Origin of the sequence: Shinella lacus, assembly GCF_010994755.1 — a bacterium.
Lineage (GTDB): Bacteria > Pseudomonadota > Alphaproteobacteria > Rhizobiales > Rhizobiaceae > Shinella > Shinella lacus.
In genome coordinates, this window is record NZ_WHSB02000019.1 from 1 (window position 1) to 56,123 (window position 56,123).

At 63.4% G+C, this 56,123-nt stretch carries 52 protein-coding genes, 1 tRNA gene and 1 pseudogene (1 of these 54 running past the window's edge); 21 read left to right on the forward strand and 33 right to left on the reverse strand.

Annotation, left to right across the window (positions count from 1 at the left end; translation table 11 throughout):
* Positions 1-170 (forward strand): annotated as a pseudogene (locus tag GB927_RS30090) (galactonate dehydratase); the annotation flags it as partial.
* A 122-nt stretch (positions 171-292) separates the two neighbouring features.
* Positions 293-427 (forward strand): hypothetical protein, encoded by a 135-nt coding sequence (locus GB927_RS30095; protein WP_256120919.1) that lies wholly within the window; start codon positions 293-295, stop codon positions 425-427.
* On the opposite strand, the gene GB927_RS30100 is transcribed toward GB927_RS30095, so the two are convergent.
* Together GB927_RS30100 and GB927_RS30105 are read right to left on the reverse strand one after the other, a co-directional pair.
* On the reverse strand, positions 424-1,503 hold the full coding sequence (locus GB927_RS30100; protein ID WP_256120920.1) for a sensor histidine kinase: 1,080 nt from the start codon (positions 1,501-1,503) through the stop codon (positions 424-426). The two genes, GB927_RS30095 and GB927_RS30100, sit on opposite strands and share 4 nt — an antisense overlap.
* A 138-nt stretch (positions 1,504-1,641) precedes the next feature.
* Complete coding sequence (locus GB927_RS30105) at positions 1,642-3,126, reverse strand: nucleobase:cation symporter-2 family protein (RefSeq protein WP_256120921.1); 1,485 nt, start codon at positions 3,124-3,126, stop codon at positions 1,642-1,644.
* 693 nt (positions 3,127-3,819) lie between these two features.
* On the opposite strand from GB927_RS30105, the gene GB927_RS30110 reads away from it, so the two are divergent.
* Positions 3,820-4,722 (forward strand): M10 family metallopeptidase C-terminal domain-containing protein, encoded by a 903-nt coding sequence (locus GB927_RS30110; RefSeq protein ID WP_256120922.1) that lies wholly within the window; start codon positions 3,820-3,822, stop codon positions 4,720-4,722.
* A 197-nt stretch (positions 4,723-4,919) separates the two neighbouring features.
* On the opposite strand, the gene GB927_RS30115 is transcribed toward GB927_RS30110, so the two are convergent.
* The 3 genes from GB927_RS30115 to cpdR1 form a co-directional block, all read right to left on the reverse strand.
* On the reverse strand, positions 4,920-5,534 hold the full coding sequence (locus GB927_RS30115) for a hypothetical protein (protein ID WP_256120923.1): 615 nt from the start codon (positions 5,532-5,534) through the stop codon (positions 4,920-4,922).
* A 375-nt stretch (positions 5,535-5,909) separates the two neighbouring features.
* A tRNA-Val gene (locus tag GB927_RS30120) sits at positions 5,910-5,984 on the reverse strand.
* A gap of 94 nt (positions 5,985-6,078) precedes the next feature.
* On the reverse strand, positions 6,079-6,441 hold the full coding sequence (gene cpdR1 / locus GB927_RS30125; protein ID WP_069061148.1) for a response regulator CpdR1: 363 nt from the start codon (positions 6,439-6,441) through the stop codon (positions 6,079-6,081).
* A 191-nt stretch (positions 6,442-6,632) separates the two neighbouring features.
* Here cpdR1 and GB927_RS30130 point away from each other — a divergent pair, with 191 nt between their 5' ends.
* Both GB927_RS30130 and hisN read left to right on the forward strand, forming a co-directional pair.
* Positions 6,633-7,517, forward strand: coding sequence for an N-formylglutamate amidohydrolase (locus tag GB927_RS30130; RefSeq protein ID WP_256120924.1), 885 nt, complete (start codon positions 6,633-6,635; stop codon positions 7,515-7,517).
* A gap of 271 nt (positions 7,518-7,788) precedes the next feature.
* Positions 7,789-8,562 carry a histidinol-phosphatase gene (gene hisN / locus GB927_RS30135; protein ID WP_256120925.1) on the forward strand — a complete coding sequence of 258 codons (774 nt, stop codon included), beginning with the start codon at positions 7,789-7,791 and terminating at the stop codon, positions 8,560-8,562.
* A 7-nt stretch (positions 8,563-8,569) separates the two neighbouring features.
* Here hisN and GB927_RS30140 read toward each other — a convergent pair whose 3' ends face one another.
* A complete protein-coding gene (locus GB927_RS30140; protein WP_256120926.1) occupies positions 8,570-9,532 on the reverse strand; it encodes an alpha/beta fold hydrolase in 963 nt (320 codons plus the stop codon).
* A 452-nt stretch (positions 9,533-9,984) separates the two neighbouring features.
* Between GB927_RS30140 and GB927_RS30145 the strand changes: the two genes are divergently transcribed.
* The gene (locus tag GB927_RS30145; protein WP_256120927.1) at positions 9,985-10,446 is read left to right on the forward strand and encodes an Hsp20 family protein; all 462 of its coding nucleotides are present in this window, start codon (positions 9,985-9,987) and stop codon (positions 10,444-10,446) included.
* A gap of 222 nt (positions 10,447-10,668) precedes the next feature.
* On the opposite strand, the gene GB927_RS30150 is transcribed toward GB927_RS30145, so the two are convergent.
* A complete protein-coding gene (locus GB927_RS30150; protein WP_256120928.1) occupies positions 10,669-11,715 on the reverse strand; it encodes a threonine aldolase family protein in 1,047 nt (348 codons plus the stop codon).
* 528 nt (positions 11,716-12,243) lie between these two features.
* Between GB927_RS30150 and gltB the strand changes: the two genes are divergently transcribed.
* Both gltB and GB927_RS30160 read left to right on the forward strand, forming a co-directional pair.
* Positions 12,244-16,968 (forward strand): glutamate synthase large subunit, encoded by a 4,725-nt coding sequence (gltB, locus tag GB927_RS30155; RefSeq protein WP_256120929.1) that lies wholly within the window; start codon positions 12,244-12,246, stop codon positions 16,966-16,968.
* A 96-nt stretch (positions 16,969-17,064) separates the two neighbouring features.
* The gene (locus GB927_RS30160; protein ID WP_256120930.1) at positions 17,065-18,522 is read left to right on the forward strand and encodes a glutamate synthase subunit beta; all 1,458 of its coding nucleotides are present in this window, start codon (positions 17,065-17,067) and stop codon (positions 18,520-18,522) included.
* A gap of 65 nt (positions 18,523-18,587) precedes the next feature.
* Here GB927_RS30160 and GB927_RS30165 read toward each other — a convergent pair whose 3' ends face one another.
* Complete coding sequence (locus GB927_RS30165; protein ID WP_256120931.1) at positions 18,588-19,553, reverse strand: calcium-binding protein; 966 nt, start codon at positions 19,551-19,553, stop codon at positions 18,588-18,590.
* A 50-nt stretch (positions 19,554-19,603) separates the two neighbouring features.
* Entirely contained in the window at positions 19,604-19,867 is a 264-nt protein-coding gene (locus GB927_RS30170) for a PepSY domain-containing protein (RefSeq protein WP_256120932.1), read from the reverse strand.
* Between the two features lie 112 nt (positions 19,868-19,979).
* Between GB927_RS30170 and GB927_RS30175 the strand changes: the two genes are divergently transcribed.
* Genes GB927_RS30175 through GB927_RS30185 form a run of 3 tightly spaced genes read left to right on the forward strand, consistent with a single transcriptional unit; the run spans position 19,980 to position 22,320 of the window.
* Entirely contained in the window at positions 19,980-20,315 is a 336-nt protein-coding gene (locus tag GB927_RS30175) for a PepSY domain-containing protein (RefSeq protein WP_256120933.1), read from the forward strand.
* On the forward strand, positions 20,315-20,980 hold the full coding sequence (locus tag GB927_RS30180; RefSeq protein WP_256120934.1) for a response regulator transcription factor: 666 nt from the start codon (positions 20,315-20,317) through the stop codon (positions 20,978-20,980). Before GB927_RS30175 ends, GB927_RS30180 begins: the two co-directional genes overlap by 1 nt.
* Positions 20,977-22,320, forward strand: coding sequence for a sensor histidine kinase (locus GB927_RS30185; RefSeq protein ID WP_256120935.1), 1,344 nt, complete (start codon positions 20,977-20,979; stop codon positions 22,318-22,320). The genes GB927_RS30180 and GB927_RS30185 overlap by 4 nt, the downstream gene beginning before the upstream one ends.
* Here the strand turns inward: GB927_RS30185 and GB927_RS30190 are convergent.
* Entirely contained in the window at positions 22,317-23,465 is a 1,149-nt protein-coding gene (locus tag GB927_RS30190) for an SGNH/GDSL hydrolase family protein (protein WP_256120936.1), read from the reverse strand. The genes GB927_RS30185 and GB927_RS30190 overlap by 4 nt on opposite strands.
* A gap of 136 nt (positions 23,466-23,601) precedes the next feature.
* Positions 23,602-24,822: a lytic murein transglycosylase gene (locus GB927_RS30195; protein ID WP_256120937.1), complete on the reverse strand. Its 1,221-nt coding sequence runs from the start codon at positions 24,820-24,822 to the stop codon at positions 23,602-23,604.
* A gap of 217 nt (positions 24,823-25,039) precedes the next feature.
* Between GB927_RS30195 and galU the strand changes: the two genes are divergently transcribed.
* Positions 25,040-25,927, forward strand: coding sequence for a UTP--glucose-1-phosphate uridylyltransferase GalU (gene galU / locus GB927_RS30200; RefSeq protein WP_256120938.1), 888 nt, complete (start codon positions 25,040-25,042; stop codon positions 25,925-25,927).
* Positions 25,928-25,930: 3 nt separating this feature from the next.
* On the opposite strand, the gene GB927_RS30205 is transcribed toward galU, so the two are convergent.
* A complete protein-coding gene (locus GB927_RS30205) occupies positions 25,931-27,421 on the reverse strand; it encodes an outer membrane beta-barrel protein (RefSeq protein WP_256120939.1) in 1,491 nt (496 codons plus the stop codon).
* Positions 27,422-27,585: 164 nt separating this feature from the next.
* On the opposite strand from GB927_RS30205, the gene GB927_RS30210 reads away from it, so the two are divergent.
* The gene (locus tag GB927_RS30210; protein ID WP_256120940.1) at positions 27,586-28,581 is read left to right on the forward strand and encodes a KpsF/GutQ family sugar-phosphate isomerase; all 996 of its coding nucleotides are present in this window, start codon (positions 27,586-27,588) and stop codon (positions 28,579-28,581) included.
* 66 nt (positions 28,582-28,647) lie between these two features.
* On the opposite strand, the gene GB927_RS30215 is transcribed toward GB927_RS30210, so the two are convergent.
* The 10 genes from GB927_RS30215 to GB927_RS30260 form a co-directional block, all read right to left on the reverse strand.
* Positions 28,648-29,106, reverse strand: a complete 459-nt coding sequence (locus GB927_RS30215; RefSeq protein ID WP_256120941.1) for an NfeD family protein — start codon at positions 29,104-29,106, stop codon at positions 28,648-28,650.
* A 2-nt stretch (positions 29,107-29,108) separates the two neighbouring features.
* Complete coding sequence (locus GB927_RS30220; protein WP_256120942.1) at positions 29,109-30,152, reverse strand: SPFH domain-containing protein; 1,044 nt, start codon at positions 30,150-30,152, stop codon at positions 29,109-29,111.
* A gap of 171 nt (positions 30,153-30,323) precedes the next feature.
* A complete protein-coding gene (hemH, locus tag GB927_RS30225) occupies positions 30,324-31,355 on the reverse strand; it encodes a ferrochelatase (RefSeq protein WP_256120943.1) in 1,032 nt (343 codons plus the stop codon).
* A gap of 137 nt (positions 31,356-31,492) precedes the next feature.
* Positions 31,493-33,460, reverse strand: a complete 1,968-nt coding sequence (locus GB927_RS30230; RefSeq protein ID WP_256120944.1) for a bifunctional metallophosphatase/5'-nucleotidase — start codon at positions 33,458-33,460, stop codon at positions 31,493-31,495.
* A gap of 208 nt (positions 33,461-33,668) precedes the next feature.
* Entirely contained in the window at positions 33,669-34,043 is a 375-nt protein-coding gene (omp10, locus tag GB927_RS30235) for an outer membrane lipoprotein Omp10 (protein WP_256120945.1), read from the reverse strand.
* Between the two features lie 197 nt (positions 34,044-34,240).
* Positions 34,241-35,692, reverse strand: coding sequence for a homospermidine synthase (locus GB927_RS30240; protein WP_256120946.1), 1,452 nt, complete (start codon positions 35,690-35,692; stop codon positions 34,241-34,243).
* A 131-nt stretch (positions 35,693-35,823) separates the two neighbouring features.
* Positions 35,824-36,717 carry a heme-dependent oxidative N-demethylase family protein gene (locus GB927_RS30245; protein WP_256120947.1) on the reverse strand — a complete coding sequence of 298 codons (894 nt, stop codon included), beginning with the start codon at positions 36,715-36,717 and terminating at the stop codon, positions 35,824-35,826.
* The gene (locus GB927_RS30250) at positions 36,714-37,208 is read right to left on the reverse strand and encodes an aminotransferase class IV (protein WP_256121015.1); all 495 of its coding nucleotides are present in this window, start codon (positions 37,206-37,208) and stop codon (positions 36,714-36,716) included. Before GB927_RS30250 ends, GB927_RS30245 begins: the two co-directional genes overlap by 4 nt.
* 287 nt (positions 37,209-37,495) lie before the next feature.
* Complete coding sequence (locus GB927_RS30255) at positions 37,496-38,653, reverse strand: aminodeoxychorismate synthase component I (RefSeq protein ID WP_256120948.1); 1,158 nt, start codon at positions 38,651-38,653, stop codon at positions 37,496-37,498.
* 18 nt (positions 38,654-38,671) lie between these two features.
* Positions 38,672-40,525: a M3 family oligoendopeptidase gene (locus tag GB927_RS30260; RefSeq protein WP_256121016.1), complete on the reverse strand. Its 1,854-nt coding sequence runs from the start codon at positions 40,523-40,525 to the stop codon at positions 38,672-38,674.
* Positions 40,526-40,692: 167 nt separating this feature from the next.
* On the opposite strand from GB927_RS30260, the gene GB927_RS30265 reads away from it, so the two are divergent.
* Positions 40,693-42,225 (forward strand): sigma-54-dependent transcriptional regulator, encoded by a 1,533-nt coding sequence (locus GB927_RS30265; RefSeq protein WP_256120949.1) that lies wholly within the window; start codon positions 40,693-40,695, stop codon positions 42,223-42,225.
* Positions 42,226-42,421: 196 nt separating this feature from the next.
* Positions 42,422-44,206 (forward strand): peptidoglycan L,D-endopeptidase MepK, encoded by a 1,785-nt coding sequence (gene mepK / locus GB927_RS30270; RefSeq protein ID WP_439655546.1) that lies wholly within the window; start codon positions 42,422-42,424, stop codon positions 44,204-44,206.
* 72 nt (positions 44,207-44,278) lie between these two features.
* Here mepK and GB927_RS30275 read toward each other — a convergent pair whose 3' ends face one another.
* From GB927_RS30275 to GB927_RS30285, 3 genes are all read right to left on the reverse strand, one after another.
* Complete coding sequence (locus GB927_RS30275; RefSeq protein WP_256120950.1) at positions 44,279-44,545, reverse strand: DUF2312 domain-containing protein; 267 nt, start codon at positions 44,543-44,545, stop codon at positions 44,279-44,281.
* A gap of 114 nt (positions 44,546-44,659) precedes the next feature.
* Entirely contained in the window at positions 44,660-44,965 is a 306-nt protein-coding gene (locus GB927_RS30280) for a DUF1244 domain-containing protein (protein ID WP_256120951.1), read from the reverse strand.
* Between the two features lie 10 nt (positions 44,966-44,975).
* Positions 44,976-45,764, reverse strand: coding sequence for an N-formylglutamate amidohydrolase (locus tag GB927_RS30285; protein WP_256120952.1), 789 nt, complete (start codon positions 45,762-45,764; stop codon positions 44,976-44,978).
* A gap of 297 nt (positions 45,765-46,061) precedes the next feature.
* On the opposite strand from GB927_RS30285, the gene GB927_RS30290 reads away from it, so the two are divergent.
* Positions 46,062-46,538 carry a DUF1036 domain-containing protein gene (locus GB927_RS30290; RefSeq protein WP_413818683.1) on the forward strand — a complete coding sequence of 159 codons (477 nt, stop codon included), beginning with the start codon at positions 46,062-46,064 and terminating at the stop codon, positions 46,536-46,538.
* The gene (gene pyk, locus GB927_RS30295) at positions 46,538-47,977 is read left to right on the forward strand and encodes a pyruvate kinase (protein ID WP_256120953.1); all 1,440 of its coding nucleotides are present in this window, start codon (positions 46,538-46,540) and stop codon (positions 47,975-47,977) included. Before GB927_RS30290 ends, pyk begins: the two co-directional genes overlap by 1 nt.
* A gap of 64 nt (positions 47,978-48,041) precedes the next feature.
* On the opposite strand, the gene GB927_RS30300 is transcribed toward pyk, so the two are convergent.
* The 6 genes from GB927_RS30300 to GB927_RS30325 form a co-directional block, all read right to left on the reverse strand.
* Positions 48,042-49,049, reverse strand: a complete 1,008-nt coding sequence (locus GB927_RS30300; protein ID WP_256121019.1) for an alpha/beta fold hydrolase — start codon at positions 49,047-49,049, stop codon at positions 48,042-48,044.
* 107 nt (positions 49,050-49,156) lie between these two features.
* On the reverse strand, positions 49,157-49,774 hold the full coding sequence (locus GB927_RS30305; RefSeq protein WP_256120954.1) for a tetratricopeptide repeat protein: 618 nt from the start codon (positions 49,772-49,774) through the stop codon (positions 49,157-49,159).
* A gap of 75 nt (positions 49,775-49,849) precedes the next feature.
* A complete protein-coding gene (gene ykgO / locus GB927_RS30310; RefSeq protein ID WP_024271182.1) occupies positions 49,850-49,975 on the reverse strand; it encodes a type B 50S ribosomal protein L36 in 126 nt (41 codons plus the stop codon).
* Between the two features lie 158 nt (positions 49,976-50,133).
* Positions 50,134-51,192: a 5-(carboxyamino)imidazole ribonucleotide synthase gene (locus GB927_RS30315; protein WP_256120955.1), complete on the reverse strand. Its 1,059-nt coding sequence runs from the start codon at positions 51,190-51,192 to the stop codon at positions 50,134-50,136.
* Positions 51,189-51,656, reverse strand: coding sequence for a 5-(carboxyamino)imidazole ribonucleotide mutase (purE, locus tag GB927_RS30320; RefSeq protein ID WP_256121020.1), 468 nt, complete (start codon positions 51,654-51,656; stop codon positions 51,189-51,191). The genes GB927_RS30315 and purE overlap by 4 nt, the downstream gene beginning before the upstream one ends.
* 57 nt (positions 51,657-51,713) lie before the next feature.
* Positions 51,714-51,917, reverse strand: coding sequence for a YdcH family protein (locus GB927_RS30325; protein ID WP_256120956.1), 204 nt, complete (start codon positions 51,915-51,917; stop codon positions 51,714-51,716).
* 216 nt (positions 51,918-52,133) lie between these two features.
* Here GB927_RS30325 and GB927_RS30330 point away from each other — a divergent pair, with 216 nt between their 5' ends.
* Positions 52,134-52,307 (forward strand): YdcH family protein, encoded by a 174-nt coding sequence (locus tag GB927_RS30330; protein WP_256120957.1) that lies wholly within the window; start codon positions 52,134-52,136, stop codon positions 52,305-52,307.
* 179 nt (positions 52,308-52,486) lie between these two features.
* On the opposite strand, the gene GB927_RS30335 is transcribed toward GB927_RS30330, so the two are convergent.
* Together GB927_RS30335 and GB927_RS30340 are read right to left on the reverse strand one after the other, a co-directional pair.
* A complete protein-coding gene (locus GB927_RS30335; protein ID WP_256120958.1) occupies positions 52,487-52,747 on the reverse strand; it encodes an ArsR/SmtB family transcription factor in 261 nt (86 codons plus the stop codon).
* A 72-nt stretch (positions 52,748-52,819) separates the two neighbouring features.
* A complete protein-coding gene (locus tag GB927_RS30340; RefSeq protein ID WP_256120959.1) occupies positions 52,820-53,590 on the reverse strand; it encodes a sulfite exporter TauE/SafE family protein in 771 nt (256 codons plus the stop codon).
* 119 nt (positions 53,591-53,709) lie between these two features.
* Between GB927_RS30340 and GB927_RS30345 the strand changes: the two genes are divergently transcribed.
* The 3 genes from GB927_RS30345 to GB927_RS30355 form a co-directional block, all read left to right on the forward strand.
* Positions 53,710-54,363: a thiamine phosphate synthase gene (locus tag GB927_RS30345; RefSeq protein WP_256120960.1), complete on the forward strand. Its 654-nt coding sequence runs from the start codon at positions 53,710-53,712 to the stop codon at positions 54,361-54,363.
* A gap of 8 nt (positions 54,364-54,371) precedes the next feature.
* Positions 54,372-55,511, forward strand: a complete 1,140-nt coding sequence (locus GB927_RS30350) for a tetratricopeptide repeat protein (RefSeq protein ID WP_256120961.1) — start codon at positions 54,372-54,374, stop codon at positions 55,509-55,511.
* Positions 55,512-55,692: 181 nt separating this feature from the next.
* Positions 55,693-56,123, forward strand: partial view of an inositol monophosphatase family protein gene (locus GB927_RS30355; RefSeq protein ID WP_256120962.1) — the 5' portion only. The gene runs 370 nt beyond the window's last position; 431 of the gene's 801 nt are visible here — the first part of the coding sequence; the start codon lies at positions 55,693-55,695; its stop codon lies beyond the right edge, outside the window.

The following is a 56,123-nucleotide window of genomic DNA, read 5'->3' on the forward strand; positions in this document are numbered from 1 at the left end:
TCTCGAACAAGGAGGTGTTCCACTATGCGGATGGCTTCGTGTCGATCCCGCAGGGACCGGGCCTCGGCATCGAGGTGGACGAGGCCTATGTCATCGAGCGGGCCAAGGAAGGCCATCGCTGGCGCAATCCCGTCTGGCGCCATGAAGATGGTAGCGTGGCCGAGTGGTAAACCCGCGCTCGGAACGAATTGGAGAAGCCCGGCCCCGTGCCGGGCTTTTTCATGTCCGCACCTCGGTAGACGGAAGCGCTTCGCATCCCTATGTCATACGGGCAAACACAAAGGAGAGGCACATGCGCCCCATATCTGGTTTCGTCGTCGCGGCACTCGCGGTTCTGGCGCTCGCAGGCTGCAGCACGACCGCAGCCAACAACACGACCTATGCCCGGCCCGCGGATTCGGGCGGCTTTCAGATCCCGCTGAACTAATAGGTGTCATGCAGTTCCGGCCGGATTTCGCCGTGACTGCACCCTAAGACCATTCGAAGCGGCAGCTCGATTGAGGCGCGGTAAAGCCCGCCCTCCACCGGGCCTGTCGAAAAACGCCACCGGTTTCCGAAACGCGCCTGCAACCGGTCGGCGATGTTCCTGATACCAACCCCCATGCCCGCGGGCTTGCCATAAGCCGAACCGTCCTCCGGCAGCCCGTTTTCCACACTCAGCAAAAGACGATCCGCCTCCCGTCGCGCTTCCAGCACGATTGTCACCGGCGTGCGCGATGCGGCAACGCCGTGTTTCACCGCATTCTCGATCAGCGGCTGGAGAATGAGGCTCGGCACGAGTGCTGTCTCCAGCCCGGCCGGCAGGCGGATGTCGAAGGTCATGCGGTCGGCAAAGCGCTCGCGCTCGATTTCCAGATAGTCGCGCTGGAGCGCGATCTCGTCCACAAGCGGCACGTCATGCAGCGGGTCGAGCGTGAGCGTTGTCTGGAGGAAGCGTGAGAGCGACAGCACCATGCGGTCCGCCCTTCCGCCGGATCCCTCCTCGATCAGGCCGGCAATGGAATTCAGCGTGTTGAAAAGGAAGTGCGGATTGAGCTCGTAGCGCAGCGCCCGCATTTCCGCATCGAGCTTTTGCCGCTGCGCGTTGAGCAGCGAGATTGCGGCGGCATAAAAACCGAAAGCCACGGTGTTCCACATCAGGCTCATGCGGAACTGCAGGATGGCCTTGTCGAAGGTGTCGGCGATCGCAAAGCCGGGCACGCCGGTGCCGCCGGGAAGCACATGCGGGCCGATCGTCATGATGGCGGTGACATCAAAGACGGCCTGGCTTGCCGCCGTTGCCATCACGGCCAGCACGCCGAAGCCGATCGCCTGTTGCCGCGGCAGGTTTTCCAGGCGTTGCAGCACCTGCGCCAACAGGAGGGCCAGCACGATGCTGCTTATCCAGCCAGGGGCGAGGATAAGAAAACCGCCCGGCAGCAGCAGGAAATCGTTGATGGAGAGCGCCGTCCAGAGGGTGACCGCCAGAATGAGCGCCTCGCGCGCCCTCATCATGCCCGCCATGGATGCTCCCGAAGTCGCGGTTTCATTCCCCTGCTATGCCTTGTAAGCCGGCGCAAGAAAATGCCGTGGCTCGCATTGAGCATGAAAAAACCCGGCTCGCTCGCGGCAAGCCGGGTTTTCCTGAAGGGCGTGGCTTGCCTAGTGGCTGTCGGCCAGACGGGCTGCTTCCACGGCGTCGGCCTGCTCGAAGCGGACGCCGTTGAAGAAGGCGTTCAGCAGCACGGCGACGATGGAGGCGAGCACGATGCCCGATTCGATGATCGGGTGGATCGCATGCGGCATCCACATCAGATAGTTCGGCGCAAGCAGCGGGATCAGCCCGAAGCCGACGGAGACCGCGACCACGAAGAGGTTGTTGCGCGAGGTCTTGAAGTCGACATTCGAGAGGATGCGCACGCCCGTCGCCGCCACCATGCCGAACATCACGAGGCCGGCGCCGCCGAGAACGAAGGTCGGCACGGCTTCCACCAGTGCGCCCATCTTCGGAATGACGCCGAGAATGATCATGATGATGCCGGCGGCGACGCAGACGTAGCGGCTCTTCACGCCGGTGACGCCGACGAGGCCGACATTCTGCGAGAAGCTCGTATAGGGGAAGGTGTTGAACAGGCCGCCGATCATCGTGCCGATGCCGTCGACGCGCAGGCCGGCGGTCAGCTGCTGCTGCGACACCGGCCTGTCGGTGATTTCACCGAGCGCTAGGAACATGCCGGTCGATTCGATCATGACGACGATCATCACGAGCGTCATGGTGGCGATCAGCACCGGATCGAAGATCGGCATGCCGAAGCGCAGCGGCGTGACCACGGCGAACCAGCCGGCATCGGCGACGCGGTCGAAATGCATCATGCCGAGGATCGACGCGGCGATGCAGCCGATGACGACGCCGGCCAGCACCGCGATATTGCTGATCAGGCCGCGGCCGTAGCGGGCGATGACCAGGATGGAGATCAGCACCAGCGCCGAAAGCGCGATATGGCTCGGCTCGGCATAGACCGGATTGGAAACGGTCGGCGCGATGGCGAAACCGTCGGGAACCACCGGGCCACCGGTCTCCGCAAGCGTCTTCATCTGGGCGAGCCACTCGGTATGTGTGGGGTCGATCAGCTTGGGCGCGGTCGGGCCGAAGGGGTTGCCGAAGGTCCAGTTGATGCCCACGCGCATCAGCGACACGCCGATGACGAGGATGATGGTGCCGGTCACCACGGGCGGGAAGAAACGCAGCAGCCGCCCCATGATCGGCGCGATCAGGAGGGCGACGAAACCGGCCCCGATGATGGCGCCGAAGATCATGCGCGCGCCTTCCGCTCCGGGTGCCATCGTCGCCATGGAGACCATCGGGCCGACGGAAGCGAAGGTGACGCCCATCATGACGGGCAGGCGGATGCCGACATGGCGGCTGATGCCGAGCGACTGGATGATGGTGACCAGGCCGCAGACGAAGAGATCGGCGGAAATCAGGAAGGCCACGTCCTGCGGGCTCAGCTGCAAGGCCCGCCCGACGATCAACGGCACCGCGACGGCGCCGCCATACATGACGAGCACATGCTGGATGCCCAGCGTCGCGAGCCTGCTCGCAGGCAGCTTCTCGTCCACCGGGTGTATGCTGGATATGTCGCTCATGGATACTCCTCCGATCACGTCGACCAACCACAGCCCGTCCTCCAACGGGGTGCGCTATCTTTCGCGTCGGGCTTCAAGCCGCAAGTATAGCCAGGCAATAAACACTTTACGCATTCATGGGGAAATCGTTAGTCGCGTATTTCGGTCCTGTGCTGCCCGTATATCGGCAAAGCGGCTGAATTCCCGCCCGTTCGGCGCCGTTTTTGTGGCGAAATGCACCAGATGAACGACCATTATCTGACAGCAAAACAGCCCCCGCCGTCAACTCTTTCCTCTATGGCATATGTGTATTGCCACGCAGCCGATCTGAAGGTCATGCGAGAGATGTTGCTGTGCCTGGAGGCTGGGCAAAGCGAAGCCGTGATGATCTCGTCGCCTTCGGCTTTCCCGAGGACGAACGTATCGACGCCAAAACCGCCGGAAAGCTTGTGGTGTGTGATCTGCCCCTCAAGCTGCCAATTCGATAACCGTGAGGTGATCGCGTTTCGAACGGCTCAGGTATCCTTGTCGAGACCGCCAGCATACGATCCGACCAGGCCAGGCTCCTTCCGCCTCGAGGACCATCTGTCGCACGAGCGAAGGCACGTTCTCACGATCGTCTCGAAGACCGCATTTGGCTTCCTATCTCGCCCTCCATATACGTGATATCGCTCGGGCAATGACACGTCAGCTTGCGGTAAAGGAGCTGTTTTGATGGCAAACGTTCTTTGGACCAGCATGCTGTATGGCCGGATGTTTCCCTATCCCTATTTGGGTGGCCTGACCAAGCAGGTGAAGCAGGCATCCTCGACCGAACTCGTCATCGATTTCTATAGCGAGTCCGATCTCGAAAACCCTGAAGCGACTATCGTCATTACGGGAAAGGGTCTTTCGAGGAATCTGAACTCTGGAACGGTCGATTCGTTGACCGTCTTCGGGGCAGAGCGACAGCTCTATGGTTTGTTTGACGAGTTGAATGTTGCTTTTAACCCTCTCTGGGAGGCCGTGAACTGGGAAGATAACGACAATCCATTCAGCGATATAGTTCTAGGCGGAAATGACGTCATCACCGGAACGTGGAGAGACGACACCATCAATGGCAATGCGGGACATGATCGAATCCTGGGCGGCTCCGGCGACGACTTTCTGATTGGTTATACCGGGAGGGATACTCTCGAAGGCGGCTCCGGCGCCGATTACCTCATCGGCGGAAGCGACGATGACGTGCTGAAAGGCAGTGCCGGAAATGACAGGCTTGAAGGAGGAAGCGGTGCCGACAAACTCTACGGAGGAAGCGGCGCGGACTCGTTTGTGTTCGAGAGCACGAAGGATTCGACGACCAGCGCGACAGGGCGAGATACGATTTTCGATTTCAAGCAGACGCAAAAGGACAAAATCGATCTAACGAAAATCGACGCGAATACCAAGTCGGGCGGCGATCAGGCTTTCAAATTTATCGGGACCGACGGTTTCCATAAGAAGGCCGGCGAATTGCGCTACGAAAAGAAGGCGGGTGACACGTTCGTATTCGCTGACGTCAATGGCGACGGGAAAGCCGATTTTTCGATTGTGTTGGATTCTAGCGTAAACCTGAAAGCCAGCGACTTCATCCTTTAGGGCAACAGCGTCGCCGCGTGCGTATGCCAGCGCTCGACGAGCACGTCTTCTCCGAAAGTTGCGGCTTTCTTTGGCCCAGCACCAAAGCTTTGATCAATCGCCGGTGGCTTCAATTTTTGCCAGCGGTGTCGCAAGGCGGATGTCGTCGATGGCGTGCGGCAATCTCGATTGGTCGGTCGGTCTTGCTGCAAACATTCTTATTTGATGAACCCTAACGCGATCCCGATTGCCGCTGTCTCATGGCTAGGAATTTCGGGCAGAACTTCGAAGTGCTCTGGCTTCATGTTTGCGATGTGGAGCTGCCACGATTTCGCGCCTTTGACTTCGGACTTGTTTCTGAGCCCATCCTTCTTCTCGATTTCGTTCATCTTCTTGACCTTTTTCAACGTCTCGGTGGAATCCGGATTATCATTTCCGACAAGCCAAGGAGCGTTGGAGAACTTCGGCATGGGATTAAACGTGCCCCAGAATGCTTTCGCGTCGACGCGAAGTTTGATCTGCTGAAATTTCGTGAGTTCGTTCCAATCAATACACACGGACGAAAGATGTCGGATGACTTGTGCCAACGTTTGGCCATCAGACATGGCTTTTTGGAAGGTCCCGCGTACCCCCGACTTATCGTCTAGGAATGGATCGACGGGGCTCCACCACGGTGTCGTTCCCCATTTGCTTGTAATATCGAATTGGCTGAGCTTAAAAAGCTTCGTACCGGCAGGGACCGTGACCACGCGCCAAGATCCGGGAGCGAAACCTGCCTGATGGCTCTTCGGCAGGCTGTAGAAACTAGCATTTGTATATTCCGCGTTCAGCATGCCGCACCCTTTTCGACAACCATTGACAGCCTCGGTGGACGCCGTTCTCCAGAACAGCTGCGCCGTTACGAATTACCGTAACAGTTTCATCAGTCTGTGCTGTGAAAAAAACACTGCCCAACTCTAAAGACCCAATCTTGTGCTGGGCGCAGCGCATCGAGGCAGACCTTAACGGCAATTTCGGCACGAGAGCGCCGTTTCACCGCAAACGAGAGATTTTGGAGAAGCGTTGAGGGTCGGCCTGAAACTGACATTTCCCGCCTTGCTTTCGAACAGCGGCCATTTCTTCGTCCGCTTGGGACGGCAGAGAACTCGGCCAATTATCTCGAAAGAAAGTCCCCGGCGAAAACGCAAATGTTTCCGAAGGGGATCGAATGGTGGGCGTGACAGGGATTGAACCTGTGACCCCTACGATGTCAACGTAGTGCTCTCCCGCTGAGCTACACGCCCATCCGATGCGGCGGATAGACCACAAAACCTTGGGCGCCGTCAATAGCTTTTTGAAGCTTTTTTTACGGCCCGATTTTGTGGTGTTTTCCGGGTCTTAGGCGGCCAGCATCTTGTTGACCTCGTCGACGAGATCGCGCAAATGGAAAGGTTTCGAGAGGACTTTGGCGTCCTTCGGGGCCTTGGAATCCGGGTTCAGCGCCACGGCGGCAAAGCCGGTGATGAACATCACTTTCAGGTCCGGATCGAGTTCGGTCGCGCGGCGCGCCAGCTCGATGCCGTCCATTTCCGGCATCACGATATCGGTGAGGAGCAGCGAGAAGGGTTCTTCGCGAAGCCGGTCATAGGCGCTGGCGCCGTTGTCGTAGGACAGCACCTGGTAGCCCGCCTTTTCGAGCGCCTTCACGAGGAACCGGCGCATATCGTTGTCGTCTTCTGCGAGGAGAATCTTGGGTGTCATGGAATTCGGGAACCGTTGCTAAGGTTGTCGGCCCGCGGACGGGCGGTTCTGTTACAAGAGCGTATTCCGGTAAATATCCGGTGAATGGGGCAGGGCAAGCCCCTAATCCCTCGTTTCTCAGTATGGACACGGGCGGAGGCCGCTGGCAACATGGGCGACGGTATGACTTTCAGGCATGGTAAAGGACGGCAATGGCGGAGGCTCTGAGCGAAAACAGCCACTTCGAAGTGCTGGAGCCGGTTTCGCAGAGCGTGCCCCTCGTCTTCAATTCCCCCCATAGCGGCCGGCGTTATCCACAGAGCTTCCTCGCGCAGTCGCGCCTCGACGCGCTCGGCATCCGTCGTTCGGAAGACCATTATGTCGACGAGCTCTTCTCGGTTGCCCCGGCCCTTGGCGCGCCGATGTTGGTGGCGCACTTCCCGCGCGCCTGGCTCGACGTCAACCGCGAGCCCTACGAGCTCGACCCGCGCATGTTCGAGGGCTCGCTGCCGTCCTATGCCAATATCAGCTCCATTCGCGTCGCCGGCGGGCTCGGCACCGTGCCGCGCGTCGTGGCGGAGAACATGGAGATCTATCGCAACCGCTTTCCGGTGGCAGATGCCTTGGAACGGGTGGAGACGGTCTACAAGCCCTATCATGCGTGCCTGCGCCGCCTCGTCGTGCGCACCCATGTGACCTTCGGCTTTTCGGTGCTCATCGATTGCCATTCGATGCCGGGCAATATCCGGGTTTCGGGCACCAGCGTGCGGCCGGATTTCATCATCGGCGACCGCTACGGCACCAGCGCTTCCGGGGAGCTTTCGCGCACCGCCATGCGGCTGCTCGAGGACATGGGCTTTTCCGTCGTGCGCAACAAGCCCTATGCGGGCGGCTTCATCACGGAGCATTACGGCCGGCCCGCCAAGGGGCTGCATGCGTTGCAGATCGAGGTAAACCGCGGTCTTTACGTCGATGAGACGACGCTCGCCAAGAAGCCGGATTTCGCGCTGTTGCAGACGGCGATTTCCGCCTTCCTCCAGGATTTTTCCGACCATGTCGAGGAATATGCCGCGGACCGGGCGCTGGCGGCCGAATAGGCCACATTCCTCTCAAAAAAAACCGCGCTTTGGGCGCGGTTAAGTCTAGGGAGGAAACACCCAAGGAGGGTATTTACAGTCACGAATGACTGTAAGGAAACAATAATGTTGCGCTGCACAAATGTCAAGCGCAACTGCGGGACAAATTTGAGATCCGTTAAGCAATTTTCCTGCGCGGGGCTTCGGACATGTTCTGCGTCAATCCGGTTCCGTTTTGCCGCGCGATAGCGTAAGGGAAGGGCAGTCCGCAGTCCCCTCCGAGAGATCCCCCATGTTGCCTGATCGCGCCTTTTTCGACCGCCTTGCCGATGCTGCGGCCAAGGAGACCCTGCCGCGCTTTCGCGTCGGCGCCGATGTCGTCAACAAGGAGGCCGCCGGCTTCGATCCGGTGACGGAAGGCGACCGCGCCGCCGAGACGGCGATCCGCGCGCTGATCGAGGCGCATTTTCCCGAGCATGGCATCCTGGGCGAGGAGCATGGCTCGGTCGGGCTCGACCGGGAATATGTCTGGGTCATCGACCCGATCGACGGCACGCGCGCCTTCATTTCCGGCGTGCCCGTCTGGGGCACGCTGATCGGCCTTTATCGCAACGGCGAGGCGGTGATGGGCCTCATCGACCAGCCCTTCACCGGCGAGCGCTATTTCGCGGATGGCAAGATCTCGCACTATGCAGGCCCGGACGGCAGCAAGGTGCTTTCGACGCGTCCGTGCGAAAAGCTGTCGGATGCGATCCTGTTCACCACCTCGCCGCATCTCTTCACGGACACCCGCAAGACGCGGTTCGAGGCGGTGCAGGACAAGGTGCGGCTGTTTCGTTATGGCGTCGATTGTTACGCCTATGCGCTGCTCGCGGCCGGTCATGTCGACCTCGTCGTCGAATGCGGGCTGAAGCCCTATGACGTCGGCGGGTTGATCTCGGTCATCGAGCAGGCGGGCGGTATCATCACGGCGTGGGATGGCGGTCCGGCGGAAATGGGCGGCGAGATCATCGCGGCCGGCAGTCGCAAGGTCTATGATGAGGCGATGGCGCTTCTGAAGGCCTGATCGAGCTTCAGGCGCCGAGGCTGGTGTCTTCGGCGTCGCTGCCCGGAATGAAGGCCTCGATCGCGGCGAGCGCTTGGGCGCGAAAACGGTCGGCCTCCTGGAACAGTTCGTGTTTGGCGCCGTCGATCTCGATGAGCCGGGCGGCACGGAAGATGCGCGCGAGATCGCCGATCGCCCGGCGCGGCACCAGCGCATCGGCCGTCGGGCAGAGCAGCAGGGTTGGGATGCGGATGCGCGTCAGGTGATCCTGGTGCGTCACACGCGCCATGGTGCGCAGCGTCTCGTTCAGCCAGCGCGCGCTTGGCCAACTGATGGAAAGCTCCGGATGTTCGGTGAAGATGGCGGCGTTGCGGATGAAGCGACGCTCGTCCGAGGTCACGACATTGCGCGGGAAATCGTGTCCGGGATCGCCCTTGCGGAAAGTATGCTTGCCAAGCCCGAAAAGCGAGGCGAGCCGGGCGATGACGGTGATCTTGCTCTGGCTCATCGACTGGCCGGCAAGCGCGATGAAGGGGGCGGCGAGCACCATGCGCTCGATGCGGTTCTCCAGATAGGGCGCCTGCGAAAGCGCGACCAGCGCTCCGGTCGAATGCGCCACGATGAAGAAGGGCAGGCGGGCGTCCGGCAGCACGATCTTTTCGAGGAAGAGCGAGAGGTCGGCCTCGTAATCGGCGAAGCGGCCGATATGGCCGGCGCGGTTGCCCTTGATCAGCCGGTCGGAACCCGCCTGGCCGCGCCAGTCGAAGGTGGCGACCCAGAGGCCGCGGGCGTTGAGGTCGTTGATCGTCTCGAAATATTTCTCGATGCACTCGCTGCGGCCCTGCAGCAGCACGACCGTGCCCTTGGCCTCGCGCTCCTTCGAGCGGAACACGGCATAGCGGATCTTCACGCCGCCGCGGCCTTCCAGGAAACCCGCAAAATGGTTCTCCGGAACGGGATTGTCGGCGGTGGCGTGCAGGATGGAATCCATGGCGCGGGGCGGGTCTCGGCGGGAATTGCTCCCTGGATGGATAGGCGCTGGGTTTCGTGCCGTCAAAGAAAAAAGCCGGATGCATGGGGCAACGGGGGTAGCCCTCATGCAGTCCGGCGCAATTTGACCAGGGAGGAAGGGACGTTGCACCCCGGTCTCAGAAGTTTTCGCTTCCGATGCTGCCGTTCTAGCAAGGTGAAGCTGAATGGTTTCCGAAGCGGGCGTTCATCCGCCGTTCATCTCGAAAATTTCTTCGGCGGGTAATTTTCGGCCGTGCGGCACCCCTTGAACCGTCGGAAATGCGTTCCCATCTCATCGTCACGGGCGCCGAAAGGGTCCGTCGAGGCTTCCGTCGCCAAAGAGGGTCGGACGCCGGATGAACCGGGCTGCACCTTCCAGAAATCGGGTGCCGCCTTTTATCGATCGCAACCGTTGCTCTGAAGGAGGACACCATGCGTCACGTCGATTTCTCCCCCCTCTATCGTTCCACCGTCGGCTTCGACCGTCTCTTCACCATGCTCGATAGCCTCGGCCAGCCCGAGCAGGCCCAGACCTATCCGCCCTACAACATCGAACGCACCGGCGAAAACACCTACCGCATCACCATGGCGGTTGCCGGTTTCGACGAAAGCGAACTGTCGATCGAGGCGCGCGAACATGCGCTGACGGTCAAGGGCGAGAAGAAGGACGAAACGGCTGAGGAAAGCCAGTATCTCTACCGCGGCATTGCCAAGCGCGCCTTCGAGCGCCGCTTCCAGCTCGCCGATCATGTGGAAGTGCGCGCCGCTTCGCTGAAGAACGGCCTTCTCCACATCGATCTCCTGCGCGACATTCCGGAAGCCGCCAAGCCGCGCCGTATCGAGATTTCGGCCGTCAACCGCGAAGCCAAGCAGATCGAAGCGCAGACCAACTGATCTTTCGCTTCGTTCGGGAATGAAGAAGGGCGGTGCCGCAAGGCACCGCCTTTTTTGTTGTCTGTTTTCTTGGTGTGCAAGGCGATCCCCCACCCACCACGTCATCCTCGGGGTCGACCCGAGGATCCACCGGCGTGTTCGGAGGGTGGATGGTCGGGTCAAGCCCGACCATGACGGAGGAGAGGGCGCGGACTTTTTGTGTCCCAGGGGCTGCCGGGAGTCTCAGAGTGCCGAGAGAAAAGTGTCGATGTCCGATTCGGTCGTGGCGAAGCTGGTGACGAGGCGGATCAGGGTTTCGTCTTCGTGCATGCTCGCCTTCAGCTCCGGGCCGGCCGGCCAGTCGTAGAAGACGGCGCCCTTGTCCTTCAGGGCTTTCATCGCATCGTTGCGGATGATGGCGAAGAGTTCGTTCGAGCCCGTCGGCCAGGCGAGGCGGGCCTTTTCGGACGTGCTGAAACCAGCCGCGAGGCGGGCGGCCATGGCGTTGGAATGGCGGGCGAGCTCCAGCCACAGGCCATCGCGGAAATAGGCGTCGAACTGCGCGGCGATGAAGCGGGATTTCGAAAAGAGCTGGGCGGAGCGCTTGCGCAGGAAATGCATCTGCTGCGCCTTGGCCGGATCGAAGAGCACCAGCGCCTCGGCGCACCAGCAGCCGTTCTTCGTGCCGCCGAAGGAGAGCAGGTCAACGCCACGCTTCCAGGTCATTTCCGCCGGCGTCGTGCCGAGATGGGCGAGCGCATTGGCAAAACGGGCGCCATCCATGTGCAGCGGCAGGCCGGCGTTCTTCGTGACTTCCGAAAGGGCGGCGATCTCGTACAGCGTATAGGCGGTGCCGGCTTCGGTCGCCTGGGTGATGGTGACGGCCATCGGCTGGCCGCCATGCACGAAATCGGGTGGGAAACGCGAGATCGCCGCGGCAAGCGAATCGGCCTGCAACTTGCCGGCGGGGCCGTCGATCGGCACGAGCTTGGCGCCGGTCGCAAAGAATTCCGGGGCGTTGCATTCGTCGACGTTCACATGGGCTTCGCGGTGGCAGAAGACCTGGCCGCCCGGGCGGTTGAAGCTTGCGAGCGCCAGCGAATTCGCCGCCGTGCCGGTGCCGACGAAGAAGACGGCGACGTCGCGCTCGAAGATTTCGGAAAAGGTCTTTTCCACACGCTTGTCGAGATCGCTGGTGCCATAGGCGGAAGCAAAGCCGCCGGCGGCGTCGACGAGGCTTTTTGCGATGTCGGGATGGGCGCCCGCCCAGTTGTCGGATGCAAAGAACATGCGGTTTCCAATGCGATTGAGGGCTTCGGGGGGACCATAATGGAGAAATGATGGCGATCAATCGCCGCCGCGCCGCACGAGAGCCGTTCCTGTGTAAAATGAAAGGAACGGAAACAATGTGCTACGATGTCGTAATTTAATTTCAAGCCCGCGACCGCGCAGGCAATTTTTCTTCATGAGGTGGTGATTATTTGGCATGATGGCCTTGCAGCGAAGGGTCGTTTCTGGCATAGAGCTTATGAAATAGGACAGTGTTGCTGTCCTATTTCGGTCAAGAGACCGATGAAGCGTCCCCCGCGACCGCGACGGGACGCCGAAGATGGCGCCGGGCATTGGAGACCCTCTCCGGATGCTGCCCGGCCGTCCGACGGTCCTGGATGATCATGCCTGGTCGGCCGTCGTCTTTTTACGGTCGGGTCAGGGTTATATAACAGACGCTCGCGTGGCCGGATTGCTGAAAGGCAAACGGTCGCTACGCGGGCGGAAACGAATGCCCGCACGGTGCCGGGCGCCACAGGAGGAAAGACGATGACGGACATGACGCCATCAAACGGGTTTCGGCAGAGCCACGCGCAGATCACTGCGACGGACGCCAAAACGCGTACCTCCAATACCGGCATGCCAAAACGACAGGGCCTCTACGATCCGCGCAACGAACACGATGCCTGCGGCGTCGGCTTTGTCGCGCACCTGAAGGGCCAGAAGTCGCACCAGATCGTGCAGGACGGGCTGTTCATGCTCGAAAACCTGACGCATCGTGGTGCCGTCGGCGCCGACCCGCTGATGGGCGACGGCGCGGGCATCCTCGTGCAGATTCCGGATCGCTTCTTCCGCGAGGAGATGGCCAAGCAGGGCATCACCCTGCCGAAGGCCGGCGAATACGCCGCCGGCCATATCTTCATGCCGCAGGACGAGACGCTCGTCGAGCATTTCAAGAAGGTCATCGCCGACGTCGTCGCCGAGGAGGGGCAGATCCTGATCGGCTTCCGCGACGTGCCGGTCGACAATTCTTCGCTGTCCAAGGCGCCGGAAATCGCCGCCACCGAGCCGCGCCATGTGCAGGTGTTTATCGGCGCCGGCCGCGATGCCGCGACGAACGGCGAGTTCGAGCGCCGCCTGTTCACCCTGCGCAAGGTGATCTCCAACCGCATCTACGACGAATATGAAGGCGAAGAGAGCAACTTCTACCCCGTCTCGCTCTCCTCGACGACGATCGTCTACAAGGGCATGTTCCTCGCCTATCAGGTGGGTGCCTATTATAAGGACCTGGCAGACCCGCGCTTCGAATCGGCCGTCGCCCTCGTGCACCAGCGCTTTTCCACCAACACCTTCCCGTCGTGGAAGCTCGCGCACCCCTACCGCATGGTCGCCCATAATGGCGAGATCAACACGCTGCGCGGCAACGTCAACTGGATGGCCGCCCGTCAGGCCTCCGTCTCCTCGCCGCTCTTCGGCGACGACATCACCAAGCTCTGGCCGATCTCGTACGAGGGCCAGTCGGATACGGCCTGTTTTGACAACGCGCTCGAATTCCTGCTTCGCGGCGGCTACTCGCTCTCCCATGCCGTGATGATGCTGATCCCGGAAGCCTGGGCCGGTAACCAGCTGATGGGTGCCGAGCGCAAGGCGTTCTACGAGTATCACGCCGCCCTGATGGAGCCGTGGGACGGCCCGGCCGCCGTTGCCTTCACCGATGGCCGCCAGATTGGTGCGACGCTCGACCGCAACGGCCTGCGTCCGGCCCGCTACCTCGTGACGGATGACGACCGCGTTATCCTCGCCTCCGAAGCCGGCACGCTGCCGGTCAAGGAAGAGAGCATCGTCAAGAAGTGGCGTCTCCAGCCGGGCAAGATGCTGCTTATCGACATGGAAGAGGGCCGCATCATCTCCGACGAGGAGGTGAAGTCCGCGCTCGCCGCCAAGCATCCCTACCGCGAATGGCTGGACAACACCCAGATCATCCTGGAAGACCTCGGTCCGGTCGAGCCGCGGGCGCTGCGCCGCGACGTGTCGCTGCGTGATCGCCAGCAGGCCTTTGGCTACACCCAGGAGGACACCCGCCTGCTGATGTCGCCGATGGCGACGACGGGGCAGGAGGCGATCGGTTCCATGGGCACCGACACGCCGATCTCGGCCATGTCCAGCAAGCGCAAGCTGCTCTACACCTATTTCAAGCAGAATTTTGCGCAGGTGACGAACCCGCCCATCGACCCGATCCGCGAGGAACTGGTCATGAGCCTCGTCTCCTTCATCGGCCCACGTCCGAACATCCTCGACCATGGCGGTGCGGCGAAGGCCAAGCGCATGGAAGTACGCCAGCCGATCCTCACCAATGGCGATCTCGAAAAGATCCGCTCGATCGGCCATGTCGAGGACCGTTTCGACACCAAGACGCTGGACTTCACCTATGACGTCTCGCGTGGCGCCGAGGGCCTGCCGGAAATTCTCGACCGGCTCTGTGAGCGCGCCGAAAAGGCCGTCAGCAGCGGCTACAACATCATCGTGCTGTCCGACCGCCAGATCGGCCCGGACCGCGTGGCGATCCCGGCGTTGCTGGCTACCGCCGCCGTGCACCACCACCTGATCCGCAAGGGGCTGCGCACCTCGGTCGGCCTCGTCGTCGAATCCGGTGAGCCGCGCGAAGTGCACCACTTCTGTCTTCTCGCCGGTTACGGCGCGGAAGCGATCAACCCGTACCTGGCCTTCGACACGCTCACCGACATGCACAAGCGCGGCGAGTTCCCGAAGGAAGTGGACGCCGAGGAAGTCGTCTACCGCTACATCAAGGCGATCGGGAAGGGCATCCTGAAGGTCATGTCCAAGATGGGCATCTCGACCTACCAGTCCTATTGCGGCGCGCAGATCTTCGACGCGATCGGCCTGTCGTCCGAGCTGGTCGACCAGTATTTCTTCGGCACGGCAACGACGATCGAGGGTATCGGCCTCGACCAGATCGCCGAGGAAACCTTCGCACGCCACAAGTCGGCCTTCGGCCGTGATCCGCTGCTGGCCAACACGCTCGATATTGGCGGCGAATATGCCTACCGCATGCGCGGCGAGGAACACGCCTGGACGCCGGACGTCATCGCCTCGCTGCAACATGCGGTGCGCGGCAATGCGGCCGATCGCTACAAGGAATTCGCCGAGCTGGTGAACGCCTCGTCGCTGCGCATGAACACGATCCGCGGCCTCTTCGCCATCAAGGGCGCGGAAGACGCCGGTCGCACGCCGATCTCCATCGACGAGGTCGAGCCGGCGGTCGATATCGTCAAGCGCTTCTCCACCGGTGCCATGTCCTTCGGCTCGATTTCCCGCGAGGCACACACCACGCTCGCCGTCGCCATGAACCGGATCGGCGGCAAGTCGAACACCGGCGAGGGCGGCGAGGAGGCAGACCGCTATTTGCCGCTGCCGGATGGCTCGTCCAACCCCGAGCGTTCGGCGATCAAGCAGATTGCGTCCGGCCGCTTCGGTGTGACCACCGAATATCTGGTCAACGCGGATATGCTGCAGATCAAGGTCGCGCAGGGCGCCAAGCCCGGCGAAGGCGGCCAGCTGCCCGGCCACAAGGTGGATGCGACGGTCGCGAAAACCCGTCACTCCACCCCGGGCGTCGGCCTCATCTCGCCGCCGCCGCACCACGATATCTACTCGATCGAGGACCTGGCGCAGCTCATCTACGACCTGAAGAACGTCAACCCGGAAGCCGATATCTCGGTCAAGCTCGTCTCGGAAGTCGGCGTCGGCACGGTTGCCGCCGGTGTCGCCAAGGCGCGCGCGGACCATATCACCATCGCCGGCTTCGACGGTGGCACGGGCGCTTCGCCGCTCACCTCGCTGAAGCATGCGGGCTCGCCCTGGGAAATCGGCCTTGCCGAGACGCACCAGACGCTCGTGCTCAACAAGCTGCGCTCGCGCATCGCGCTCCAGGTCGATGGCGGCCTGAAGACCGGTCGCGACGTCGTCATTGGCGCGCTTCTGGGCGCCGACGAGTTCGGCTTTGCCACCGCGCCGCTGATTGCGGCGGGCTGCATCATGATGCGCAAGTGTCATCTCAACACCTGTCCCGTGGGTGTCGCGACGCAGGATCCGGTTCTTCGCAAGCGCTTCAAGGGTACGCCGGAGCACGTCATCAACTACTTCTTCTTCGTTGCCGAAGAGGTGCGCGAAATCCTGGCCTCGCTCGGCGTTCGCTCGCTGAACGAGATCATCGGCGCCTCGGAACTGCTCGAGAAGGAGAAGATGATCTCGCACTGGAAGGCCAACGGTCTCGACTTCTCCCGCATCTTCCACAAGGTCGATGCGCCGAAGGAAGCGACCTACTGGACCGAGCGGCAGGATCACCCGATCCACGACATCCTCGACCGCAAGCTGATCGAGCAGGCAAAACCCGCGCTCGAATCGAAGACGCCGGTCGCATTCGAGGTCGATATCAAGAACGTCGACCGTTCGGCGGGCGCGATGCTGTCCGGCGCGGTCGCCAAGCGCTACGGCTTCAAGGGCCTGAAGGACGACACGATCTCCGTGACGCTCAAGGGCACGGCCGGCCAGTCCTTCGCGGCGTTCCTGGCGCGCGGCGTCACCTTCGATCTCGTCGGTGCCGGCAATGACTATGTCGGCAAGGGCCTGTCGGGCGGCCGCATCATCGTGCGCCCGCCGACCGGCAGCAAGGCGATCCCGCACGAGTCGATCATCGTCGGCAACACGGTTCTCTACGGCGCGATTGCCGGCGAGTGCTACTTCAACGGGGTGGCCGGCGAGCGTTTCGCCGTGCGCAACTCCGGTGCGATTGCCGTCGTCGAGGGCGTGGGCGACCACGGCTGCGAATATATGACGGGCGGCGTGGTCGTCGTCATCGGCCAGACGGGGCGCAACTTCGCGGCCGGCATGTCGGGCGGCGTCGCCTATGTGCTGGACGAGGAGGGCGATTTCGCCCGCCGCTGCAACATGGCGATGGTGGAGCTCCAGCCGGTGCCGGAAGAGGACGACATGCTGGAGAAGCTGCACCATCACGGCGGCGACCTCATGCACAAGGGCATGGTGGACGTTTCGGGCGACATGACGCGCCACGACGAGGAGCGGCTCTACCAGCTCATCTCCAACCACCTGCATTATACCGGCTCGCCGCGGGCCAAGGAGATCCTCGACCAGTGGGCCGAGTTCCGTCCGAAGTTCCGCAAGGTCATGCCGGTCGAGTATCGCCGTGCGCTGGAAGACATGGAACGCATGAAAATGGCGGAGGCGGCCGAGTAACCCGGCCGCTGAGACTGCGACCTTCCGGCGTTGCCGGAGGGTTTTTCACGCGCCCGGAAGGCGCTCGTTGAACACGCTTGAGATCAGGATAATACGATGGGCAAGGTTACAGGTTTCATGGAGATCGACCGGCAGGTTGCAAAGTACCAGCCGGCCTCCGACCGCATCCGCCATTTTCGCGAATTCACCATTCCCATGTCGGACCCCGAGGTCCAGAAGCAGGCCGCGCGCTGCATGGACTGCGGCATCCCCTATTGCCACGGCCCGACCGGCTGTCCGGTGCACAACCAGATTCCGGACTGGAACGACCTCGTCTATAACGGCAACTGGGAAGAGGCGATCCGCAACCTGCATTCGACCAACAACTTCCCGGAATTCACCGGCCGTGTCTGCCCCGCGCCCTGCGAGGAGGCCTGCACGCTGAACCTGGAAGACGCGCCGGTCTCCATCAAGACCGTCGAGCAGGCGATTGCCGACAAGGCCTATGAGATGGGCTATATCGTGCCGCAGCCGGCAACGGTGAAGACCGGCAAGAAGGTCGCCGTCATCGGTTCCGGCCCCTCCGGCATGGCGGCTGCCCAGCAGCTCGCCCGCGCCGGCCATGAAGTCCACCTCTACGAGCGCGAATCCAAGGCCGGCGGCCTGCTGCGCTACGGCATTCCGGACTTCAAGATGGAGAAGAACTTCATCGACCGCCGCGTCGACCAAATGCGCGGCGAGGGTGTGACCTTCCATTACGGCGTCAATGTCGGCGTCGACAAGCCGATGGAAGAGATGCTCGCCGAGCATGATGCCGTGCTCTATTGCGGCGGCTCCGAAACGCCGCGCGATGCCGGCATTCCGGGCGTCGAGTTCACCGGCGTGCACGATGCCATGCCCTATCTCGTGCAGCAGAACCGCCGCGTCGGGCGCGAGAACATCGACAGCGTCGGCTGGCCGTCGGAGCCGATCCTTGCCGGTGGCAAGCATATCGTCGTCGTCGGCGGTGGCGATACGGCGTCCGACTGCGTCGGCACGGCCTTCCGCCAGGGCGCCGTCAAGGTCACGCAGCTCGACATCCGCCCGCAGCCACCGGAAAAGGAAGACAAGCTCGCCGTCTGGCCCTTCTGGGCGACGAAGATGCGCACATCCTCCTCACAGGCCGAAGGTGCCGTGCGCGAGTTCCAGGTCGGCACGCTCGAATTCGTCGGCGACGAGGATGGTGTCCTGACCGGCGTAAAGTGCTGCCAGGTGGACGATCGCCGCAAGCCGATCGCCGGCACGGAGTTCATCATCAAGGCCGACCTTGCCTTCATCGCCATCGGCTTCCGCGGTCCCTTCACGGACAGCGTCCTGAAGGATCTCGGCGACAAGCTCGCGATCAACACCGACAAGCGCGGTTCGTCCAACGTGATTGCCAACGAGCGCGACTACAAGACCTCGGTCGACAAGCTCTGGACCGCCGGCGACGTGCGCCGCGGCCAGTCGCTGGTCGTCTGGGCCATCCGCGAAGGCCGCCAGGCAGCGCGTGCGATCGACGAATCGCTGATGGGCTCGACCACGCTGCCCCGCTGAGGTTTTTGGAACGATGAAAGGGCGCGCCGGGAAACCGGCGCGCCCTTTTGCTGACTGTTGGGTTCTCAGACGAAGAGGAAGTCCGACGCCGAGAGGTCTGCAAGCTTGGTGTCTTCGAGGCGCAGTTCGCTCTGGCCGAAATCGAACACCACGTCCTTGCCGCCGTCGGCGGTGCGGGCGATGTCGGTGAGGTCGGCGAAGCTCGATACGCCAAGGCTCTTGGCGATTTCGATCGTGTCGAAATTGGCCTTGAAGTCTTCGATCTCCGTCTTGCCGGTCGTGAAGACGAAGGTGTCGCGGCCGGCGCCGCCTTCCAGCTCGTTATTGCCGGAGCCGCCGTTCAGGCGATCGTTGCCGGAACCGCCTTCGAGGTCATCATTGCCCGCACCACCAGAGAGGATGTCGTTGCCTGCGCCGCCCTCCAGGTCGTCATGGCCGTTGCCGCCATAGAGCCTGTCGTTGCCGGCATCGCCCGAAAGCTTGTCGTTGCCGCTGAAGCCGGAAATCTTGTCATTGCCGGCGCCGCCGGAGAGCTTGTCGGCCTTGCTGGTGCCGTTCAGCACGTCATCGCCCGACAGCGGGTCCCTCGGCTCGTCGGTGTTTACGGACTTGAAGGAGAAGTCACTGGCCTTGAGGCTCGAAAGCTTGGTGTCGTCCAGCGTTAGCGTGTTGCCGTTGCCGAAATCGAAGCGCACATCCTCGCCACCGTCGACGGACTTGGCGAGCGCCTTCAGCTCGTTGAAGTTCTTTACGCCGAGCGCGCTGTCGATGACGATCGTGTCGTCACGGCTCGAAAAATCGTCGATCTCGTCGCGGCCGCGGGAAAAGACGAAGGTGTCGCGGCCGGCGCCGCCGGTCAGCTCGTCATTGCCGGTGCCGCCCTGCAGCCAGTCGTTGCCCGCGCCGCCTTCGAGGTCGTCGTTGCCGCCGTAGCCGAACAGCTTGTCGTTGCCGGCATAGCCGTAGATGTCGTCAGCCGTCGACTGGCCCTTGAGCGTGTTGGCCTTGGAAGTGCCGGTGATCTTAACCATGGGAAATGTCCTTTTTTGATTGGGTCTTCAGGGGAGAGGGTGGGGGAGGATCAATCCTCGCGTTCCAGGCGCAGGATCTCGCCGGTGTAGCTGTCGATCTTGGCTTCGCTGACGACGTTCTTGGCATCGACGATCTTTGCCTCGAAGTGGCCGTCGTCCATCTCGATCTCGCGGATCGTGTAGCCCTTGGCGGAAAGCTCGTTGGCCACCTGCTCCAGGGTCTTGCGGGGCGAAACCTTGGTGGTTTCCGCCTGTGCGGGCAGGGCGAGGGCGAGGAGGCCTGCGGCGAGAAGGCCGGTCGTCATGGTGCGCATTGCGAAGTCCTTTCCTGTCGTTGTTGAGGAGAGGATTCGCACAGGCCGCCTGTTGCTTGCCTGACAGGCGCTGTCAGCGATTTGTCAGCTTGGCTCGCGTATAGGTAGGTGCATGATCAAGAAACTCCTGACCCCTTTTCCGCTGGCGATCGCTTTGTTCGTCGCCCTCTCCATCGCGCCGCCTATGGGCGCGCAGGCGGATGACGACGACGATGCGGTGGAGCACGAGGAAGCCCGCCGAGCGCTCGAACAGGGCCTCGTGCGCCCGCTCGAACAGATCATCGTGGAGGCGCGCAAGCACGTTCAGGGCGACCTCATCGAAGTCGAGCTTGAGCGCGAGGACGGGCGCTATATATATGAGCTGGAATTCATCCAGCCGTCCGGCCAGATCGTCGAGCTTCAGCTCGATGCCAAGACGATGGCGATCGTAGAGGACGATGCCGACTGATGCGCCTGCTTCTCGTCGAGGACGATGCCCGCATTGCGGCCGATGTCTCCACCGTCCTGAGCGGTGCCGGCTATTCCGTCGAGACGGCGTCCGACGGCAAGGACGCCTGGTTCCTCGGCGATACCGAGGATTATGACCTCATCATCCTCGATCTCGGCCTGCCGAGCATGGACGGCATGTCGCTGCTGAAGCGCTGGCGTGCGAACGGCCGGCACATGCCGGTTCTGGTGCTGACGGCACGCGGAAGCTGGGCCGAGCGTGTCGAGGGCATCGATGCCGGCGCCGACGACTACCTGCCGAAACCCTTTCAGTTCGAGGAACTGCTGGCCCGCGCCCGCGCCCTCATCCGCCGCTCCGTCGGCCATGGCGCGGCGACCATCGCGATCGGCGCGGTCACCATCGACACGCGGGCGATGCGGGTCAGTGTCAATGGCGTGCCGCAATCGCTGACGCCGCTGGAATACCGCCTCGTCAGCTATCTCGGCCACCACCGCGACCGCATCGTGCCGCCGACGGAATTGCAGGAGCACCTCTACGGCGACGATTATTCGCGCGATGCCAATGCGCTGGAGGCGCTCGTCGCACGGCTGCGCAAGAAGCTCGGTGCCGTCGCCATCGGCACGCGGCGCGGCTTCGGCTATTATATGGGCGAGAGCGCGCCGTGACGCGCCGGTCGCTGCGCCTTCGCCTTGCGCTTGCGGGCGCTGCCTCCATCATCGCCGCCCTCGTGGCGGCGTTCTTCGTTCTTTCCACCCTGTTCGAGCGGCATGTGGAGCGGCGCATCGCCGCCGAGCTGGCGCTGCATCTCAACCAGATCATCGCCGGGCTCGCCGAACAGCCGGGTACGGCGCTTGACCTTGTCAAGCCGCCGGTCGATCCCCGCTTCGAACGCCCGCTTTCCGGCCTCTACTGGCAGATCGAAGGCGAGGGTAAGCGCCTGCGTTCCCGCTCGCTCTGGGACGATATTCTCACCCTGCCGGATATCCCGGCCGGCGGCGTGCATACGGCGACCATTTCGGGGCCGGGCGCGGTGCCGCTGCTTCTCGTGGAGCGCGAGGTGGTGACGCCCGAGCGCGCCGGTGCACGGCCGTTGCGGGTGGCGGTGGCGATCGACCGGACCGATATTTCCCGCGCGACGGACGAGTTCGAGGGCGATCTCCTGCCCTATCTGCAGGCCCTTGCCGCCCTTCTGCTGGCGGCGAGCTTCGTGCAGATCTTCGTAGGTCTCAGGCCGCTTGCAACGCTCACCGAACGCCTTTCCGCCATCCGGGCCGGCAAGGCCGAACGGCTCGGCACCGATTTTCCGGACGAGGTCCTGCCCTTGACCGGCGAGGTGGATGCCTTGCTGCAATCACGCGAAAACCAGCTGCGCAAGGCGCGCGAGCGGGCGGCGGATCTTGCGCATGGCTTCAAGACACCGCTGCAAATCCTCTCTGGCGATGTGCTGCGCCTGCGCGAGCGCGGCGAGGAGAGCGTCGCCAAGGATATCGAGGCGATCATCCTGCGCATGCGCCGCCATGTCGACCATGAAATGGCCCGCGCGCGCCAGGCGGAGCGCGGGCATGCCGGCCGCAGCGATCTTGGCCGGGTGGCCTCGCAGGTGGTCAGCGTCGTCTCACGCACGCCGGCCGGTCGCGATCTCGACTGGCAGCAGGAGATCGAGCCGGGGCTGATCCTGCGCATAGATCCGGAGGATCTCGCGGAAATCCTCGGCAGCCTTGCGGAAAATGCCGCGCGTTATGCCAGGACCACCGTCGGCATCTGTGCCCGCGCGGACGATCACAACGCGGTCATAGAGGTCACCGACGACGGGCCGGGCATTCCGGAGGGTGAGATCGATTTCGTGCTGAAGCGCGGCAGCCGGCTCGACACGACGAGCGAAGGCGCGGGTCTCGGCCTTGCCATTGTCGAAAGTTTCGTCGAGGAGGCGAACGGCAGCTTCGCGCTCGAAAACCGCCAGCCGGGACTTTGCGCCCGCATCACCTTGCCGCGCATTGTCGCTTAGGGCGTCGCGACCTTGTTCACGCGAAAATCATCGACGCGGCCGAGCGGTGCATCGGCGATCTCGCCCTTTTCGACCAGCTTTTCACGCAGGCTCTTGCCGTTGCCCTTGATAACCGCGCCGCCGAGCAGCGCCGTGCCGCCGTCGAGCGCCGGGTCGGCGAGGCTGATCGGCTGCGTCTTGGTGATTTCGGTGTCCTCGGCCGGTGCCGTCACCACGAGGTCCTTGAGGTCGCCTTGCAGGCCGGGGCCATCGGCAGCGGCATCACCCAGCACGCGGCGGATTTCCTTCTCCACGTAGAAGGCGAGCTTGCGCTTGCCGGCCTTGGTGAAATTGATGCCATCGGAACCGCGCAGGCGCACCTGTTGGCCGTTGATGTCGGAACCGGAGATCACGAACTTGCCGTTCTCATCGACGAAACCATCCCAGATATCGACGAATTCGCCGCCCGCCTTCTCGACGCCGGCGCGGTAGATATTGTTGAGCGTCGTCATGTCGGCGGTCATGGCGGAGGACTGGAAGGCTGGCATGCCGATCCACATCATCGGCTTGCCGCCATTGCGGGCAAGCGTCGCGAGGCGTCCGACGCGCGCTTCATATTCCTTCGTCCAGGCCTCGGAGCGGAACTTTTCCTTTTCCCCTCCGACCGTCATCTGCTGGCGGTCGTTGGCGCCCATGCTGACGACGATCAAGGCAGGCTTGGTTTCCGTGATCAATGTGGGCAGCGAGGTCGGCCAGTTGTAATAATCCTCGCGCACGATGCCGGACGAGCCGTTCGTGCGGCGCTCCACCACGATGCCGGGCGTCGCCTCGAAGGCGGCGATCAGCCCTTCGCCCAGGCTGCCGGCGATGAAGTCGCCGACGACGAGCACCACCTTGGCGTCCGGCAGCTTTTCGATCGCGGCCGGTTCCGGCTTGGTGGCGACGGTGGTCGTCTGCTTCTTCTTGCGGTTGGCGGTGCGCGGTTTCCTGACCTGCGGCTCGCGCACGACTTCCTTGCGCTTGGGCGTGCCGAACAGCAATTCCAGGATCGTCTTGCGCTCGCGACGCTCCTGCGCGCCGGCGGGGATGGCGGTCACGACGACGCTGGCTGCCACGGCAAAGGCGAGGCTGAGCCGCACAATCCGGAACGTCGTGGTCATGCTCATCGCGATGGGCTCTCCGTCTTGACCGCGATCCTGCGGGATATCGGTGGCGGCATGATGGCAAATGAAGTGCGCAAGCGGAAGCGCTGCGCAACAAAAAGGGGCGCCGAAGCGCCCCTCAATTCGGCTTGGCTGATTGTCAGCGGCGCAGCGCCTTCAGCACTTGCAGGCTCGGCTCGCCATCGGCGGAGAGGCCCATGCGGTTCTGGAAGGCCTGGATTGCGGCCTTGGAGCCGGAACCGAAATTGCCATCGACCTCGCCCTCGTAGTAGCCGAGCTCCTTCAGGCGCGTCTGCAACTCGAATTTCTCCGTGATGTCGAGCGTGCCCTCCGGGCGCGGCCAGCGCTGCTTGACGCCGCTATAGCCGGCGAGCTGGTCGGCCAGCATGCCGACGCCCATCGCGTAGGAGTCCGATGCGTTGTAGCGCTTGATGACGAAGAAGTTCTTGGTCATCAGGAAGCCCGGCCCGCCGTTTGCCGGCAGCTTCAACTCGGCGCGGTCCGCGCCGTTCTTGAAGCCGGAGCCGTTCGGGCGCGTGAAGCCGAGCTTCGCCCATTGGGCGAGCGTCTTCGTCTGGCCGGAATATTTGCTGCCGCCGGTCGGCACGACGATCTCGTAACCCCAGGTCTTGCCGGCCTGCCAGCCGTTCTTGGCAAGCAGGTTCGCGGCGGTCGCCAGCGCGTCCGGCACCGAATTCCAGATGTCGCGGTGGCCGTTGCCATCGGCATCGACGGCATAGATCAGGTAGCTCGTCGGGATGAACTGGGTGTGGCCCATGGCGCCGGCCCAGGAGCCGGTCATGTCGGCGGCGGCGATGTCGCCGCGCTGGATGATCTTTAGCGCCGCGATCAGCTGCGTGCGGGCAAATTTCGCACGCTTCTTGTCGGCATAGGCGAGCGTCGCCAGCGCGCGCGGCACGTAATGCAGCCGGTCATCCTTTTCGAGCACCGCGCCGTAGTTCGATTCCATCGACCAGATGGCGAGCAGGATGTTGCGGTCGACGCCGAAATGGCGTTCGAGGGCGGCCAGCGTGCGGCCATGTTTCGCCGCCATCTCCTGGCCGACGCGCACTGTGTAGGGATTGACGCGCGAATCGAGATAGTCCCAGATCTTGTGTTTGAATTCCGGCTGGTAGGCGGCCTTTTCGAGGACGGCCGGGTCGGGTGTCTTGACGCCGGAAAACGCCTTCTGGTAGGTCGATTTGCTGATGCCGGCTTCGGATGCCGTCGCGTAGAAGTCGGCGATCCACTTCTGGAAGCGGGCATCCGCGTGGGCAGCGGTGGCCTGGGCGAAAAGCCCGGCCGTGAGCAGGAAGGTGAGCGCGGATCGGCGCAGAACGGTCTTCAGATTCTGTGTCATCGGCTATCATGTCCGTTTTCAAATTTCGGTTCGACGGCAGGGAACCATCGGCTGTTCGCAAAACTTATAAAAACGAAGTCAACAAATTCTTTACCATCAAATTTTTCCCCCGTCTTCTTTCCTAAAAAAGTCGTGCTTTGCAAAAAAATAGCAATTTGACTCTATTTCGGCACAGATATGTCCTGGCCATGAGGGCAGGGGCTCAACGAGGTGATTAATGTCTCAGACACGTAAGGTTCGCAAAGCAGTGTTTCCAGTGGCGGGCCTCGGCACCCGCTTCCTTCCGGCAACGAAAGCCGTGCCGAAGGAGATGCTGACCGTCGTTGACAAGCCGGTGATCCAATACGTGGTCGACGAGGCGCTGGATGCCGGCATCGAGCACCTGATCTTCGTGACCGGCCGCTCCAAGGCCGTTATCGAGGACTATTTCGACATCCAGGTCGAGCTGGAGCAGACGCTGCGCCAGCGCAACAAGACGGCCGAGCTGACGCTGCTCGAAAGCATCCTGCCGGTCGCGGGCTCCACGAGCTTTACCCGCCAGCAGGAGCCGCTCGGCCTCGGCCATGCCGTCTGGTGCGCCCGCGAGCTCGTCGGTAACGAGCCTTTCGCGCTGCTCTTGCCCGACATGATCATGAAGGGCGAGAAGGGCTGCCTGAAGGGTATGGTCGAGCTCTTCGAACATAGCGGCGCCAACATCATCGCCGTCGAGGAATGCGCGCCGGACCAGGCCCATAAATACGGCATCGTCGGCGTCGGCGAGACGATCGGCGACGGTTTCGCCATCACCAAGATGGTCGAGAAGCCGCCGCAGGGCACGGCACCCTCCAACTTCTTCATCAACGGCCGCTACATCCTCCAGCCGGAAATTTTCCCGATCCTCTCCACGCAGGAGCGCGGCGCGGGCAACGAGATCCAGCTCACTGACGCCATGGTGAAGCTTGCCGGCAACCAGAAGTTTGCTGCCTATCACTTCCGCGGGGAAACCTACGACTGCGGCGCGAAGGACGGCTTCATCCTGGCGAACATCGCTTTCGCACTCGCGCGTGCGGACATTCGTCCCTCCGTCGAGGGGCCGCTGCGGGAACTCGTCGCCAAGCTGAAATAAGGCTTAGCGCCGAAGCACGAGACCGATGCCGGCACGCGTAATGCCGGTGTCGGGGCCGGACTGGGTCGTCAGCTCGTAGGAGACGTCTCCCGTGAGCGCCAGCCAGCGGTTGAGGTCCCAGGTAACCCCGGTGCCAACGAGGTAGACGTTCTGGTCGGAGCTGCCGGAGGAGGGGAAGTTGCGCCAGGTATAGGCGCCGCTCAGCCGCGCCACGAGGTTTTCGCGCAGTTCGTGCGTCAGCTCCGCCGTCGTTTCATAGGCGACGTAGCCGCTCTGGCCGGCGCTGGTCGAGGGTTCGATTTCCGTGTTGAGGCCGAGTCTCAGGTCCGTGCCGCGCTGTGGCGACCAGAAGATCGAGCCGTCGATCGCCACCGCTTCGATCGCCTTCAGGCGGTTGTCGTCGAAGGCAGAGCGCTGGTAGCCGATGCCGAGTTCGCCACGCAGCTTTTCGCCGAGATCCACTTCCACGCCCGCGCGCGCGCCAAGTGTGGCGGCGGAGCGCTCGTAGCCCAGCGAGTCCCGTTTGTGATCGTAGATCGAGCGGCCGACGGAGGCTTCGAGATAGGGGATCAGCGCCGGCGAGACTTCGAAGCCGACGCGTCCCGTGATCGTGCCCTCGGTGAAGTTGCGGTCGGAGAGGCTGAGCTTGTCGCCGTTTGCGAGTTTTGCCGAGCCGTAGATTTCGCGTTCGACATCGGTAGCGATCGTACCGCGGATCACGCCGAAATCGCGGGTCACCCGCGCGCCGGCCGTGAAATTGTGCACGCCGGACTGCACGCTGGCGCCGTCGATGGCATTCGGATCGCTGGAGTTCTCGCGCTCGAAATTGTAGCCGGCGGTCAGGTTGGCGATCGTGTCGTTGCTGAGGTCGAGCCGAAGATCGCTGTTGATGTTGAATTCCGGTTCGGTCTCGCCGCTGCCGCTGAGATTGCGCTGGTAGACGCCGTCGGCGACGATCGAGAGCTGATGGCGCGACCAGTCGGAGACGAGCGAGCCGCGGAAGCCGGTTTCGGAGAAGCTGCGGCTCTCGGAAGAGGAGCCCGTCTTGGTCTTCTCGTAGCCGATACCCTGCGACAGCGAGGGTTTCAGCACGAAGGCGCCGAGGTGGATGCCGGTCGGCTCATAGGGGTCGCCGAATTCGCTCGTCACATTGTCGACATTGCCTTCGCGTGCGTTCAGGCGTTCGCCTTCGCGGGCGGTGCGCCGGATGGCGCCGGTCTCGTCCGCGGCCTCGGCCAGCGCACCGGCCTGGTCGTCGGTCAAAGCGGGCTGGGTCGTCGTTGTCGTGGTGGCTGTCGTCGCCGCATCGGCCGGGTCCGCATCGGGATCGGCATCCGGATCGTCGACGAGGGGATTGAGTGGCTGCAGGAACGTCGTCGTTTCGGCAGGCAATTGCTGCTGGGCAAAGGCAGGAATGGCGGCAAGGACGGTGCCGGCGAGCAGCAGCCCGGCCAGACGCCGTGACAGGCGGGGCGACGTTGCCCCGCGATCCATTCCGTTTGCCTCTGGCATGATTGGGCCTGCGATTCTTTCAATTTCCTAAGCGAACGTAAACCGTTGTGGTTAACGCTTGGTTGCTTTCGGGCGGAATCACTCGCCGTAACAATCTGCTGTCATTCGTGCATGGACAGTTTCTTACAAAAGCGCTAACGAGGCGCATGATCAAAAGACAGGCACAAGTTGACAGCGACGGCGCTATCGCCTCCGCACTCCGCACCGTTGAAACGGAAAAAGCTGGTCTCACCGCTCTCTCGGCGGCCCTCGAAGGACGGCTCTACGACGCGTTCTGCGAGGCCGTGCGCCTCATCGGCGACATCAGCGGCCGCGTCATCGTCACCGGCGTCGGCAAGTCCGGCCATATCGGCGTGAAGATTGCCGCGACGCTCGCCTCCACCGGCACGCCGTCCTTCTTCGTGCATCCCGTCGAGGCGACCCATGGCGATCTCGGCATGATCGCCCGCGACGACGTCATCCTCGCCATGTCCTGGAGCGGCGAAACCGCCGAATTGCAGGGCATCGTCTCCTATTCCCGTCGCTTCTCGATCCCGCTGATCGCCATCACCTCCGGCGAACGCTCTGCACTTGCCCGTGAGGCAGATACGGTTCTGCTGCTGCCGAAGGAGCAGGAAGCCTGCCCGCACGGTCTGGCGCCCACCACCTCGACGCTGATGCAGCTCGCCCTCGGCGATGCGCTCGCCGTGGCCCTGCTCGAAGCGCGCGGCTTCACCGCGACCGACTTCAAGACCTTCCATCCCGGCGGCAAGCTCGGCGCGAGCCTCTCCCATGTTGGCGATATCATGCACAGCGGCGAGAACATGCCGCTCGTGGCGCTCGGCACCTCGATGCCGGATGCCGTGCTGCTGCTCTCGCAGAAGCGTTACGGCTGCGTCGGCGTCATCAATGACGAGGGCATCCTCGTCGGCATCGTCACGGACGGCGATATCGCGCGCAATCTTTCGCGCAACCTCGCCGAGCTCAGCGTCAACGAGATCATGACGCGCGCGCCGAAGACCGTGAAGCCGACGACGCTCGCGACTGCCGCGCTCGGCCTGCTCAACCAGTACAATATTTCCGCGCTGATCGTCACTGACGAGACCTTCCGCCCCGTCGGCGTCGTGCATTTCCACGATCTGCTCAGGATCGGCGTCGCCTGATCTTTGCGTCCACAGGTACAAGCCAAAACCCCTGCATTTCCTGGAAATGCGGGGGTTTTTGTTTGACTAGATGGCCTCGACCGTCAGATTGCTGCCGCTGCTGGTCGTGACGCGCACGCGGGTGCCGACCGGCAGGTCCGGCCCCTGAACGTTCCACATCGTATCGTCGAGACGGATGCGGCCGCGGCCCTCTGCGATCGGCTGTTCCAGCGTCGCCGTGCGGCCGATGAGGCTCTGGCCACGCTGGTTGAGGTGCGGCTGGTCGGAGGTCTGCCCGCGGCTGCTGACGATGCGCCGGCCGATGATCGCCGCGATGAGCGACAGAACCGCAAAGACCAGCCATTGCGCGTGCCATGTCCAGAACGCGGTTTCCCACAGGGCGAGCGAAAGGGCGCCGGTGATGATGGCCGCAATGCCGATCCAGACGAGGAAGACGCCGGGCATCAGCACTTCGAGAATCAGCAGAACGATGCCAAGCACCCACCAGGCCCAGGGGCCGAGTTCCGTGACGACGCGCTCGATCATGCTCAGCCTCCCTGCGACGTCGGGTCGAACGGGTTGCGGAAGGCGGGCGTCGAGGCGGTGGTGGTCGTTGCCGGGGTCGTCGTCGTCTGGCGCGTGCGGGGCGTGACCGCACCTTGGGCCGGGCCGCCGTCGCCGAACACTTCGCGGGCGATGGCGCCGATGCCGCCGAGCGAGCCGACGAGCGCGGAGGCTTCCATCGGCATCAGCACGATCTTGGAATTCGGCGCCTTGCCGATGGCTGCCATGGCTTCGGTATATTTCTGCGCGACGAAGTAGTTGATCGCCTGCACGCTGCCGGCGGCGATTGCCTCCGACACCACCTTCGTCGCCTTGGCTTCGGCTTCCGCCAGGCGCTCGCGTGCCTCGGCGTCGCGGAAGGCGGCTTCGCGCTGACCTTCGGCTTCGAGGATCGCCGACTGTTTCGCACCCTCGGCGCGCAGGATCTGCGCGTTACGGGCGCCCTCGGCTTCGAGAACCTGGGCGCGCTTTTCACGCTCTGCCTTCATCTGCCGGCCCATCGAATCGACGAGGTCCTTCGGCGGTGCGATGTCCTTGATCTCGACGCGGGTGATCTTGATGCCCCAGGGATTGGCCGCCTCGTCGACGACACGCAGCAGCTTGTCGTTGATCACGTCGCGGTTGGAGAGCAGCTCGTCCAGGTCCATCGAGCCCATGACGGAGCGGATGTTGGTCATGGTGAGGTTGAGGATAGCGTTTTGCAGATTGGCGACCTGATAGGCGGCCTGGGCGGGATTGAGGATCTGGTAGAAGGCGACGCCGTCGGCCGAAACGCTCGCATTGTCGCGGGTGATGACCTCCTGCGTCGGGATGTCGAGCACCTGCTCCATCACGTTCATCTTCGCGCCGATGCGGTCGATGAAGGGGATGATGAGGTTGAGGCCGGGCTCCAGGGTGCGCGTATAGCGGCCGAAGCGTTCCACCGTGTACTGGTAGCCCTGCGGGATCGTCTTGATCCCGGCAAACAGGATCAGGATGACCAGGACCACGAGGGCGATGACGACGATATCCAATCCTGCCAAATCCATGGTGTTCTCCCCAAAGCATGTCGCGCAAGATGTTCAGCGGTTTCGCGGGAACGACATGCGTAAATTCAATAATCCAAAGCACGCGCGCGCTTTGCAGGCCGCGCGGCGCCACTTTAAGGAATACGCGCCGCGGCGCCAGTCTATTTGGACGGGTGGAAGATTTATCGGCGCTCAGATCCAGCCGGCGAGTTCGCGCCGCACGACCTTCTCCAGCACGGCCATGCCTTCGGGCGAATCGTTGAGACAGGGGATGTGGGTGAATTTCTCGCCGCCATTGTGGTGGAAGCTTTCGGCCGCCTGCTCGGCGATCTCTTCCAGCGTTTCCAGGCAATCGGAGACGAAGCCGGGATTGATGACGGCGATGCGCTTAACACCCTCTTGCGCCAGCTTTTCCACCGTCTTGTCGGTGTAGGGCTGCAGCCATTCCTCCGGCCCGAAACGGGACTGGAAGGTGATCATCAGCTTGTCTTCCGACCAGCCGAGACGCTGGCGCAGCAGGCGCGCGGTCTTCTGGCACTGGCAATAATAGGGGTCGCCTTTTTCGAAATAGCTCTTCGGAATGCCGTGGAAGGAGGTCAGCACCTTTTCCGGCTCCCAGTCGAGCGTCGCCAGGTGCTTCTCGATCGATATGGCCAGCGCATCGATATAGGCCGGGTCGTCGTGATAGGGCGGCACCGTGCGCAGTGCTGGCTGCCAGCGCAGCTTGAGCAGCGTCTCGAAGGCCTTGTCGTTGACGGTCGCGGTGGTTGCCGCCGCATATTGCGGATAGAGCGGGAAGACGAGGATGCGGTCGCAGCCCTGCTTTTGCAGATAATCCATGCGCGACGCGATGGAGGGCTGGCCGTAGCGCATGGCCCAGTCGATGACCACCTCGGTCTGATCGGTGAAGGATTTTGCCATCAGTTCGGCCTGGCTGCGCGTATAGGTGCGCAGATAGCTTTCGTTCTTCTCCTTGTTCCAGATCGTCTCATAGGCCTTGCCGACCTTGCCGGGGCGGGTGTTGAGCACGATGCCGAAGAGGATCGGATACCAGGCGAAACGCGACCATTCGATCACCCGCCGGTCCATCAGGAACTCCTTCAGGTAGCGGCGCATGGAGGTGTAGTCCGTGCCGTCAGGCGTGCCCAGATTGACGAGCAGCACGCCGACCTTGCCGTTTTTGACGGGCGGATGGCTGGCGGGCGTGGCGGCTGGGTGCGGCATGATGCGGTCCTGTACGTGCGGGTTTTCGGTCATCGCCCGTTTACGCGGGCGGAGCCGGGTTGGTTCAGAATCGTTCTAAAAAGAAATGCCGGCCCGGGAAAGCCCGGGCCGGCAGAAAAAGTGGAGACAAATTGTCCTTATTTGGCCGGGATCGACAGTTCCGTGCCGACATGCAGGGCACGCGGCCGCGGATTGCCGTTGGCTTCCGCGATCCGGCGCCACAGCGTGCCGTCGCCATAGGCGGCCTTGGCGAGATCCCACAGCGTATCGCCGCGTGCGATAACGTGTTTGCCGCCGGCCGTCGTGGTGCTTGCCGCGGTTTCGGTCGCCGTGGTCGTGGCTTCGGAACCGGTTGCGGCTTCGCCCGTCGTCGGCGTTGCGGCGCTGTCGACGGACTTGGCGGCGGTATCGGTGGAGGTTGCCGTTTCGCCCGTTGCCGGCGCCGTCTCGGTGCTGGTTGCGGTCTCGCCGGTGGTCGTCGGGCTTTCCACGACGGTCGCGGCGGCTACCTCGGTGATGCGGCCGTCCGTATAGGGCTTGTACGGGCGGTTTGCCGAAAGATAGTCGGCGACGACCAGTTCGAGGTTCGGGCCGAAGTCATATGCGTTCATGCCCGCCTTGGCGAAGACGGAATAGCCGTCGCCACCCGCGCGCATGTAGTTGTTGGAGACCACGTTGTAGGTTTTGGCCGCATCGAGCGGCACGAAGCCATCGCCCTCCTTGACCTCGACGGAGACGACGCGGCTACCGGCCGGCTTCGACTTGTCGAAGGAATATTTCATGCCGGAGACCTGCGGGAAGCGGCCGGCACCCTCCTCGATCTGGCTGAGGCCGTTTTCGAGGGCGGCGACGAGGTCCGAGCCCTTGAGCTGGAAGGTCGCGACGGTGTTCTGGAACGGCAGGACCGAGAGCACTTCGCCCATCGAGACCGGGCCGCCGTCGATGGAGGCGCGCAGGCCCCCGCCGTTTGTGATGGCGATGGTCGTGCCCTGGCCCTTGGTGCGGTCGAGGATGGCGTCCGTCACCAGGTTGCCCATGGCGCATTCGGCCGCGCGGCACACTTCGCGCGAGCCGTCGATGGGCGAGGCACTTTCGGCGACGATCTTGTTCTTCAGCTCCTCGATCGGGCCGCCAAGTTCCTTGATGCGGGCGAGGACGGCCTCATCCGGCTTGATCGACGCGTCGATCAGGATCGGCTCGCCGGAGCTTGCCTTCACCACGCCCGCGTCGTCGAAGACGACCTTCAGGTTGCCGAGATATTTCGAATAGGCGCCGGCCTGCACGACGGGCACCTTGTAGCCGCCCGGATTGTCGACCAGCGTCGGGTAGGGGCCTTCCGCCTTGTCCGAAGTGTTCGACAGGAAGGTGTTGGTATGGCCGCCGACCACGACGTCGACATCCGGGATTTTCGCGATCGCCGCGAGGTCGCGCGGATAGCCGACATGGGTGAGCGCGATGATCTTGTTGACGCCCTGCTTCTTCAATTCGCCGATCGCCGCCGTGATATCGGCGACGTCATCGCCGATCAGCACGTTCGGGCCGGGCGAGGAGAGTTCCGCCGTGTCGTTGGCAACCGCGCCGACGATGCCGATCTTCTGGCCACCCTGTTCGAGCACGATGAAGGGCTTGATGCTGTCGCCGATCTTCGAGCTGGCGCTGGCGGCGACGTTTGCGGTCACGACCGGGAACTGCACCTTGTCGAGGAAGGTCGCGAGCCCGTCTTCGCTGTCATCGAATTCATGGTTGCCGACGGTCATGGCGTCGAACTTCATCAGGTTCAGGAATTCCGCTTCCACCGCGCCCTTGTAGGTCGTGTAGAACAGCGAGCCCTGGAAATTGTCGCCGGCATTCAGCAGCAGCAGGTTCTTGCCGGTCTGGGCCTGGCGCTGGGCATCGATCGCAGCCTTGAGGCGCGCGACGCCGCCGAAGCATTCGCCCTTGCCTTCTTCCTCGGCCGAGCAGGTCGAATCGAACTTGTTGATCGCCTCGATGCGCGAATGCAGGTCGTTGATGTGCAGGATATTCAGCTCGTAATCCGCAAGTGCGGAGCCGCTGGAGAGCGCGATAAGGGAGGCGGCCAGAAGGCCGGATCGGAAAATCGTCATGGTCCTGTTCTCCTTGTTTGCCCGCGGCGTGGCGCGGGAGAGGCTGTCCGCTGCACGATAGGCCGGAAACATGACAGCCGGCCGGCGGATGTTTTCACCGCTTGTCGGCAACTTCAAGAGAAAAGACACGACGCCGAAACGATCGCACGTTTATGCGCCCAAAACGAAAAAAGGGCCTCGCGGCCCCCTCTTCTCGATGTGCTGTCGCTCAGACCGCGCGGCGGGCGAGCGAGAACTGCGCGCCTTCGGCGGTGGTGCAGTTCAGCTGCGCCTGGCTGACCAGCGCACAATTGACCTTGGACTGGGTGTTGCGCACCAGCGAGGTCATGTTGATCTCGACCAGCGTCGGCGAGGTGTTGATGTAGGTGCCGGATGCCAGGAGCTGGTTCGTGTCGGTCGTGCGCGTCGAGAACGTGCCGGCCGCAAAGGTGGAGACGATGCCGTTCGGATCGACCCAGGCGCCCTCGACGCCGGTCTGCTGCTGCTGGCGGATGGGAGGCAAATCCCGGGGGGCGCGGTCGCTCTGGCAGGAGGCGAGCGCGACAGAGGCGGCCAGCAGGCTGAGGGCGGTGATCGGCTTCATCTACAGTCTCCCAAGGTCACGGTGGCGCGAACCACCCGTCCAATTCGCCAGACCATGCCGCGAAGAGACGTCGAAAGCAAGACGGGCCGCCCGGCGAACCGGCATTATCCCATTGAAAGCCCCGCCGAAAGCCTCATCGAAACGAAGACGCCCGCGGCTTGGCCGCGGGCGTCCGGCATTCGATTTGTCAGGCCGCTTTAGCGAACCAGGATGTTCTTGAACTGCCACGGATCCTTCGTGTCGAGGTCTTCCGGGAAGAGGCCCGGGCGGCCGTCGAGCGGGGTCCAGTCGGTGTAGTGGCCTTCGACCGGGCCGAGATACGGCGTCTGCACTTCGAGGCAGCGCTTGTAGTCGACCTCGTCGGCTTCCACGATGCCGGCCTTCGGGTTTTCCAGCGCCCAGACCATGCCGGCGAGCACGGCGGAGGTCACCTGCAGGCCGGTCGCGTTCTGGTAGGGGGCGATGCGGCGGGTTTCTTCCAGCGACAGGCGCGAACCGTACCAGTAGGCGTTCTTGTCGTGGCCGTAGAGCAGCACGCCGAGTTCGTCGATGCCGTCCACGAGTTCGTTTTCGTCGAGGACGTGCAGAACCGGCTGCTGGTTGCCGCCATTGCCGAACATTTCGTGCAGCGAGAGCACGGCGTCGTTGGCCGGATGGTAGGCGTAGTGGCAGGTCGGGCGGTAGGAGACGTCGCCGTCCTTGTCGCGCACCGTGTAGTAGTCGGCAATCGAGATCGACTCGTTGTGGGTGACGAGGAAGCCGTATTGCGGGCCGGGCGTCGGGCACCAGGAGCGTACGCGCGTGTTGGCGCCGGGCTGTTCCAGGTAGATCGCGGCCTTGCAGCCCTTCTTGTGCTTCTTGGCGTTCTTCGGCATCCATTCTTCATGGGTGCCCCAGCCGAGTTCGGCCGGCTGCAGGCCTTCTGAGATGAAGCCCTCGACCGACCAGGTGTTCCAGAAGGTGTTGAACGGCTTCGGGTTCTTGGTGCGCTGGGTGTCGCGCTCGGCGATGTGCACGCCCTTGACGCCGACCTTCTTCATGAGCTTCGCCCAGCCTTCGCGGTCGTCCTGCGCCGGCTCTTCGAACTTCAGCTCGAGATCCTTTGCGAGGTTGACCAGCGCCTGTTTGACGAACCAGGAGACCATGCCCGGGTTTGCGCCGCAGGTGGAAACGGCCGTCGTGCCGCCCGGGTTCTTGTCCTTCTCGTGGCGCAGCGTCTCGCGCAGCGCATAGTTCGTGCGGTCGGCATTCTTCATGCTCTTGTCGAAGTAGAAGCCGAGCCAGGGCTCGATGACCGTGTCGATATAGAGCGCGTCGAGCTTGCGGCAGAGCTTGATCAGGTCGAGCGAGCCGGTGTCGACCGAGAGGTTGACGCAGAACGCCTGGCCGCCGCCTTCCTTGAGGAGCGGCTTCAGCAGGTCCTTGTAGTTTTCCTTGGTGATATGCGCCTTGATGTGACGCACGCCGTGGCGGGCGTAGATCTCGGCATCAGCGGCGTCTTCGCGCGGCTCGATGACGATCAGCCGGTTCCGGTCATATTTGAAATGGCGCTCGATCAGCGGCAGCGTGCCGCGCCCGATCGAGCCGAAACCGATCATCACGATCGGACCGGTGATTTCGCCATAAACCGGATAGGTGCTGTCTGCCATTTGGTTCTCCTGCGGACGGCCGCTTTTCGCAAAAACAGGGCCTCTGAGGGCCCCATAGCATAGTATCGCAGCGCTAGAGCACAGATTTCTGTCACAATAAAGAGCGGCCACGGATTTCTGCGGTGATATTCTTAACCGGCCGCAACCGCCCGCAATTGCGCCGCGAGCGTCGCCCTTTTCGCGATAAGCCCTTTGTATTCGGCCTGCGGCAGGCTCAGCGCTTCGAGCTGGTCGGCGAAGACCGCTGCGACCCTGGCGGCATCCGGCAGTGCGCGCACCGCGGCGAGCGGATCATTGTAGATGCGGATGGTGAAGAGGATATCGCCGGAGGCCGGCAGCTTGCGCAACGTCTGGCGCTCGACGCGGGCGAAGGTCGTTTCGAGCGACAGCGTATGCCCTTCCGGCAGGGCGCCGTGCGCCTTGGAGGCCGGATAGTGCAGGTCGGCATCGGGATTGATCGACCAGTTGAAACGGAAGACCGGCTGCTCGACCTTGAGATTGTCGAACATGCGGTTGATCAGCGTGGCATTGCGGGTGCCGTCGCCAAAATCCGGCACGGGCGCATGGATATCCTCCATGCGTCGCCCGAATTTTTCCGTGAGCGTCCAGGAGGAGGGGAAGGCGACATAGCCGGCGACAAGCCGCCAGCCGGTTTCGTCGCGGCGCATGAGGACGAGATCCTCCTGCACCAGCGCGCCGGCCGTGATCAGCGGTGCCTCGTCGGTGTCGAGCGCAATGGCGCGTTCGCCGATGCGGATCATCGATCCTTCGCGGCGGTAAAGGGCGGGGTGCTGCTGCGTGACGTGGCCGGTGAGAAGGTCGAGAACCTCCTGCTGCGCTGCGCGTGTCTCCTCTTCCTCGACGAAGACGGTGCCGCGATGACCAGCGATGAGCCGGTCCTTTTCGCGGAGATAACGTTCGAGATCGCCGTCCGGCTCGATCCAGCGGGCATGGTCGAGCGGGCCGAGGCCGATGGTGAAGAGACGGGCGGAGCCGTCATAGGGCGTGTAGGTCGGCTGTTTCATGCGAGGCTGCCCCGGATGAGCCCGCGCAGCGAATTGCCGACGAAGATGGTGCCTTGAGTTAGGTCCTCCGGCCGCAAGGTCTGTTCTACCGCCTCACCGTTGTCCAGCAGCTCTTGCCGGAGTACGCCGGCCAGCAGCCCGGACGCGAGTGGTGGTGTCTTGAGGATACCGGAGCCGTCGTGGAGGAAGAGCGAGGTGATGCTGCCCTCGCAAAGCTCGCCGCGCTCGTTGAGGAGGAGGACTTCCTCCGCCTCTGCCGCTGGAATTTCGGCACGGGCTGCGATGTAGGCGGCGCGGCGGGAGGTCTTGTGGCGCAGCAGCAGATCGTTGGAGGCAAGGCGGGTGGCGGCGATTTTCAGGCGCCAGGTTGTGTCGGGTGCGAGCGGCGTGAAGGGCGCCGTCTGCACGTCGATCCGGCCGTCTTCGAAAAGTTCGAGGCGGATGCGGAGGGGCCGAGGTTGCGGCGCACCTCCCTCTGCCCTGCCGGGCATCTCCCCCTCAAGGGGGGAGATTGGACAGACGCGTTGCTTTCCACCAAGAACGGTCGTCGTTTCTGCCGCTCCGCCGGCTGATAGGAGGGCCGGTGAGGGTCCCCCATCGATCTCCCCCCCTGAGGGGGAGATGCCCGGCAGGGCAGAGGGGGGTAGCGCAGCAGCGAGCGCCGCCTTCGCGCCATCCGCCCCCGGTATCCCAAGCTCAGCCGCTGACCCCGCAAGTCGCGCCAGATGCCGCTCCAGCCGAACGAAGCCCGTGCCGGGCTCCCACTGCAAGGTCTCGATCAGCGAGATATCCATTGATCCCCCACCGCAAAGCGCGCCTTTAGCAGCGCTTCCTCATATTCCGACTCCGCGGTGGAATCGAAGACGATGCCGCCGCCGACGTTGAAGACCGCTTCGCCATCCGGAAAGAGCGAGATGGTGCGGATGGCGACGTTGAAGCGCATGGTGCCGTTGGGCGCGATCATGCCGATGGCGCCGCAATAGGCGTCGCGCGGGCCGTCCTCCAGGTCGTGCAGGATTTCCATGGCGCGCATTTTGGGCGCGCCGGTGATCGAGCCGCAGGGGAAGAGGGCGGCGAAGATGTCGCGGATCGAGGTGCCAGGCGTGAGCTTCGCCCGCACATGGCTCACCATCTGATGCACGGTCGGGTAGGTCTCGACGGCGAAGAGTTTTGGCACATGAAGCGTGCCGACCTCGGTGATGCGCGAGATGTCGTTGCGCAAGAGGTCGACGATCATGCGGTTTTCCGCCTGCGACTTCGGGTCGGCCTGCATCTCGGCGATGATCCTGGCATCCTCCGCAGCACTCGCGCCGCGCGGTGCCGTGCCCTTCATCGGATGCGTCTCGATCCAGCCCTCTTTATCAATGTCGAAAAAGAGTTCCGGCGAGCGGGATAGCAATTGCGGCCCATCCAGCGAGACGAAGGCACCGTAGCGCACGGGCTGGCGCTCGATCAGCGACCAGAAGGCGGCGAGCGGGTCGCCGGTCCAGCGGGCGCGGATCGGCATGGTGAGGTTCGCCTGGTAGCAGTCGCCCTGGCGCAGGTGCTGGTGCAGGCGGTCGAAGCGGCCACGGTAGGTCTCGAAGTTCCAGTCGGCTTTCGGCTCGGTGAGAAAAGGTTCGTTTTCGGTGCGCTGGCGCGGCTTGGCGAGCGGGTGGTCGTCCGCCGGCTTTTCGAAAATGCCAAAACTCATCAGCGGCGTCGGGCGGTTTTCCACTGCGAGCGGCGCTAGCTTCTCCTCGAAGAGATGGCCGGCCTCATAGCTCATGAAGCCGGCGATCCAGTGGCCCTTTTCATGTGCCGCCTGCAAGGCCGCGAAGGCCGGCTCGAAGCCGGCGCGCTCGCGCACGGTGACCACCGCGAGCGGATCGGCGAAAACCACCGTCCGGTCCTCGCGGTCGTCCCTGAGGAGCACATAGCGTTCGCGGTCGGTCATGCGGGCATCCGGCTTCTTTTACGATGAGGCCTTATCAAGCGCTTCCAGCTCGTCGATCAGCCCCTCGATCATCGACAGTCCCTTGCTCCAGAACGACGGATCGCTCGCATCGAGGCCGAAGGGCTTCAGCAGCTCGGAATGATGCTTGGTGCCGCCGGCCTTGAGCAGGTCGAAATACTTCGCCTGAAAGCCCGTGTCCGCCTGCTGGTAGACGGCATAGAGCGAGTTCACCAGGCAATCGCCGAAGGCATAGGCATAGACGTAGAAGGGCGAGTGGATGAAGTGGGGGATATAGGCCCAATAGGTCTCGTAGCCCTCGGAAATCTTGATGGCCGGACCAAGGCTTTCCTCCTGCACCGACAGCCAGAGTTCGCCGATCTGGTCGCTGGTGAGTTCGCCTTCCTTGCGGGCGGTGTGCAGCTTGCGCTCGAATTCGTAGAAGGCGATCTGGCGCACGACCGTGTTGATCATGTCCTCGACCTTCTGGGCGAGCATCGCCTTGCGCTCGCGCTGGTCCTTCGTCTTGTCGAGCAGGCTGCGGAAGGTCAGCATCTCGCCGAAGACGGAGGCCGTTTCGGCAAGCGTGAGCGGCGTCGACGCCATCAGCGCACCCTGGCCGCCGGCCAGCACCTGATGCACGCCGTGACCGAGTTCATGGGCGAGCGTCATCACGTCGCGCGGCTTGCCCATGTAGTTGACGAGCACATAGGGATGCGCGGAGGGCACGGTCGGGTGCGCGAAGGCGCCCGGCGCCTTGCCGGGGCGCACCGGGGCATCGATCCAGCCATGATCGAAGAAGCGTTTTGCGATATCGGCCATTTCCGGCGCAAAGGCGCTGTAGGCGGAGAGCACGGTGTCACGTGCCTCGTCCCAGGAGATCGTCGCGTCCGATGTCTCGGGCAGCGGCGCGTTGCGATCCCAGAACTGCATCTGCTCCATTCCGAGCCACTTCGCCTTCATCCCATAGTAGCGGTGGGATAGGCGCGGATACGCTTCGCGCACAGCGGCTGCGAGTGCTGCGACCACCTCCGGCTCGACGCGGTTGGCCAGGTGCCGGCTGTCGGCGATGTCGGAAAAGCCGCGCCAGCGGTCGGAGATTTCCTTGTCCTTGGCGAGCGTGTTGGTGATCAGCGTGAAGGTGCGGATGTTCTCCTTGAAGGTTGCCGCGAGCGCCTGTGCCGCCTTGCGACGGGCCTCGCCGTCGGGCGATTGGAGCTGGTTGAGGGCGATCTCCAGCGGCACCTCTTCGCCGTCGATATCGTAGCGCAGTGACGCCATGGTCTCGTCGAACAGGCGGTTCCAGGCGGCGGCACCCGTCATCGATTTTTCGAGGAAAAGCTGCTCCGTTTTGTCGTCCAGCTGGTAGGGCTTGTCCTTGCGCAGGTCCTCGATCCACGGGCGATAGTGCGCGGCCAGTGCATCCTTGTTAAGCGCCGCATCGATGCGCTCGTCGGCTATCCTGTTGAGTTCAAGCGAGAAAAACAGGAGATGCGCGCCGAGATCGGTCAGCTTCGACTGGACGTCGCCGTAGAACTTGCCGTTGGCCGGATCGGTCGTGTTGGTGAAATAGGTGAGGCCGGCGAAGGAGACGATGCGGCCGAGCAGGTCTTCCAGCGCCTCGAATTCGCGCACGGCGGCGCCGATGCCCTCGTCGCCCGTCTTCTCGGTCGCGGCATCCAGCTTGCCTTTCCACCGGGCCTCGAAGGCGAGCGAATCCGCCTCGGCCTTCTTCATGTCGGCAAGGAATTCCGGCGCGGTCGGCGAGGGGTAGAGATCGGTCAGATTCCAGCCGGGAAGGTCGCCCAGCTCGGCGGCAGCGGCGGCGTCGGCCGGCGCGAAGACGATGCGGGCTTCGGGGACATTACGGGTCATCTTCACTCTCTCTTCCAGGTGGTCGGATCGGTTGTCTTGCTTGCGTCGGCGTTGGTTAAAATGCAAGCCTTTCTCAAAACGGCATGTTCAACCCTTTCTGCCAAGGTCCGCTGGTGTTCAGTTCCCTTGGGCGTGCATGAGGCACGCCTCGAGGCAAGGAGGTTCCAGTGACGGCCCATATTCTTGTCATCGACGATGATCCTGTCCAGCGCAGGCTTTTGAAGAACATGATCGAGCGTTCCGGCCATGTCGCCCATATGGCGGAAAACGGTCGCGCCGGTCTCGATCTTCTCGATCGCAAGGGCGGTCTGATCAATGTGATCCTACTCGACCTGATGATGCCGGAAATGAACGGGTCGGCCTTCCTCGAGGCGCTCGGCGAACGCGAGAACACCATACCCGTGATCGTGCAGACCGGGCAGGGCGGCATCGAAACCGTCGTCATGGCCATGCGCGCCGGCGCCTTCGATTTCGTCGTGAAACCCGTGTCGCCGGAGCGCCTCAATACGGCGGTCGGCAATGCCTTGAAGATGGACCAGCGCGAAGGCCGCGGCCGCGGCGGGCGCCGCAACCGCAGCGAAACCGTACATTTCGACGACATCGTTTCGGCAAGCCCGGAAATGCTGCGCGTCATCGAGCTCGGCCGCCGCGCCGCGCAGTCGAATATTCCCGTCGTGCTGGAAGGCGAATCGGGCGTCGGCAAGGAAATGGTGGCGCGTGCCATCCAGGCGGCGAGCGAGCGGGCGCACAAGCCCTTCGTCACCGTTAATTGCGGTGCGATCCCGCACAATCTGGTCGAAAGCATCCTGTTCGGCCACGAGAAGGGCGCCTTTACCGGCGCCACGGAGCGCCACACCGGCAAGTTCATGGAGGCCGACGGCGGCACGCTGTTCCTCGACGAGATCGGCGACCTGCCGCTCGAAGTGCAGGTGAAGCTGCTTCGCGCCGTGCAGCAGGGCGAGATCGAGACGATCGGTGCGCGCTTCCCGCAGAAGGTCAATGTCCGCCTCATTTCGGCGACCAACCGCGACCTCATCAACGAGGTGCGCGAGGGCCGTTTCCGCGAGGACCTTTATTACCGCCTCAACGTCTTCCCGATCACTATTCCGGCGCTGCGCCGGCGCAAGGAGGACATTCCGGTTCTCGTGCGCGCCTTCGTGCAGCGTTTTGCAGGCGAGCAGAAGCTTGCCCGTCCGCTCGGCGTCTCGGCCGGTGCGATGGCGCTGCTGACGGCCTATGACTGGCCGGGCAACATCCGCCAGCTCGAAAACGCCATCTTCCGCGCCGTCGTGCTGTCGGAAGGGGCGGAGCTGAATGCGGCCGACTTCCCGCAGATCGCGGCACAGGTTCCGGGTTACGGGCTTGCTGAAGACGGTGCCGTGACCTGGGAGGCTGCGAACATCCGCACGCCGGAACCCGCATCGGAATCGCGCCTGCCGAGCGTCTACCCGGACTTCCGGCCGAACGAATCAGTGAGCGCCGATGCCGGCGCCGACACCGCCATTTCCAGCGTCGACAAGGGTGGCCATGTGCGCAAACTGGCCGAGGTGGAAGAGGAACTCATCCGCTTTGCCCTGAAGTTTTATCATGGCCAGATGAGCCAGGTTGCCCGAAAATTGGGCATTGGCCGCTCGACTCTCTATCGCAAACTGAAGGACTATGGCATCGACCCAGACAATCCGTTGAAAGAAGCTGCGTAAAAACCCTTGGAATCCCGGCCACTTGAGATTTCTTGATTGCCGTTTATTCCCTGTTAGTGGATTGTTCACTATAACGGGTGCGCGGTGATGAGTGTGGCGGATTTGCCATGCTCTCACCGCAATTGGCAGTCATCTGGGATAACGGACGTTCGTTGTCCTTCGGACGGGGAAAGAGTTGGCAAATTTGTTCGCATCGATGAAGCGCCCAGGGGCCACCCTGAGCAGCCTCTGCAAGAGAGTGTTGCACAAGCTGCCCAAGGCTTTGACCACGGCTGTCCTGTCGGCTGCCCTCATCCTGCCCACGGCCATTCCCGCGACGGTGCAGGCCGAGAGCGGCAACCGCACGCTCAAGCTCTATTTCATCCATACCAAGGAAAAGGCCGAGATCACCTTCAAGCGCAACGGGCGTTATGATGCGCGCGGCCTGAAGCAGCTCAGCCAGTTCCTGCGCGACTGGCGCCGCAACGAACCGACGAAGATGGACCCGCGTCTCTTCGACTTGGTTTGGGAAGTCTACCAGAAGGTCGGCGCCTCCGGTTACATCAACGTCGTCTCCGCCTATCGCTCGCCGGCGACCAACGGCATGCTGCGCTCGCGCTCCAAGGGCGTTGCCAAGAAGAGCCAGCACATGCTCGGCAAGGCGATGGACTTCTATATTCCGGGCGTCAAGCTCGCGACGCTGCGCGCCACGGCCATGAAATTCCAGGTCGGCGGCGTCGGCTACTATCCGACCTCCGGTTCGCCCTTCGTGCATCTCGACGTCGGCAGCGTGCGCGCCTGGCCGCGCATGAGCCGCCAGGAACTGGTGCGCATCTTCCCGGATGGCAAGACCATGCACGTCCCGACCGATGGCAAGCCGCTGCCCGGCTACCAGCAGGCGGTCGCAGACTACAAGCGCCGTGTCGGCGCCAAGGAAATCCAGGTTGCCGGTGGCGGCTCGACGCCGACCGCGTCCAAGCGCAAGGGCGGCTTCCTTGCTGCCCTCTTCGGCGGCGGCGGCGACGAGGATGAAGAACCCGAAGCAATCGCCAGCGGCGAAGCCCTCGACGAAGGCGGTGTATCCGCCGGCGCGACGGCCAAGGCTGTCGAGGAGAAGAAGCCGGTCGTGACGGAAGCCGAAACGGAAGTGGCCTTCACCGCGCCCGTTCCGGGCAGCCGCCCCGCCTTCAAGACGGCCGAGACGACGAGCGAACTCGCTCTCGTCGCGCCGACGACGAGCGGCGCCGTTGCTGCCCTCGAAGCGGCCACGCCGGCCACGGTCGAGGAAGAACAGAAGCCTGAATTCGAGGACCTTGCCGCCTACAAGATCCCGCTTCCCGTCATGCTCGGTGCGCGCACCGAGGCTGGCGATGCGGAGCCGGGCACGGTCCTGACCGCAGAAGCGGCCACGGAAGCCACTGTCGAAGATGCCGAGGAACTGGCCATGGTGCCGGTACCGGGCCTGCGTCCGGTCGCCGAGCTCGACCAGTCGCAGACGGCGCTGATGGCCGCGGCCGAAGCCGACGTGGCGCTGCCGGTGACGGCGGATCGCTCGGGCCTTGCAGCACTTGCCGATCCGACGGTGGATGAATTCTCCGGCAATCCGGTCGAAATGGCGGCACTCGTCTCGACCAATAGCGGCAGCACGCGTTCGCTCGCCGGCCTCGATGCCTTCGACGGAAAGCCGGCGGAAGAAACGCAGACCAAGGGCGGCCGTCCGAAGAAGAAGGATGCCGATGCTGCGAGCCGTGGCGCGATCCGCACCGAGCCGAAGCTGACGCAGAAGATCATCTCGCAGTGGGCGCTGAGCCAGAGCCGCGTCGAGACGCTCTCCAAGCCCGTCAAGGCGCCGCGTTTCGTCAGCCGCAAGCTGCGCGCCGCACCGACGACCGTCTACATGGCCGGCTTCCAGCCCGAGGGCAAATCGATCGATGCCGGACGCTTCAGCGGCACGGCGGTGAACTTCATGGAAGTCCGCAAGTTCGAAGGCAGCCAGAACTAGTCGGCGAAACCATCCCATCAAAAAAGCCCGCCGGAGCGATCCGGCGGGCTTTTTCTTTGGCTTTCAAAAACCTTATTCGGCGTCCGCGGGTGCCGCGATCATGCCGAGGGCCTGGAGGTAGGTGTCGAGGATCGCTTCCTGCTCCATGCGCTCGTCCTTGTCCTGCTTGCGGATCTGGATGACCTTGCGCAGGATCTTGGTGTCGAAGCCGGTGCCCTTGGCTTCGCCATAGACGTCCTTGATGTCGTCAGCGATGGTTTTCTTTTCTTCCTCGAGGCGCTCGATCCGCTCGATGAACGCGCGAAGCTGGTCGCGGGCGACGCCGTGGGCATCCGACATGATAATCTCCTTGGGTAGACTTTGAAATTCGAAGGTGCCGTGACTTGCCGCGAACTTCCGGCAAGATCAAGGCCTATCGCGCGGTCCCCACCCATTTTCGTCGGGCCTGTGGCCTCATTCCTTCGGGCGGTTGACCTCGAAGGCCGCCTTCTGCGTGTCGCTCGCCTCGCGCTGGTGAAGCGCGCGCCATTCCTCGTAGGGCATGCCGTAGACGATTTCGCGCGACGCTTCCTTGTCGAGGGCGACGCCCGCCTCGTTGGCCGCCTCGCGATACCAGTTCGACAGGCAGTTGCGGCAGAAGCCGGCAAGGTTCATCAGGTCGATGTTCTGCACGTCGCTGCGCTCGTTGAGGTGTTTCAGCAGGCGCCGGAAGGCGGCCGCCTCGAATTCGGTCTGCTGGTCCTTGCTCAGGTCGGTCATCGTCTTGGCCTCAATAGGGTCCGGTGCGGGAGGGGAATATCTCGTATGTGTGCAGCGCCGGGTCCGCATTCAACCGGGCCAGGATGGGCGCGAGGCGTTCGACCCAGCGGGCGATGCCGGTTTCATTGCCGATCTCGTCCTGGCGGATTTCGATCAGCGCATGCGCAATGCCGGGCTTCATGCAATGGCGGAACATCGTGTCGCCGCGCAGCGCCCCGTCATAGGGTTCGTTGTCGCCCACCACCACGTCGCCCAGCGCCTCCAGCCCGGCGAGCAGCGGGCGCACGGCGCGATGGTCGGTGTCCCACAGCACGGTCACCTGCCAGGGGCGGGCGACGCCCTTCCAGGCCGGCGTGAAGGAATGCATGGAGATGACGAGCGGCGCCCTGCCGGTGCGCGCCGCCACCGCGCCGATCGTGCGGGACACGGCATCGTGATAGGGGCGGTGGAAGGTCTCCAGCCGGTATTGCCATTCTTCGGGCGTGATCGGGTGGTTGCCTGGAACGATCGCGCCGTCGGAAATCCGCATGACCAGCGTCGGGTCGTCCTCGCCGCGGTTGGGGTCGATCAGCAGGCGTGAAAAGCGGCTCATGACGACCGGTGCGTTCAGCCGGGTGTTGAGGCCGCGCACGACGCCTTCGACGCCGATGTCATAGGCGATGTGGCGCTGGAAGGCGCTGTCGGGCAGGCCGAGGCGGCCGTAGCGTTCGGGAAGGAGGTTCGTGGCGTGGTCCGCCAGGATGACCAGCCCGAGGCCGGTATCGCCGTCAATGATCTCGAAGGGGGGATGGTCCTGCATGATTTCAGCCGAATGTGCGCCGCCGATGCCGACTGATCGCACGGGGCGATGCGCCCCGCAAGGCTGGACGCCCGCGGCCGCCCGAATGATTACCCTTGTTGTCGTGAAAGTGTAATCGACCGCCGCATAGCTTCCCGTATCTAAAACGATGCAGGAAGCTATGCGGCAGATTGAAATTTCGACGGCGTCCTCCGGGCGTCATCGAATGACGCGCGGCGCAGTAGTGTTGCGTTGACATTCATGCCCCGCCGTCGCAAGAAAGCGCATATTCAAATCAACGGAGTTGCATCGGAAGCCGTGAGAGCCAAGAGCCACCGCCCGTTTTTCCCGAAAGCCCGCTGCCTTCTCCAGGCCGGCCTTTTCGTTTTCACGGGGTTCGCCGCCCTTTCCGCGCCGGATGAGGCGAAGGCCGATTTCCGCGTTTGCAACGGCACGCAGAACCTTGTCGGCGTCGCCATCGGTTACCGCGCCAAGGAAGGCTGGATGACCGAAGGCTGGTGGCAGGTGCCTGCCACGACCTGCGCCACGCTGATCGAGGGCGAGCTGCAGTCGCGCTACTATTACCTCTATGCCGAAGACGCCGCCCGCGGCGGCCGCTGGACCGGCGACGTCAACATGTGCGTTGCCGAAAACGAGTTCAAGATCACCGGTGTGCAGGATTGCTTCGCTCGCGGTTTCCAGCGCATGGGCTTCAAGGAATATGACACGGGCCGACAGGGGAGCTGGATGGTGCAGCTCTCAGATACGCCAGGGACCCAGGAAAGCCAGAACTGATGAGACGGAACAGAAAAGTCAAAATCCTCGCGACGCTCGGACCTGCTTCGTCCGACGAGCAGATGATCCAGAAGCTGCATGAGGCGGGAGCCGACCTGTTCCGCATCAATATGAGCCATGCCAGCCATGACGTGATGCGCACGCTGATCAGCCGCATCCGCGCCGTCGAAGCCCGTTGCGGCCGCCCGATCGGCATCCTCGCCGACCTGCAGGGTCCCAAGCTGCGCGTCGGAAAGTTTGCCAACGGCTCGGAAGAGCTGAAGCCCGGCCAGACCTTCACGCTCGACAACAAGGACGTGCCCGGCGACAACGCACGCGTCTTCCTGCCGCATCCGGAAATCCTCGAATCGGTCAAGGCCGGCGACCGCCTGCTGATCGATGACGGCAAACTGCATCTGCGCGCCGAATCCGCCGACGGCAAGGCGATCGTCTGCACCGTCGTTTCCGGCACTAAGATCTCCGACCGCAAGGGCGTCAGCCTGCCCGACACGCTGCTCGCCGTCGGCGTGCTGACCGAGAAGGACCGTGTCGACCTCGATGCCGTGCTCGCGACCGGCAGCGTCGACTGGGTGGCCCTTTCCTTCGTCCAGCGCCCCGAGGATCTGGCCGAAGTGCGCAAGATCGCGCGCGGCCGCGTCGGCATCATGTCGAAGATCGAAAAGCCCCAGGCGATCGAACGCATCGAGGAGATCATCGAGCTTTCCGACGCCCTCATGGTGGCGCGCGGCGACCTCGGCGTGGAAATGCCGCTGGAAGCCGTTCCGGGCATCCAGAAGCAGCTCATCCGCGCCTGCCGCCGCCAGGGCAAGCCGGTCGTCGTCGCCACACAGATGCTGGAATCGATGATTTCCGCTCCGGTGCCGACGCGCGCCGAAGTCTCCGACGTCGCGACCGCTGTCTTCGAAGGTGCCGACGCCATCATGCTGTCGGCCGAGTCCGCCTCCGGCGCCTATCCGGTCGAGGCCGTCTCCACCATGGCGTCCATCGCCAGCACGGTCGAACGCGACCCGCACTATCCGGGCATCATCTATGCCCAGCGCTCCACGCCGGAAGCGACCGGTGCGGATGCCATCTCGCTTGCTGCCCGCCAGATCGCCGAGACGCTGAAGCTGTCGGCCATCGTCTGTTACACCTCGTCGGGCACAACGGGCCTGCGCGCCGCGCGCGAGCGGCCGGAAGTGCCGGTTCTGGCGCTGTCGCCGGTCATCGAGACGGCGCGCCGCCTCTCGGTCGTCTGGGGCCTGCACTGCGTCGTCACGGGTGACGCGGAAGACCTCGACGACATGGTCAACCGCGCCTGCCGCATCGTCGTGACCGAAGAGTTCGGCAAGCCGGGCGACCGCATCATCATCTCCGCCGGCGTGCCGCTGCGCACCCCGGGCGCGACCAACATGCTGCGCATCGCCTATATCGGCGCGGACGGCGTCAGCGGCGTCTGATCCGGGCTCTTCTGTCTACGCAATTCCGGACGGAAAACCGCTCCACACTTTTCCTGGAATTGCTTTACTCCTGATGATCCTTTGCAAGGCGGGCTTCGGCCCGCCTTGCTGATTCTTGCAGGTCGCGGTCGCTACCGGCGATCTTTTCCAGCGCCTCGATGGCGAGGTCTGTGACCACATAATCCGGCTTGTGGCCGAGGTTGCGGATCCAGACGAGCTCCGACCCCGCGATGTCGCGCGCCAGCCCGCGCGAGTGGATTTCCTCATAGACGACGCCGTCCGTATCGCCGGTGACGATGACCGTCGGCGTGCGGATCTCGGTGTAACGCGGCTGCACGCCACGGACGTATTCCAAGAGATTGGCGACGTCGGTGGCGTTGTTGCGGAAGGCGGCGGGGCGCAGCACCAGGGCCGGGGCAGTCGCCTCCATGTAGTCGTCCGGGCGGGCATTCGGGGCGAAGACGAAGCGCGTGCCGCTGTCGATGCGCGACAGGCCGGCGGGCAGCGCGACGAGGCGGGTGAAGAGCCAGCCGGCGACCGGCATCTTCGCAAGATCATAGTACCAGTCGACGCCGCCGGGCCAGGGATGGGTCGCAGGCGCGAGGAAGAGCAGGCCAGCCGTCTTCTCCGGATGCTCCAGCGCGAAACTTGCCGCGATGGCGCCGCCGAAGGAATGGCCGACGATGATCGCCTTGGCGATGCCGCGTTTTTCCATCAGCCGGGCGATGGCATGGGCCTGGCCGTCCGGCCAGGCATTTTCCGGCCCGCCGCGCTCTGAATAGCCGTGGCCCGGTCGGTCGAGGAAGAGCAGGTCGGCACGGCCCTCCAGCTTTGCCCGGAAGGCATGCATCTGGTCGCGCAGGTTGCCGCTGGCGCCATGGATGAAGACGATCGGCGGCAGGTTGGCCTTGTCGCCGGCGGGCACGAAGACGCTGTTCAGCCGCAGGCCGCCGACATCGATAAGTTCACCGACATTGGGAAATTGCCGCTCGATCGCCCGCGCCTTCCACGCCGTGAAGGCATAGAGGGCGAACGCGAGGACGACGGGAGCGGTGAGGATGGCAAGCAGCATGAGGCGGAAAGGGGAGGGCAAGGAAGGGTCCGGTTTTCCTGTCAGATAGCCGATCTACGCAACCGGCGCCATGCCGGTTCACTTGCCGGGATTTTCACTTGCCAGGGTTATGTGCGCTGGCCGGTCAGCTTTTCCGCCAGATCGCCCATTTCCTTCTGTGCCTGCCGCTCGGTTGGGTAGACCTCCAGGAAACGTTCCCAGGCCTTCATCGCCATCTCGTCGCGCCCGGTCTGGGCCATGATCGCGGCCATGCCGGCGAGCGCGCCGAAATGCCGGGGCTCGATGGCGAGCACGCGGTTTATGTCGGACATCGACTTGCGGTAGTTGCCGAGCTTGAAATGCAGCGTCGCGCGGCGGTTCCAGCCCTCGACATAGTCCGGCTTCAAGCGAATCGCTTCATCAAGGAAATCGAACGCGGCGGCGTTCTTTTCCTCGGAGATGGCCTTGTCGGCCCATTGGATGAGGAGGTTGATGCTGGCGCTGCCGGAATCCTGCCATTCCCGGCGGATCTGGTCGGCGATGCCGCGCGCGGCATCGGGATTTCCCTCATGTTTCAACTCGTCGAAGAGTTTTTCGAGCCGCTGGGCGTGCGTGGTGAAAGCACCGGAGGCGGCGCCGGTGGAGGCCTTGTCCACCGTCTGCGCAAGCGCGACGGTCGGGGGCAAGCCGGCAAGGGCGAGGGAAAGGCAGACTGTGGAAAGCATGAAAAAGCGCATGGCGGTCATGGTAGACCGCCATCGCCGAACTTCAAATCAATATTTCTCGATCATCACACCCAAAGGGTGGCGACCGACGCCGTATCAGCCCTGACGAGCCTTGAAGCGCGGGTTCTGCTTGTTGATGATGTAGATGCGGCCCTTACGGCGAACAAGGCGGTTTTCGCGGTGGCGAGCCTTGAGCGACTTGAGCGAATTCTTGATCTTCATTTTTCTGATCCGCGTATTGCAGGGCGACACGAGTTCGCCGGATTTCTTCAATCAAAAACGCGCCGTTTCGGGCGCGCTTTCGGGTTGGCAGGCATGTACCCCGTCACATTTCCGCTGTCAACCATCGAGGCCGGTTTTCCAACCGCTGCGTCGGCATTTCAGTCGAGAATCTGCGTGATATGCCCCATCTTGCGGCCGGGACGCGCTTCCGTCTTGCCGTAGAGATGCACGAGAACGCCCGGCCGCGCGAGCCAGGCGGGAACGTCGTTGATGTCGTCGCCGATGAGATTCTGCATCACGCAATCCGAATGGCGGCGTGGATCGCCGAGCACATGGCCGGCCACGGCGCGGATATGCTGCTCGAACTGCGAGACGATGCAGGCTGCCTCCGTCCAGTGACCGGAATTGTGCACGCGCGGCGCGATTTCGTTGGCGACGAGCCCGCCATCCTGCAGCACGAAGAACTCGACGCCGATGACGCCGACATAGCCGAGCTGGTCGAGTATGGCGCGCGCGGCCTTGCGGGCCTGGTCGGCCGTCGCCTCATTAACGCCGGCGGGCAGGATGGAGGTGTGCAGGATGCCGTTCAGGTGGACGTTTTCCGCCGGATCGTAGCAGGCGATGGTGCCATCGCGGTCGCGCGCGGCGATGATCGAGATTTCCCGCTCGAAGGGCACGAGGCTTTCGAGGATCAGCGGCACGCCGCCGAGCGCCTCGAACGTGCCCTCGCGGCTTTCGGCCGGCGAGCGGAACATGCGCTGGCCCTTGCCGTCGTAACCGAGCCGGCGGGTTTTCAGCACGCCGACGCCGCCGAAGCGGTCGAGGGCGGCTTCCAGGTCTGCCTGGCTGTCGACGGCGGCGAAATCGGCGGTGACGATGCCGCAATCGCGGATGAAGGTTTTTTCGACGAGCCGGTCCTGCGAGACTTCCAGCGCGCGCGGCGGCGGATAGACCGGCACGGTCTTCGCCAGCGCCTCGGCGGCGGAGACGGGCACGTTCTCGAATTCGTAGGTCACGACGTCGGAGACCCGGGCGAGCTCGGCAAGCGCGTCCGGGTCGTCGTAGGCCGCGACGATCTGGGCGTTGGCGACCTGTGCTGCCGGACAATCGGCCTGCGGTTCGAGGATGACGGTGCGCAGGTTGAGGCGCGCGGCGGCCATGGCGAGCATGCGGCCGAGCTGGCCGCCGCCGATGATGCCGATCGTGCGAACGCTCATAGCGGGCCGTCCACGGGATATTCGGCAACCGCGTTCGACTGGTTCTCGCGCCATTCGTCGAGCCGGTGGGCGAGTTCGGGATCGCTCAGCGCCAGCACGGCGGCGGCGAGCAGCGCGGCATTGACCGCGCCCGCCTTGCCGATCGCGAGCGTCCCGACCGGAATGCCGGCCGGCATCTGCACGATGGAGAGCAGGCTATCCTGACCGGAGAGCGCCTTGGACTGGACCGGCACGCCGAAGACCGGCAGCGGCGTCATCGCCGCCGCCATGCCGGGCAGGTGCGCCGCACCGCCGGCGCCGGCGATGATGATCTTGAAGCCTTCCGCCTTCGCGCCCCGCGCAAAACTGTAGAGCCGGTCCGGCGTGCGGTGCGCCGAAATGATGCGTGCCTCGTAATCGACGCCAAGTGCGTCGAGCGTATCGGCGGCATTCTTCATCGTTTCCCAGTCGGACTGGCTTCCCATTATGATGGCGACGGGGGGCGTTTCTGTGGTGTCCAAGGCTTCTCGTCCGGTTTTTTATCAGGCGATGATGTCGGGGATGATCAGGTCTTCAATCTTGGAAATCTTGTCCTTGATGACCAGTTTCTTCTTCTTCATGCGCTGGATTCTGAGGGCTTCGCAGCCGATCTGGATCATGGCGTTGATCGCGGCATCATAGTCTTCGTGTTCTTGCCTCAGCCGTGCAACGGCAAGCCGCAATTCAGCCTGGTCCTGGTCTGGCATGCTATTCGTTCCCCGTCGTCGGAGGCGCGGCTGACCCGCGTCCCCCAGCCTGTATGAAGGCTGCTCGTACCACGAAACCCCTGGTAACGGGAAGTTATCCCTCGCCACGTTTTCGCCTTCGACAAATGAAAAATGACATGGCACACTGAAACTGTTGCAACCTGGACCACCCGGCGTGCGAATGACCGGGTGCAAGCAAAAGGAAGGAACTGTCACATGACGATTGAGGCTCATCTGGCCACGCTCGAAAAGAAGCACTTCGCTCTGGAAGAGGAGTTGCATGAAGCGATGAACCAACCTTCTTCTGAAGATCGTACGATCGCCGACATCAAGCGTCGCAAGCTGCGCATCAAGGATGAGATCGAGCGTCTTCGCTCCTCAACTCACTGAAAGACAGGGATTTTTCCAAAGTTACAGATGGAGTGACGGTCGCGAAACAGTTGGTCTGAATGGGAGGACCAGGGTAGGAGCCCAATTCGCGAAACTGCCTCCGGTAAACGTAATCATAGACAAGCAGGCGCCCTGGCCGTCGATCGACGCGCCGGGGCGTTCTGTTTTGGAACAGATGTTCAGGACCAGAACTGGTCGAGCCAGAGATTGAGCTTGTCGAAGCCCTTGGCGTTGATCGCGTAGATGCGCCTGGTGCCCTCGGATTTGACGCTGACGAGATTGCAGTCGAGCAGGGCCTTCAGGTGTTGCGAGACCGCCGGGCGGCTGATCGGCAGGCCCTCGGAGAGCTCGTTGACCGTGCGGGGCGCGCGGCGCAGCTCCTCCAGCAGGAACCTGCGGTTGGGATCGGCAATCGCAGAGAAGGGGTCCGGGTGCGCCATGGCCGAAAGCTATGGCAAAGCAGCATGTGCGGCAAGCTTTTTGTGCGCTGCGAAGAGCCTGATTTTCGGGCCTCAGAGAATGGCCACGATGCCGTCATAGACGAGCTTCAGGCCGGCGATGAAGGCCATGGCATACATGAAGGGATAGAAGACATCCGGCTTCATGCGCTTGACGGCGAAACCGCCGAGCGCCGTCGTCGCGATCGCCAGCGGCACGAGCGTCGCCGAGATCGTCAGGTTCGTCGTGTCGAGCTGGCCGAGCGCGAAATAGGGGCCGAGCTTGATGAAATTGATGATCGCGAAGAAGCGCACGGCCGCACCTGTATAGTCGCGCGGCGGCAGCTTCAGCGGCAGGCCGTAGACCTGGAAGGGTGCTCCGCCCGAATGGGCGACGAAGCTGCCATAACCGGCGAGCGTGCCGAAGAAGGCGGCGGGCACGACGCGGTGCGGTTTCGGCTGGACGACATAGCCTTGGCGCGCGCGGTAGCTGTTGTAGAAGTAGCGGATCGCGAAGAGCACGGTGATGACGCCGATGATGAGGCGCAGCGCATCGCGCGGCACATAGGCCGACGTCGCCCAGCCGATCGCCACGCCGACAAGGGCGCCGGGCAGCAGCATCTTCAGGAGCGTGCGGTCGTTGTGGTCGCGCCAGATCCACAGCGAGACGACATCCATGACGACGAGGATCGGCAGAAGGATGACGGCGGCCTGCACCGGCGGAACGGCCATGGCGAGGATCGGCACGCCCATCAGCGCCAGCGCCTCGCCCATGCCGCCCTTCGTCATGCCGACGAGGATGACGGCGGGTATGGCGGCGTAGTAGATTGAGGGGTCGATGGACATGGTGGGCGATTGATCCTGTTGGTTCTTCCGTCTATCCGCTTTGATCTGTTATGACGAGCCCCGAAGGCCGTGACCGGCCCCAGAAATCAACGGCTGAAATTCAAGGAAGTGCAACATCCATGTCTGACGTCGAATCCCGCTGCCGCCTGGTGCTGATCCTTCCCGAGGGCGAGGACCTGTCCGCGCGCGCCGCGATGCTGGAGGGCGCGCTGAAGGGTGGCGACGTCGCCTCGGTGATCCTGCCGCAATATGGGCTCGACGACGGACAGTTCCAGAAACATGCCGAGGCGCTGGTGGCGATCGTCCAGCAGGCGGGCGCGGCAGCGCTCGTCGCCGGCGACACGCGCGTGGCCGGCCGGGTGAAGGCCGACGGCATCCATGTGACGGGCGGCGCGCAGGAGCTGGGCGAAACCATCGAAAAATTCACGCCGCAGTTCATCGTCGGCGGTGGCAATGCGACCGATCGGCACAAGGCGCTGGAGATCGGCGAGGTGCAGCCGGACTATATCTTCTTCGGCAAGATCGGCGGCGACATCAAGCCGGAGGCGCATCCCAAGAACGTGGCGCTCGCCGAATGGTGGGCGTCCATGATCGAGATCCCCTGCATCGTGCTCGGCGGTGCCGATCCGCAATCGGCGCTGGCTGTCGCCGAGGCCGGGGCGGAGTTCGTGGCGCTCGACAAGGCGGTTTTTGCCGACCCCGCGCAGGCGCCGCATGTGGTGGCCGCGGTCAACGCGTTGCTTGACGAAAAAGCGCCACGGTTTGGGCAATAGTAGACACCATGATCAGGGTCCTCTTCTTGCAAGCTTGCCGTATCGCGCCGGTGGCGTTCCTCGCCACGGGCGTTTTCGTGGCCGCGCCCGCTTGGGCGCAGACGGCCAAGAAAGGCCCGTCCGTCACCGCCGGCGATAACGGAACGATGCCGAAGAAGGACACCGTGGTGGAGACCGCACCGGCCTCCGCGGAAGACACCCCCGTCAAGACGGAGGAGGACAAGCCCGCCGACGGCCCGTCGACCGGCCTCTCCGTGCTCGATCGCATGGGCGCGGACCTGCCGGCGCTGCCGGCGGAAAAACCTTTCACCGGCAAGATCGACGAGGCGTTCGGCGCCTTCCAGCGCGGCCGTTACCTGACGGCGATGGAACTTGCCCTGCCGCGCGCCCAGCTCGGCGACCCGGCGGCGCAGACGCTGGTGGCGGAAATCCTCGACCGCGGCCTCGGCGTCAAGCGCAACCGCGAACAGGCGATGTTCTGGTACGAGCAGTCGGCCAATGGCGGCGACCCGACCGGCATGTTCAAATATGCGATCCTGCTGATGGAGCGCTCCCGCTCCAAGGAGGATCGCGCCAAGGCCGACGAATTGATGAAGAAATCGGCCGATCTCGGCAATGCCTCGGCGCAGTTCAACTACGGGCAGGTGCTGGTGGCCGATTCCCCCGGCGACAAGGGCCTTGCGGCCGCACTGCCCTATTATGAGAAATCCGCGGAACAGGGCATTGCGGACGCGCAATATGCCGTCTCGCAGATCTACCTCAACCTGAAGGGCTTGCCGGAGGAAAAGACGAAGCGCGCGCGCGAATGGCTGCTGCGCGCCGCCCGCGCCGGCTACGACACCGCCCAGCTCGATCTCGGCATCTGGCTGGTGAACGGCACGGGCGGCGAACGCGACTACGATGCCGGCTTCAAATGGCTGAAGCGCGCGGCCGATGGCGGCAATCCGGTCGCCCAGAGCAAGCTCGCCCAGCTCTATATCCATGCGCTCGGAACGAAGCCCGACCCGATCCAGGCGGCCAAGTGGTTCGTGTTGGCGCGCCGCGCCGGGCTCAATGACCCCTTGCTCGAAGATTTCTATCTCGGCCTCAACGACGACCAGCAGAAGGCGGCGGTCGACGCCGCAAACAAGTACCGCTCGGGCTCCTGAAGCCTCCCGCATTTACCCTGTTGCGCGATTGCATACCCTGCATTGCAGCGGATGCAGGGGCTGAAGGCTTGAAACTTCGGGGGATTTGTGGTCTTGAGGCGCCATATTCCGGTCCTGGCGCGTTTTCGCGCCGCGGCTTGCCGTTCCGAAGCGCCGGACATTCCCGAAGGATTTTTGTTACATGGCTCGTTCAGCTCTTCTCAACGTCATGGTTCAGGCCGCCTTCAAGGCCGGCAAGTCGCTCGCCCGCGATTTCGGCGAAGTGCAGAACCTGCAGGTTTCGCTCAAAGGCCCCGGCGATTACGTCTCCCAGGCCGACCGCAAGGCGGAAAAGCTGCTGCGCGAGGAACTGCTGAAGTCGCGGCCGACCTATGGTTTCCTCGGTGAGGAATCCGAGGAGATCATCGGCACGGACGGCGCGCATCGCTGGATCGTCGATCCGCTCGATGGCACGACCAACTTCCTGCACGGCATTCCGGCCTTCGCCGTCTCGATCGCGCTGGAGCGCAATGGCGAGATCGTCGCGGCCGTGGTGCTGAACCCGGCGACCGACGAGCTCTTCACCGCCGAGCGCGGCGGCGGCGCCTTTGTCAACGACCGCCGCCTGCGCGT

Coding starts and splice junctions, on each gene's coding strand:
- GB927_RS30205 (WP_256120939.1), bottom strand. CDS start 27,421: ATGGATCGCGGGGCAACGTCGCCCCGCCTGTCACGGCGTCTGGCCGGG.
- pyk (WP_256120953.1), top strand. CDS start 46,538: ATGAGACGGAACAGAAAAGTCAAAATCCTCGCGACGCTCGGACCTGCT.
- GB927_RS30150 (WP_256120928.1), bottom strand. CDS start 11,715: ATGTTCTTTGCATCCGACAACTGGGCGGGCGCCCATCCCGACATCGCA.
- GB927_RS30280 (WP_256120951.1), bottom strand. CDS start 44,965: ATGACCGACCTGAGCAAGGACCAGCAGACCGAATTCGAGGCGGCCGCC.
- GB927_RS30115 (WP_256120923.1), bottom strand. CDS start 5,534: ATGCTGAACGCGGAATATACAAATGCTAGTTTCTACAGCCTGCCGAAG.
- galU (WP_256120938.1), top strand. CDS start 25,040: ATGTCTCAGACACGTAAGGTTCGCAAAGCAGTGTTTCCAGTGGCGGGC.
- GB927_RS30240 (WP_256120946.1), bottom strand. CDS start 35,692: ATGGCAGACAGCACCTATCCGGTTTATGGCGAAATCACCGGTCCGATC.
- GB927_RS30260 (WP_256121016.1), bottom strand. CDS start 40,525: ATGACCCGTAATGTCCCCGAAGCCCGCATCGTCTTCGCGCCGGCCGAC.
- GB927_RS30175 (WP_256120933.1), top strand. CDS start 19,980: ATGATCAAGAAACTCCTGACCCCTTTTCCGCTGGCGATCGCTTTGTTC.
- gltB (WP_256120929.1), top strand. CDS start 12,244: ATGACGGACATGACGCCATCAAACGGGTTTCGGCAGAGCCACGCGCAG.
- GB927_RS30315 (WP_256120955.1), bottom strand. CDS start 51,192: ATGAGCGTTCGCACGATCGGCATCATCGGCGGCGGCCAGCTCGGCCGC.
- GB927_RS30330 (WP_256120957.1), top strand. CDS start 52,134: ATGACGATTGAGGCTCATCTGGCCACGCTCGAAAAGAAGCACTTCGCT.
- omp10 (WP_256120945.1), bottom strand. CDS start 34,043: ATGAAGCCGATCACCGCCCTCAGCCTGCTGGCCGCCTCTGTCGCGCTC.
- GB927_RS30255 (WP_256120948.1), bottom strand. CDS start 38,653: ATGACCGACCGCGAACGCTATGTGCTCCTCAGGGACGACCGCGAGGAC.
- GB927_RS30170 (WP_256120932.1), bottom strand. CDS start 19,867: ATGCGCACCATGACGACCGGCCTTCTCGCCGCAGGCCTCCTCGCCCTC.
- GB927_RS30180 (WP_256120934.1), top strand. CDS start 20,315: ATGCGCCTGCTTCTCGTCGAGGACGATGCCCGCATTGCGGCCGATGTC.
- hemH (WP_256120943.1), bottom strand. CDS start 31,355: ATGCCGCACCCAGCCGCCACGCCCGCCAGCCATCCGCCCGTCAAAAAC.
- GB927_RS30285 (WP_256120952.1), bottom strand. CDS start 45,764: ATGCAGGACCATCCCCCCTTCGAGATCATTGACGGCGATACCGGCCTC.
- mepK (WP_439655546.1), top strand. CDS start 42,422: ATGAAGCGCCCAGGGGCCACCCTGAGCAGCCTCTGCAAGAGAGTGTTG.
- GB927_RS30305 (WP_256120954.1), bottom strand. CDS start 49,774: ATGACCGCCATGCGCTTTTTCATGCTTTCCACAGTCTGCCTTTCCCTC.
- GB927_RS30325 (WP_256120956.1), bottom strand. CDS start 51,917: ATGCCAGACCAGGACCAGGCTGAATTGCGGCTTGCCGTTGCACGGCTG.
- GB927_RS30245 (WP_256120947.1), bottom strand. CDS start 36,717: ATGAAACAGCCGACCTACACGCCCTATGACGGCTCCGCCCGTCTCTTC.
- GB927_RS30300 (WP_256121019.1), bottom strand. CDS start 49,049: ATGCTGCTTGCCATCCTCACCGCTCCCGTCGTCCTCGCGTTCGCCCTC.
- GB927_RS30275 (WP_256120950.1), bottom strand. CDS start 44,545: ATGTCGGATGCCCACGGCGTCGCCCGCGACCAGCTTCGCGCGTTCATC.
- GB927_RS30110 (WP_256120922.1), top strand. CDS start 3,820: ATGGCAAACGTTCTTTGGACCAGCATGCTGTATGGCCGGATGTTTCCC.
- GB927_RS30140 (WP_256120926.1), bottom strand. CDS start 9,532: ATGGATTCCATCCTGCACGCCACCGCCGACAATCCCGTTCCGGAGAAC.
- GB927_RS30130 (WP_256120924.1), top strand. CDS start 6,633: ATGGCGGAGGCTCTGAGCGAAAACAGCCACTTCGAAGTGCTGGAGCCG.
- GB927_RS30215 (WP_256120941.1), bottom strand. CDS start 29,106: ATGATCGAGCGCGTCGTCACGGAACTCGGCCCCTGGGCCTGGTGGGTG.
- hisN (WP_256120925.1), top strand. CDS start 7,789: ATGTTGCCTGATCGCGCCTTTTTCGACCGCCTTGCCGATGCTGCGGCC.
- GB927_RS30335 (WP_256120958.1), bottom strand. CDS start 52,747: ATGGCGCACCCGGACCCCTTCTCTGCGATTGCCGATCCCAACCGCAGG.
- ykgO (WP_024271182.1), bottom strand. CDS start 49,975: ATGAAGATCAAGAATTCGCTCAAGTCGCTCAAGGCTCGCCACCGCGAA.
- GB927_RS30095 (WP_256120919.1), top strand. CDS start 293: ATGCGCCCCATATCTGGTTTCGTCGTCGCGGCACTCGCGGTTCTGGCG.
- GB927_RS30350 (WP_256120961.1), top strand. CDS start 54,372: ATGATCAGGGTCCTCTTCTTGCAAGCTTGCCGTATCGCGCCGGTGGCG.
- GB927_RS30230 (WP_256120944.1), bottom strand. CDS start 33,460: ATGACGATTTTCCGATCCGGCCTTCTGGCCGCCTCCCTTATCGCGCTC.
- GB927_RS30220 (WP_256120942.1), bottom strand. CDS start 30,152: ATGGATTTGGCAGGATTGGATATCGTCGTCATCGCCCTCGTGGTCCTG.
- cpdR1 (WP_069061148.1), bottom strand. CDS start 6,441: ATGACACCCAAGATTCTCCTCGCAGAAGACGACAACGATATGCGCCGG.
- GB927_RS30105 (WP_256120921.1), bottom strand. CDS start 3,126: ATGAGCGACATATCCAGCATACACCCGGTGGACGAGAAGCTGCCTGCG.
- GB927_RS30345 (WP_256120960.1), top strand. CDS start 53,710: ATGTCTGACGTCGAATCCCGCTGCCGCCTGGTGCTGATCCTTCCCGAG.
- GB927_RS30100 (WP_256120920.1), bottom strand. CDS start 1,503: ATGGCGGGCATGATGAGGGCGCGCGAGGCGCTCATTCTGGCGGTCACC.
- GB927_RS30145 (WP_256120927.1), top strand. CDS start 9,985: ATGCGTCACGTCGATTTCTCCCCCCTCTATCGTTCCACCGTCGGCTTC.
- GB927_RS30195 (WP_256120937.1), bottom strand. CDS start 24,822: ATGACACAGAATCTGAAGACCGTTCTGCGCCGATCCGCGCTCACCTTC.
- GB927_RS30190 (WP_256120936.1), bottom strand. CDS start 23,465: ATGAGCATGACCACGACGTTCCGGATTGTGCGGCTCAGCCTCGCCTTT.
- GB927_RS30210 (WP_256120940.1), top strand. CDS start 27,586: ATGATCAAAAGACAGGCACAAGTTGACAGCGACGGCGCTATCGCCTCC.
- GB927_RS30340 (WP_256120959.1), bottom strand. CDS start 53,590: ATGTCCATCGACCCCTCAATCTACTACGCCGCCATACCCGCCGTCATC.
- GB927_RS30160 (WP_256120930.1), top strand. CDS start 17,065: ATGGGCAAGGTTACAGGTTTCATGGAGATCGACCGGCAGGTTGCAAAG.
- purE (WP_256121020.1), bottom strand. CDS start 51,656: ATGGGAAGCCAGTCCGACTGGGAAACGATGAAGAATGCCGCCGATACG.
- GB927_RS30250 (WP_256121015.1), bottom strand. CDS start 37,208: ATGCCCGGCAGGGCAGAGGGAGGTGCGCCGCAACCTCGGCCCCTCCGC.
- GB927_RS30165 (WP_256120931.1), bottom strand. CDS start 19,553: ATGGTTAAGATCACCGGCACTTCCAAGGCCAACACGCTCAAGGGCCAG.